Source organism: Caballeronia sp. AZ10_KS36 (assembly GCF_023631105.1).
GTDB lineage: Bacteria > Pseudomonadota > Gammaproteobacteria > Burkholderiales > Burkholderiaceae > Caballeronia.
This window is the reverse complement of the sequence record NZ_JALQDQ010000040.1, coordinates 56,996-113,197: the sequence shown is the minus strand read 5'-3', so window position 1 is coordinate 113,197 and position 56,202 is coordinate 56,996. Positions and strand designations below refer to the sequence as shown.

Below are 56,202 nucleotides of genomic sequence, written 5' to 3'. Positions count from 1 at the left end.
ACACTGCCACTTCCCAAGCCTTATTCACGGGACTGCCGGAAGTCAGCGCCTCTTCATAGGCGGACACGGCGGGGAAAAGTGCATCGAGCATCGTTCGATCGCCTGCTTTCGCTCCACCCAGATCGCTGATAGCCTCGACGGCCGCTCTGAATGCGTGCGCCCAATCCAGCGCCGTTGGGTTGTCGATCTCTGCCAAGTGCCGCGACGCGCGCATCAACGCGGTCGCATAGAACGGCCCCGAACTGCCCGCGATGGCGCGGCGCAGCACCACGCTCAATGCCGCAAGCGCGCCTGCGGGCGTGTCCAGATCGCTTTCACTCACTTCGAGCAGGGCGTGCGCGGCGCGCTTCATGCTCGCGCCGAGGTCTCCATCGCCGGCGACGGAATCGAGTTCGGTAAGCCTCGGTTCGTTTTCGATCAATGCATTCGCCACGGATTCAAGCGCCGCTTTCATGGCGCGCGTCCATTGACTCGGCTCTCCGCGCACGGCTGCTGCGCTCGGGGATGGCTGCGTGGGACTGTCGATACGAATGTCGCGATTGACCATGCCAGCACCGGGCCATGCACGCGCTTCGGTCGGTGCATCCAGGAGGTTCAGCGTTGCGTCGTCCACCCGCAGCAGCGAGACGGAGCAGCCCGGCATGTCCAGCGCCGAGAGAAAGGTCCCGGCCCACGCGCGCTCGATTCGAATGCCCCGTGCAGCAAGATTTTCGTGAGCAGCTCGGAACACGACATCGAGTTCCATCTGCGGCGTGCCCCCGAGCCCGTTGACCAGCAACGCCACTCGCTCGCCGCTCGTGAGCGCCAGTTCATCGACGATGCTCGAAACAAGCAGGTCGCAAAGCGCATCGGCGGCGAGCATCGCGGTACGCTCGACGCCCTTCTCACCGTGGATGCCGAGTCCCAACTCGATCTCGTCATCGCCGAGCGTAAAGCCCGATTTTTCCGCGCCGGGGATCGTGCAGCCATCGAGCGCGACGCCCATCGTGCCGAGATTCGCCGCCGCAAGGCGCGCAACGGACGCGACTTCTTCGAGCGTCATTCCACGCGTGGCTGCGGCGCCCGTGACCTTGTGTACGAGCACGGTCCCTGCAATGCCGCGCCGACGATCGCCCGCCGTTTCATCGCGCAGGGAAACGTCGTCGGCCACGACGACGACCTCGACCGGGATGCCCTCGGCGCGCGCCAGTTCCGCGGCCAAGCCGAAGTTCAGGCGATCGCCCGTGTAGTTCTTGACGATGAGTACCGCGCCACGTGAACCGGCGGTGGCGCGAATCGCGGCAAGCACGGCGTCTGTGGGCGGCGACGTGAACACTTCGCCACAGACCGCGGCGCTCAGCATGCCCGCGCCGACGTAGCCGCCATGCGCGGGTTCGTGGCCGCTGCCGCCGCCCGATATCACCGACACCGGGCGGTCCGTGGCTTCGTTCTGCTCCCGCCGCACGAGCACGTTTTCAGCGCCGAGAATCGCGACGTGGGGCGCTTGACGCGCGACGCCTTCGAGCATCTCACGCACGGCGTCATTTGGGCTGTTGATCAGTTTCTTCATGGCTTTCTCAGGTGGCAGTCAACGGTGGCTCACAGTTTGCCGCATCGGACGGTCCGTTGCAGGAAACGGCAGCCTCTTTCGGGACAACGCGCCCTTCTCCGCCGATCCGCGCGGACGCGGAATTGTAAGTACAGCGAACTAAGCATCGTATGTCAGAGGCCGCCGATGAGAGTTCACATCCATGCTCGATCAGCGCCTCACTCCGACCTCGGTTTGCGCCGCCGCCGCATAGGCCGGTTCATCGAAAAGCGTCGGCCGCGAATAGAAGTCCTCGGCCCAGTCGACGGCATCGCCTCCCCAGAACAGCCGATCTCGCAAGACCAGTGTCGGCACGCCGAAGACGCCCAGGTCGATCGCGCGTTGCGTGTTGTCCTTGAGTTGCCGTTTGACATCCGCCGAGCCGATGCGCTCTTGCGCGTCGTCGACACCGAGTCGCTCGGCCAACGCTTGAAATTCGAGTTCGGGATCACGTCCGTGCGCGAAAACGAAGTCGAGCGCTTGACCGACATCGGCCGTGCGCGCGCCCAATGACACGAGCAGGCGCTGTGCGGCAAGAGGATTGAACGGATGACGCGGCGGCATCGAGAAAGGCACGCCCTGGCGGCCGGCAAGCCAGACGCAGAATTGATACGTGTGAATGCGCTTGGGCGCAATCTCGGCCGGCCCGAGCGTTCCCCAGTGCTTGAGGAGCGCAGCGAAGAGAATCGGCACCGGCTGAATGTCCAGACGATCCCGCAATGCCTCGATGCGGTGAAAAGCCAAATAGGAAAACGGAGATACGACGTCGAAAAACCACTCGGCCTTTTCCATGCTCGCGCTTACCCGTCCGTCGAATGACGTCATTATCGCCGGATCGGAATGGCGCTGCTATCCGCAAATTCCCGGCGCTCTCGCAAGCCTTGCTCAGCGCGATGCCGTCGACAGGCGATGTCTTATGCTGCTCAGCATTCGGTTGGCTACAGCCGCTGAATCGACCTTATAGGCACCGACTTTCAGTAGCATCTTGATGAATCCGACTTTGGCCGTATTGACGTCCGAAGGCCTGGCGCTACTGTCGTTCGGTGCACACGGATCATTGATTCGATCCGGCTTGTCTGCGCTGTCGTTCGTACGTTTCATTATGGTTTGGTCTCTCACTGGCTTGTGCTTTCCTTAACGGTGCCTGCGTCGAAAGCTTTACCGTGCGAGGAGGCTTTGGCCTCGTAACGCGACGCCATCGCCTGATCACTTCTCAGTTTTGGGCGGGTCCGAGGTCTCGTCGTTGGCGAGGCCCAAGGCCCAGCGCAAATCACGCACGAATTCGAGGGAGACATGAGTCCACTCGTCGCTACCCGGTCGGCAGTCGCGCGGATTTCTTCGCCCGCGAGCCCGGCGAATGACTTCGATGCTGAGGCTCAACGCACGTGCCTCGTCTCTTAGCGAGTCGTCGTCGAAAGCAGAGTGGTGGTCTACGGTATCCATAACGTGTTGTCACGCGGTTGAGAGAAGTGACGGTCCCTGGGACGTGCGGATCAGCGTTTGCGCGCCGCTTCGCAAGTCGTCGAGCGCACCGCCATTCGATCGCGTAAATTCATTAATCGAGCGACAGCCGCGCCCGCGTGGTCGTATGGCTCGATATGCCGAGTGCGTTGACGGCTGAGAGCGAATTCTCGGCGATGTCTCTCGCCGATTCGTGGGTCGCGCTGGTGCCGTGAAGCCCGAAGCCTACCGAAAGGCTCAGCATCGAACCGAGGAAAGCCATGGCGAGCGCAAGCCGCGCCCGAATCGAGAGGTTTTGCATCGTGCTTTGATTTTGGCGCGTGAGCAATGCGATACGTCAGTCGCGCGCTACCGCTATTTGAGTATGAACGTCAATGCTTATCGGCAGCGCGGTCGGACAATTGAATTGATGTGCTCCCGCCACTCGTTATTGCACTGCTCGAAAGGTAGGAGTGACCGATGGGACGCTGGCTTGGCCGCACCGGGCAGCGTGAGAGTCCGCAGGTTAGGCTGCGCATTCGACTCAAGTTATTTCGCCGCTCACCGTTAACGCGTCCGACTGCGGCGTTTGCCGAGGCCACCAACGACATGCGTCGCGCGGCAACGCGTCGTCGGCAGAGCGGGCTGCGTGGCGGGGTATGAACGGCTGTTAAGGGGCGGAGAAAGCAGCGTTGCATTGCGCTGCGGCGTGCGGTTCCGCGTCGCCGTAGAACACGTCACGTGTGCATTCGGGCGAGGATACGCGCCGCTTTGCATCCGGCGCAGCACATCGCCCAAGTGCAGTAAGAACCCTTGCGGTACACGCAGCGAGTGCAACGCTGACGGCAAACCCCGGATCGTTATTGCGGGGACCTTGCGGCCTGCGCGTTGGATTGATCCTGCGCCGAGTTCTGCGCCTGCGTGCGAGCAGCCGCGTCCTCCTTGGCTTTCTTGTTCGCCATGTGTCGACCGACAAGACAACCGCCGGCCGCACCCAGTACCGCATGGCCCTTCCCTACGAAATGTCCCCCGACACCCCCCACCGCTGCGCCTTTCAGGCATCCTGCGGCTTGCGCCTGGCCTACGGTTGCCGCAGCAAGAACGGCGGCGACGAACATCGATGCTTTCAATTTCATAGTGTCTTTTCGTACCCGGTAGTGAGTGATCGCGCGTATGCGACGCGAGGTTGCGTACAGCCCCGGCGTCCACGCCCGCAGGCACGAAGCAAGACACGGACCCGCATACCGCCTCGATCCACCGAGCCGCTCTTAATTCGACAAGTAGTCGGCAAGGCGAAGCAGCATGGCATCGCAGTCGCGCAATTGCTCCACCGTGACGAACTCGTCGGGCTTATGCCCCTGATCCATGCTGCCCGGCCCGCAAACGACGGTCGGAATGCCGGCCTGCTCAAAGAGGCCGCCTTCCGTGCCGAACGCGACCGTGCCGAATTCCGCCGATCCGGCGATCAGCGCAAGAAGCTGCGCGGCTTCGCTGTCGGGCGGCGTGGCAAGACCCGGATAAGCCGACAACGGCTGCAAACTGATACCGGTATCGGGCTTGACCGCGCGCATCTTCGGCAGCAGCGTGGACTCGGCGTAGCTTTGCAGACGTTGCGCGACCTCGTTCGCATCGAAGCCGGGCAAGGCGCGCACTTCGAAGTCGAAATCGCATTCGGCCGGCACGATGTTGAGCGCGCGACCGCCCTTGATGACGCCGGTCTGCACCGTCGAGTAAGGCGGATCGAACCGTTCGTCGCGATGCTCGGGCCGCGCGAGTTCTTCGCCGATCTCGTCGAGGTGATTGATCAGGCGCGCCGCGTATTGAATGGCGTTGACGCCATACGGCGCGTACGCCGAATGGCACGGCGCGCCCTTCACGCAGCAGCGCATCGCGAGCTTGCCCTTGTGTCCGAGCACGGGCTTGAGTTCCGTCGGCTCGCCGATGAGACACAGCACCGGCTTGTGTTCCCGTTGCGCGAGTTGCGCGAGCATCGGACGCACGCCCAGGCATCCGATCTCTTCGTCATATGAAAAGGCCAGATGCACGGGCATCTTGAGGTCGCGTTCGATGAACGTCGGCACCGCTGCCAACACCGACGCGAGATAGCCCTTCATGTCCGCCGTGCCGCGTCCATAAAGCCGCCCTTCTTTCTCGACGAGTTTGAACGGATCGACGGTCCATGCCTGCCCATCGACGGGCACGACATCCGTATGTCCGGACAACGCAATGCCGCCGCGATCGCGCGGGCCGATGGTGGCAAAGAGACTCGCCTTGGTGCGCTCGTCGTTATGAAAGAGCTCGCATTCGACGCCATGTTGCGCGAGATAATCACGAACGAACTCGATCAGCGCGAGATTCGAATCTCGGCTGACCGTCGCGAAGCCGATCAGCTTTTCGAGTAGCGCACGGCTTCGCATCTCATTCATCGCCCGGCACTCCATAGCTCGGCGCGGCGGTCGGATTCAGCGCGCGCGTCACGTAGTCCTTCATCTGCGGCGCGTAGGCGGTCCACAAGTCGCGGAGCTTGCCGATGGGGTCGTCGTCGGCCCAATCCACGCGCAAATCGACGAGCGGCCAGCTCAGATCGCTCACGATCTTCAGCGCGGCCGAATGAACGGGGCCCGCCTCGCCGCCTGCGGCCATAGCCGCTTGCATGGCCGCCAGCAAGCGATCCGCAAGCAGGCCGTCAGCTTGCGCAAATGCGGGCGGCATCGCTTCGATGACATGCGTGCCGGCCAGCATGTTGCCCGCCGCGACGCACTGATCGCCCGCGACTGCGTGATGCGTGCCGAGCGCTTCCTTGCCGCTGAAAAATGCGGTGCGCCCTTGCGCGTCGATGACCGTAACCTGCCGATACTCGCGCCATTCGTTCGCATCGAGCGCCTGTTGCAGCGCCTCCGCTGGCGCGAGCCGCTTATCGGCCAGAAGATCGAGAATCTGCGGCCCGAGCGCGGGCAGTGTGACGTTTTGCGTCGCCACGGCACCGACGCCCGCGCGCAGCCACGGACAACGCGCGCCGACCGCGATGCTCGACGAACTGATGGCAATGCCGAGCTGCCCCGTTTTGTCACACCGACCGACGATAGAGAAAGTCATTAGGTGTCCTTTACGCTTCGGGGGTCCATCCATCGGGGATCACGGCGATCACGTCGATCTCCATGAGCCATTGCGGCTGACCCAACGCGACGACGGTCAGCCCGGTCGAAATGGGAAACACGCCCTTGAGCCACTTGCCGACTTCCCTGTACACCGGCTCGCGATACCGCACGTCCGTCAGGTACGTCGTCGTCTTGACGATGTGCGAGAGGTCGCTGCCCGCTTCTTCGAGCAACTGCTTCACGTTCTTCATCGCCTGTTCGGCCTGCGCGCGCGCATCGCCGAGTCCGACGAGATTGCCTTCGAAATCCGTGCCCACTTGGCCGCGAACATAGACGGTATTGCCCGCGCGCACGGCCTGGCAGAGATCGTTGTCGAGTGTCTGATTCGGATACGTATCCTTCGTGTTGAACATGCGGATACGCGTATGCGTCGGTTGGCTCATCGATTCACCTGATTCGGTTCAGTTGGCTTGTACGCTTTCTTCGCTGTGGGGCTTGGCCGCGTGGTCATGCGGCGAGTCGTAATACGCCTGATATTTGCGTTGCGTGACGATGTGATCCGCGACGTGTTTCGCGTCGTGCCACACGCCCCAGATAAAAGCGGAGCCGCGTCGCGAGAGCCACGGCAAGCCGAGAAAATAAATACCCGGTTCCTTCGATACCCCTCGCTGGTGCTTCGGCTTGCCGTTCTCGTCGAAGGCATCGACTTGCAGCCAGCTGAAGTCGGTGACATAGCCCGTCGCCCAGATGATCGAGCTTACGCCTGCTTGCGCGAGATCGAGTTCGAGCAGCGGATTTGTGACGCAATCCGGATCGGCCGGGATCATGCGTGCTTCCGGTTCAGCGGGAAGATCGAGGCCATTGCGGGTGGCGTACATGTCGGCGGCATCGAGCAGCGACAGATAGTTTTGATCGCCCCGTGCAATGTTTTCTGCGAGATCGTCATTGAAGCGAGCCACGCCGTTCTCGAACGCTTTTGTCAAACCGACGAGCGTGATGCCCTGATGCGCGAGCCGGCGAAAGTCGACCGTTTGCCCGCCGCGCGCGCCGCTCACCGCAATGGTCACATGTTCGCGGCCCGGCTTCATGACTTCGGCGTCCCACTCGCCGAGCACGCCGAGCCACCAGCAGAAGTCGCGGCCGCGATAGGCGCGCGGCGGTCGATCGTGCGCGCCCACCGACAGATAGACGCGGCGCCCCGCACGCTGCAATTCATCGGCGATCTGCACGCCCGACGATCCCGCGCCCACGACCAGCACGCCGCCTGCGGGCAATTGCTGCGGATTGCGGTAATCAGCGGAATGAATTTGCGTGAGCGATGCGTCTTGCGGTGCGATCGGCGGAATCACGGGCTTCTGAAACGGCCCGGTCGCGACGACCACGCGCTTCGCTTCGATCACGCCATCGGACGTCTCGACGGTAAAACCCGGACGCCCCCTGTTGCGCACGACCTTCTTCACTTCGACGCCGGTGCGTATAGGCGCATCGAATTTCTTCGCATAGGCGACGAAATAGTCCGCGATTTCTTCTTTCGGCGGAAAGCCGTCGGGCGCCGTCTGCGCGTACTCGAGATTGGGAAAGCGATCGTGCCACGCAGGGCCATTCGCCACGAGCGAGTCCCATCGACCCGTGCGCCAGCGCTCCGCAATGCGCGCGCGTTCCAGCACGAGATGCGGCACGCCGTGCCGGCTCAGATGTTCGCTCATTGCGACGCCGGCCTGGCCTGCGCCGACCACGAGCGTGTCGATCGAAGTAGTTTCCGCTGTCATGGCTATGTCCTTCCGAGAGGCTCGTATGGCCGTTCCTATGCCGACTGAATCTACGCGCCACGACCGGATCAATAAAATATTTTCAAAAAATGCATAGCATGGGATTTACCTATGCAGCCATTTTTGTCCACCGCACAATGCAATGCAGTTCGGCTCTGAGAAGGTCTGATGGTCGCGATGGAAAGTCATCCGTTACGCTATTCGCTGCGGCAGTTGCGCTATTTCGTGGTCGCGGCAGAGGCCCTGTCTTTCACCGCGGCGGCGAGGAAGCTGCATATCTCGCAGCCGTCGATTTCCACCGCGCTCGCGGACCTCGAAGTGTCCTTCGGGGTTCAGCTATTCATCCGGCATCACGCGAGCGGTTTGTCGCTGACGCAGGCCGGACGCGATCTCCTCGGGCAAGCCCGCAATCTGCTGAAGATTGCCGAAGAACTTCAGATGGCCGCCAAGGAACTTGATGGCGGCATGACCGGCTCCATCGCGCTCGGCTGCCTCGTTTCGCTCGCGCCGCCGCTGATGCCGGGCCTCATCAGCCGCTTCACGGCCGATCACGCGGGCATCGCGTTTCGCACGGTCGAAGGCCACCAGGACGCCCTGCTGCGGGGACTGCACGACGGCTCGATCGACCTTGCGCTGACCTATAGCCTCGATCTCACCGAGGACATCGCGTTCACGCCGCTCTTGTCGTTGCCGCCTTATGCGATCCTGCCGCGCACGCATCGCCTCGCGCGCGCCCGCAAGATCTCGCTGGCCGATCTGCTGCCCGAGCCTTACGTCATGCTGGACCTGCCGCATAGCCGCGAATATTTCGCCGCGCTCTTCGATGCGGTCGGCAATCGGCCGGTGCCGGCATTTCGCTCGTCGCAGCCGGAAGTGGTGCGAGGCATGGTGGCAAACGGCCTCGGCTATAGCCTGCTTAACTTCCCGCTCAAATCGAACCGCACCGTGGACGGCGAAGAGTTCCTCATTAAGCGTTTCAAAGACAACGTGAACGCGACGATGCTCGGCGTCGCGCAATCCCGCACCATGAAGCCGCGCCAGGTGGTGCACCGTTTCACCTCGTTCTGCGAGAACTACATACGGCGACTACGTATCGACACTTGATGGCCGTTGTATAGGAAAAAGCTTTGCCCTGTATCCGAAAACAATATTTTGACTGGCATATTGGCTTGATAGATTGAGTCCATGCCGAGTGCCTGCCAAGATAAAAGGCACTCCCGCTCACTGCACGAGGAGAGAATCGTCATGGCCCACCTGAACGAGCTGATGAACGCATTGCGCGATGGATGCGACCGCCCGTTCAGCGACGCCCATGCGATGCCGCCCGGCGTCTACACCTCGGCCGACTTTCTCGCGCTCGAAGAAGAGCGCATCTTTTCGCGCGAATGGCAGTGCGTCGGGCGCGCGAGCGCGCTGAAAGCGCCGGGCGACTACCTCACCGCGCGCATCGCCGCGCAACCGGTGGTCGTCTTGCGGGACGAGGAGATGCAACTCAAGGCAATGTCCAACGTGTGCCTGCATCGCATGTCGATCCTGCTCGAAGGACGCGGCAACGTGCGACGCATCGTGTGTCCTTATCACGCGTGGAATTATTCGCTCGATGGCGCGTTGAAAGGCGCGCCGCTGATGGATCGACAAGAAGGCTTCTGCAAGGAAAGCTATAAGCTGCCCGCCGTGCGCTGCGAAGAATGGCAAGGCTGGATCTATGTGACGCTCGATGCGAACGCGCCACCCGTCGGCAAACAACTCGCCGAGCTGGACACGTTGATCGAATCGTACGGCATGACCGACTACATCGAAACGTTCTATGAAGAGCACGTGTGGGACACGAACTGGAAGATCCTCGCCGAGAACTTCATGGAGAGCTATCACCTGCCGATGCTGCATCGCGCGACGGTAGGTCCGCACTCGCGGTTGGAAGAGATGGAATGTCCGCCGGGTCATGCGGCGTTCAACTATCACTGGATCACGAAAGAAGCTTCGTTGCCCATTGGTAATGCGCATCCGGACAACACGCGCTTGTCGGGGCACTGGCGCAAGACGACTGCGCTGCTCGCCATCTATCCGACGCATCTCGTGACATTGACGCCCGGCTACTTCTGGTATCTCGTGCTTCAACCGGAGGGCGTCGGCCGCGTGCATATCCGCTTCGGCGGCGGACTCGCGCCGGAATTCATCGCCGATCCTGAAGCCAACGCGCACATGGCAACGCTCAAGAAACTGCTGGACGAAGTGAACGCCGAAGACAAGCGCGGCGTGCAAGCCGTGTTTCGCGGCGTGCACGCACCGTTGGCGAAGCCGGGACATCTGAGCCATCTCGAACGGCCCAACTATGACTTCGCGCGCTATCTCGCGGGCAAGCTGAACTCGCAGTAAGAACGACAGGACGCCATCACGATGTCGAACTCTTCCTTCATCTCATTCTCGGGCGTGAGCAAATCGTATGACGGCGCGAATTACGTCGTCGACGGCTTGAACCTCGACGTAAGCAAGGGGGAATTCCTGTCGCTGCTCGGGCCGTCAGGCTCGGGCAAGACGACCACGCTGATGATGCTCGCCGGTTTCGAATCGCCGACGCAGGGCGAGATCCGGCTCGATGGCAAGCGGCTCGACGACAAGCCGCCGCATCGGCGCGACATCGGCATGGTGTTCCAGAACTATGCGCTGTTTCCGCATCTGACGATTGCCGAGAACGTCGCGTTCCCGCTCTCGGTGCGGCGCGTGAGCCGTGCGGATCAGAAGACACGCGTGAAGCGCGCGCTCGAGATGGTGGAATTGCCGCATCTGGCCAACAGGCGGCCGGCACAGCTTTCGGGCGGGCAACAGCAGCGCGTGGCGCTCGCGCGCGCGCTCGTGTTCGAGCCGAGCGTCGTGTTGATGGACGAACCGCTCGGCGCGCTCGACAAGCGCCTTCGCGAGACCATGCAGTATGAAATCATGCGGCTGCATCGCGAGTTAGCGCTGACCATTGTCTATGTGACGCACGATCAGGCCGAGGCACTCACCATGTCGGACCGCGTCGCCGTGTTCTCCGATGGACGCATTCAGCAAGTGGCCACGCCGAGCGAGCTCTACGAGAACGCGCAGAACGCGTTCGTCGCGAACTTCGTCGGCGAGAACAACGGCCTGACGGGACGCGTCATGACGTGCGACGACTCATGGGCAACCTTTGCGCTTTCGGACGGCAGCATCATTCGCGGCCGATGCGAGTCCGGCCTGCGCGTCGGCGACGAAGCCATGCTGGCGCTGCGCCCCGAGCGCGCGCATATCCCGAGCGCGGAAGGCATGCATCTCGACGAGCACGACAATGTCGTGCGCGCCCGCGTGAACGAACTCGTGTATTGCGGCGATCATCATCGTGTGCACCTGACGCTCGGCTCGCGCGACGCGATCGTCGTGAAGGTGCCCAATACGCAGCGTCACGCGTTGCCGTCATCCGGCGACATGATCGATGTCGCGTGGCGTCACGACGACTGCAAGATTCTCGCGATGAGCGCCCCGCCTCGCGCGAGCGCAACCCCTTCTTCCACCTCGCCAACCCCTTCTCTCATCACGACCGCACCCGCAGGAGCCAACTGACATGCGCACTCAATTCAAAGCACAATGCGCCGCACTCGCACTACTCGCCTTCGGCACGATGACATCGCAGGCGGCGGAAACGCTGCATGTGGTCACGTTCGGCGGCGCATTCGAAGCAGCAGCCAAGAAGGCGTGGATGGACCCGTTCACGCAGGCCACCGGCACGCAGTTCTCGCTCGAATCGTATGACGGCGGCCTCGCCAAGCTCTCCGCGATGGAGCAGGCCAAGAACACGACGTGGGACCTGATCGACCTCGAAACCAACGATGCGATCACCGGATGCGACGAAGGGCTGCTCAAGAAGTTCGACAAGAAGTCGCTCGGCAATACCAGCGACTTCATTCCCGGATCGCTCAGCGACTGCGCGGTCGCGAGCATGGTCTGGTCGACGGTCTATGCGTATGACACGAGCAAGCTGAAGAGCGCGCCTTCCACCGTCAACGACTTCTTCGACACGCAGAAATTCCCCGGCAAGCGCGGCCTGCGCAAGTCGCCGAAGGTGACGCTGGAGTGGGCGCTGATCGCCGATGGCGTCGATCCCAAGGATGTGTACAAGGTGCTCGGCACGCCCGCGGGCGTCGATCGCGCGTTCAAGAAGCTCGACACCATCAAGAAGGACATCGTGTGGTGGGAGTCGGGCGCGCAGGCGCCGCAGCTGCTCGCCGATGGCGCTGTCGTGATGGTGCAAGCCTATAACGGCCGCATCGACGATGCGGTGAGAAAGGACCACAAGCCGTTCAAGTCCGTGTGGGACGCGCAGGTCTACGACTTCGAATGGTGGGCCATTCCGACCGGCGCGAAGAACGCCGACCTCGCCTCGAAGTTCATCGTGTCGCAGGCGCAGCCGAAAGCATCGGCGGATCTGTCGAAGTACATCGCCTATGCGCCGCCGCGCAAGGAAGCGGTCGCGCTCGTCGACAAGCAGCGTCTCGCCGACATGCCGACCGCGCCCGCGAACTTCAAGCGCGCCGTGCAGATCAACGCGAACTTCTGGGCCGACAACGCAGACGCCATCAACAAGCGCTTTCAGGTCTGGCTGACGCAATAAGCGGCCACGGCATACGAGAGGACCAAGCGAGGACGAACATGCCCGCATCGATTCACGCGACGACCGCCGCCTCGCACGCAAGCGCCGAAGGCCGCGCGTCGTACAACAAGGCGCAACGACGCGCCTCGATGCGGGCGCTTCTGCTCGCGTTGCCGCTGATCGTATTTCTGTTGTCTACCTTTATCGCGCCCATTGCGCTGTTGCTCGCTCGCAGCGCGCAGAACCATGAAGTGCCGGACGGCATGCCCGCGCTCGCGCGCGCATTGAACGCATGGGACGGTCAGGGCGTGCCGGATGAACATACGTTCGCCCTGCTCGCATCCGGATTGAAGGAAGCGCAGGAAAGCGGTCAGCTCGGCACCATCGCGCGGCGTCTCAACTTCGCGCAGCCCGAGTTCCGCAGCTTGTTGATGCGCACGGCCCGCAAGCTGCATGACGACACGCCCAAAGCATGGAAACCCGCGTTGATCGATATGGACGAACGCTGGAATTCACCGGAAATCTGGCGGTTGCTCAAGCGTGCGGCTCAATCGCCGACGCCCGACTATCTGCTCGCCGCCGTCGATGCGCAGGTCACGCCGCAAGGCACGATCGCGTCGATGCCGGCGAATGCGTCGGTCTATCGCGAAGCCTTCGCCCGCACGGTATCCATCAGCGCGACGGTCACGCTGCTGTGCCTCGTGCTCGGCTATCCGGTTGCGTGGCTGCTCGCCAATCTGCCCGCGAAGACCAGCAACCGGCTGATGCTCTTCGTGATCGTGCCGTTCTGGACGTCGCTGCTCGTGCGCACCACCGCATGGTACGTGCTGCTGCAACCGGGCGGCGTCATCAACAGCGTGCTCTCGGGACTCGGACTCGCGACGCATCCGGTGCCGCTCATTTTCAATCGCGCGGGCGTGCTGATCGGCATGACGCATGTGCTCTTGCCCTACATGATCCTCGCGATCTACTCGGTGATGAAAAGCGTGTCGCCCGTGTATATGCGGGCCGCCAAGTCGCTCGGCGCGCATCCTTTCACTGCGTTTGTTCGCGTGTACGTGCCGCAGACGCTGCCCGGCGTCGGCGCGGGATGCTTTCTCGTCTTCGTGCTCGCGCTCGGCTACTACATCACGCCCGCGCTGCTCGGCGGCGCCGGCGACGAGATGATCAGCCAGCTCATCGCCATTCAGACGAACACACAACTGAACTGGGGGCTCGCGGGCGCGCTCTCGGCCTATCTCGTCATCTTCACGGCGGTGTTCTATTTCCTGTTCAACCGCATCGTCGGCATCGACCGGCTGCGCTTCGGTTGATTCGACCCATCCGGAGGAAGCTCATGCAAGACAAACGCAACACGGTGCTGACGGAACGCATCGCTGCGGGCTGGGTGCGCCTGCACACCGCGCTTGTCCTGTTCTTTCTGATCGCGCCGATCCTCGCCATCATCCCGCTGTCCTTTAATTCGGGGTCCTACTTTTCCTATCCGATGGAGGGCTTCTCGTTCCGTTGGTACGAAAAGGCGCTGACGAGCGGCGACTGGCAGCGTGCGTTGTTGAACAGCATCGGCATCGGCGCGGCCTCGACCTTCATCGCCACGTGTCTCGGCACGCTCGCGGCGCTCGGCTTGTCGCGCTCGCAGTTTCCGTTGCGCTCGGTCATCATGCCCATCCTGATCTCGCCGATGATCGTGCCCATCGTCGTGGTCGCGGCAGGCTTCTATCTGATCTTCGCGCCGCTGGGGCTCGTGAATTCGTATCCCGGCGTCGTGCTCGCGCATGCCGCGCTTGGCACGCCGTTCGTCGTCATCACGGTAACGGCGTCGTTGTTGTCCTTCGATCAGAGCTTGTTGCGCGCCGCATCGGGCCTCGGCGCGACGCCCTGGATCGCGTTTCGCCGCGTCACGTTGCCGCTCATCACGCCTGCCGTCGCGACAGGAAGCGTGTTCGCGTTCGCCACATCGTTCGACGAGGTCATCGTGATCCTGTTCATCGGCGGACCGGACCAGAAGACAGTGCCGCGTCAGATGTGGAGCGGGATTCGCGACGCCATCGATCCATCCATCCTTGCGGTCGCGACGATGCTGATCGTCTTCGCCGTGCTGCTGTTCGCAAGCATCAACCGCTTGAGGGCGCGGGCATTGGCGGCGAATCAGGCGCTGACGTAACCTGCGCCGAAGTGCCGAGCCAGCCCTTGGTGCGGCGATTGCTGCGCAAACGCCAAGCACTTCACTCTCAGGGCCAGGCATGAAACGCTATAAAGCACTCGTGGCGGGCGGCGTCGGCGTGATCGGACGTCAACTCGTCGATCATCTCGCGTCGCTGCCGGATTGGGACGTCATCGGGCTGTCACGGCGCACGCCCGATCAAGCGCAACCCGGCGAGCACATTGCAGTCGATCTGCTCGATGCGGAAGACGTGCGCGCGAAGCTCGGCGGGCTCGGCGACGTTACGCACATCTTTCACGCCGCGTATCAGGAAAAGCCCACGCCGCAGGCGCTCATCGACGTGAACCTCGGCATGTTGCGCAATCTGGTGAGCGTCGTCTCCGACAGTTCGCCGGCGCTTCAGCGCGTCGTGTTATACGAGGGCGCGAAGTACTACGGCGCGCACCTCGGCCGCTTCAAGACGCCCGCGCGCGAAGACGACCCGCGACACATGCCGCCCAACTTTTATTACGACATGGAAGACTGGCTCGTCCAGGAAGCGGCGGGCAAGGCCTGGGATGCGGTCGTGCTTCGTCCGGATGTGGTGTGCGGCTTCGCGCTCGGCAATCCGATGAATCTTTCGATGGTCATCGCCGTGTATGCCGCGATCAGCAAGGAGCTAGGACTGCCGCTGCGCTTTCCCGGCACCGCGACGTGCTACGGCAAGCTCGCGCAAGTCACCGATGCGGCGCAGCTCGCACGCGGGTCCGTGTGGGCCGCGACCGACGCGCCCGGCGGCGAAAGCTATAACCTCACGAACGGCGATGTATTCCGCTGGGACCAGCTATGGCCCGCCATCGCCGATCATCTCGACATGCCGCTCGCCGAACCGCAGACCATCAGCCTGCGCGACTACATGGCGGACAAGGGGCCGCTGTGGGAGCGCATGGTGAAGAAATACGGTCTCGTCGATATTCCGTACGAGCACGTCGCCGCGTGGGGCTTCGGCGACTTCATCTTTCGCTGCGACTGGGACGTGATCTCCAGCACGACGAAGATCCGGCAGGCAGGCTTTCATGATGTCGTCGATAGCACCGACATGTTCCTGCGTCTGTTCGACGAGTTTCGCGAGCGCAAGGCCATTCCTTGAACGAATCGCATGGTGAGCCACGCAAGACCGGCGGCTCCGTATGCGGTAGCCGCCATCAACCCGTTCATCGCGCGATGGCGACACCGTCGTCGGCGTTGCGTGCCTCTGTGCGCAGTTCGCACGCTTTCCTCAGCGATGCGCTGAAGCAAAGCCACAGTGCGAGCGACCCCGTCGACACGCCGCCGAGCACGAGAAAGGCCGTCGCATAACCGAAGCGCTGCGCGAGCACGCCGCCGAGCGCGGGACTCAGCGCCGCGCCGAGATTCTGCACCGTCATGACCACGCCCTGCCCGACGTTGACGCGCCCCGTGCCCTGCAGCAGCCGCACGACCAACGCCGGCACTGCTACGCTCTGCAGTCCCGCGCCGATGCCGTCGAGCGCCTGCACGGGCCACACGCCCCACGCCGTGATGCACATTGCCGCGACCACGCCGCGCACCGGCAATGCCAGGAACGTCACGAGAAGCACGCGCCAGTATCCGATGCGCTGAATGAGCCGGTTGGCGAAGAACGCCGCCGCGACCATGACGAGCTGCGCGACAACGATGGTCTCTGCAGTGAACGCGCTCGGATCGCCCTTGTGCGCGGCGACGATGGCAAGCCCATACAGCGGAAGCATGGCCGCGTTGCCAAGATGGAACATCGCGAGTGCGGCGGCGAGGAGCAACAACGGGCGCGATCTGAGCAGCACGCGAAAGCCGCTTGCGTGCTCGTGCTCTGCTGCCGACGCGCCGCTCAGTCCCCGCGCGCTGTCGTGATCGATGCAATCGCGTGGGATCAGGATCGCGGAGAGAACCGTCATCGCCCCGAAGACACCGGCGAGCGCGAACACCGCGCCGAAGCCGAAGCGCCAGCCGAGCCAGCCCGACAACGCGGCTCCGACGACATTGCCCGCGTGATTGGCAACCTGATTGCGCCCGAACTGGCGATCGAAGCCGCGTTCGCGCACCATGCCGAGCGTCACGCCTGCCACGGCGGGACCGAGTGCCGCGCCTGTCACGGCCGTGATGACTTGCGACGCGGCGACTGTCCAGTAGCTGTGCGACACCCACAGCACGAGCGAGGCGAGCGTCGTCATCACGCCCGCGACGACGATGATCGTGCGCTTGTAATGCGTCGCATCGACGAGTGCCCCGGCGGGCGAGGTCGCCAGCATGGCCGCAATCCCGCCGAGCGTCATGACCGTGCCGATTCCTTCCGGTTGCCAGCCGTGAGCCTGAAGGAAGACGCCGAGAAAAGGACCGATGCCGGCCTGCACATCGGCCATGAAGAAGTTGAGCGCCTCGAGCGCGTAATGCGGCATGTTCGGGGGAATCATGAGCCTGTCAGTGCCTCCCATTCTTCAGTGCATGAGCGTCGATCAGCGCGCCTGAGTGCGGCGCTTGAGCCTAGCGCAGATGATACAGACGCGACGTGACAGCCGCTGTATCGCAGGCCGGCTGTTGCGGGTTGATCAACAAAGGGAGGTCTGCTCGTCAGGTCATGGCCCGGCAATGGGCGCATGGTGTGTATAAGATTTGTACATGGGACCGCGCTGGCTTCGCTTGGCGTGCGTGGGCTGTTCAGCGCACTTCTGCAATCGACACGTCGATGCGAGCGACGCTACCGCGAGCCTGTCTCTTCGAGCAGCCACTCCTTGAAGGCGATGACCGGTGCGCTCTGTGCGCTTTCTTTGCGGTGCACGAGGTAGTACGCGAGTTCGCAGCCTTGGACGATGTCGAACGGTCTCGCGAGACGGCCTTCCGCAAGGTCGCGCTCCACCAGCGTCGTGCGGCCGAGCGCGACGCCATTGCCCGATATCGCGGTCTGAATGGCCATCGCGGAATCGTTCAACTGGAGTCCGCGATCCGTCTCCACCGCATCGCGAATGCCTGCGTGCAGGAGCCAAGAACGCCATGTCGGGAAGACCACGGAGCCGCGCATCGACGTGTCGTGGATCAACTGGTGGTGCTTCAGATCGAGCGGCGTCTTCAGCGCGCGTCGCCCTTTGAGTAGCTTCGGGCTGCAAACAGGGAAGAACTCGTCGCGTAGAAGGAACGTCGAGACGAGGTTCGGCCACGTGCCGCCGCCGTATCGGATGCCCACGTCGATACGCTCGGCGGCGAAGTCGACGAGGTGTCCGCTGGTATCGATGCGCAGGTCGTAATAAGGATGCTTGCGTTGAAAGCCTTCCACGCGCCACAGCAGCCATTTATCGGCGAACGCCGGAGGCACCGTGACGGTGAACCTGATGCGCGACTTGCTGGCTTTCAGTCGTTCGACGGCGCTCGACAGAAGATCGAATCCGCCTTGCAAATCGGCGAGTGCGTTATGCGCCGCGTCGGTGAGCGTCAACCGCGACGCGCCGGACGTCGAACGATGAAACAACTCCACGTCCAGATAGTCTTCGAGCCCGCGAACCAGTTGACCGACCGCAGCCGGCGTGACATTGAGTTCGGATGCGGCCGCCGCGTAGCTGAGATGACGCGCCACGGCCTCGAAAGCGCGCAGTGCATTGAGATTGGTGGGAGCTCGCATGAAGATCGTCGATCGGGTCGAAGAAGCGACTGTACCTTGCGTAGCGTTCTCTATGCACGGCCCTTGGCGCTATAGCGTACCGCGGGCGAAGGCCGCCGGCGGCCGCCTATCGTCAGATTTGCGAGAGGCCGCCGTCGGCCACGAGTTCCGCGCCGGTCATGTACGACGCGTCGTCGCTTGCGAGGAAGAGCACCGCCCGCGCGATCTCGTCCGCCCGGCCCGCTCGCTTGAGCGGAACGGCAGCGGCGAGCGCCTCGCCGGTCTTTTTCAACTCTTCTTCGTCAAGGCCGAGCTTGCTGGCGAACGGCGTGTCGATCGGCCCGGGACTGACCGCATTCACGCGGATATTGCGCGGCGCGAGTTCCGCGCCGATGGACCGTACCAGTGATCGCACGGCCGCCTTCGTCGCCGACAGCACCGAGAGCCCGGGCGTGCCGACCGTATTGAGAAACGAGGTCGTCACAACGATGCTGCCCCCGTCGCGAAGGTACGGCGCGGTCTTCTGGATCGTGAAGAACAAGCCGCTCACGTTCAACGCGAATTGGTTGTTGAACTGCTCGGGCGTCACATCGGCGAACCGCGCCGCTGTGCCTGCTCCGGCGTTAGCGAATACGATATCGAGCGCACCGTGAACTTCGATGGCTTCCGCGACTGCACGATCGATCTGCGACGGATCGCGCAAGTCCGCGCGCAGGACCGTGGCGGCGTCGCCGAGTTCGCGTTGCGTATCGGCAAGCCGCTTTTCGTGAGTGCCCAGGACGATGACCTTCGCCCCTTCTTCGATAAACAGCTTCGCAGCTGCGAGACCGATTCCCGACGTGCCGCCCGTGACGAGTGCCACCTTGTTTGCAAGTTTCATGATGTCCGTCCTTCTGTTCGGTTGCGAAAGATCGGATGCAGCGCTGCTTTCCGGTGACTCAATATTCGGCCATGCAACGCGTGCGAGCAAATGAGAAGAACTGCGCGGGCGGGATAGAAAATCTTTTTCGGGTAAGCGACGTACTGCGCCTCGCGTTTCGCCGTATCAGCGAATCGCCGATGGATGACGCGCAAGCGGCGTCACCTGCATGGTCATATGAGGGAACAACGGCAAGCCGGACAAGATGGTATGAAGTTCGTCGTGCGAGTCGACATCGAAGACGCTGTAATTCGCATACTCTCCGACCACGCGATGCAACTGCTGCCACTTCCCAGCCCGTTGCAGTTCCTGCGAATAGGCTTTCTCCCGCGCCTTGATTTCGTCGGCTTGTGCTGCGGGCATGTCGTACGGCAAGTGAACGTCCATTCTGACGAGATAAAGCATGTCTGCTCCTGTGGATGACGCTAGTTCGCTATGCAGCGACGACACCGGTCGATATGTTCTGCGGCGAACCTTACGCCTTCTTGTCGCGACGATAGAACGCGAGCTTGTCTTCATCGATCTGCAAACCAAGTCCCGTGCCTTGCGGCAGATGCAGATCGAAATCGCGATACAGCGGACGCGCCGTCACGATGTCGTCCTTCAGCAGCAGCGGACCGAACAACTCCGTGCCCCACGCGAGTTGCGGCAGCGCGCTGAAGCCGTGCGCCGAAGCGATAGACCCGATACTGCCTTCGAGCATCGTCCCGCCATAGAGCGACACGCCGGCCGCGTCGGCAACGGCCGCCGTGCGCATCATGCCGAAGATGCCGCCGGACTTCGCGATCTTCAGCGCGAACACATCGGCGCACGCACCGCGCACGAGTTCGAGCGCGTCTTCCGGCCCGGTGACGGCTTCATCCGCCATGATCGGGACCACGAACCGCGCGGTAAGACGCGCGAGCGCGCCCCGCTGCTCACGCGGCGTAGGTTGCTCGACAAGGTCGATGCCTGCGGCCTCCAGAGCCTGAATACCGAAGGCCGCATCGACCTCGTTCCACGCCTGATTTACGTCGACCGTCACCTTCGCGCGCTCGCCCAGCGCCGCCTTGATCTTCGCCACATGCGCGACGTCGTCGCGCACGCTGCGGCGACCGATCTTCAGCTTGAACACGTTATGCCGGCGTTCGGCGAGCAGCATCTCCGCTTCCTCGATATCGCGGTTCGTGTCGCCGCTCGCGAGCGTCCATAGAACCGGAAGCGTCGTGCGCACCGCGCCGCCGAGCAGTGTCGAGACCGGAACGCCGAGACGCTTGCCCTCTGCATCCAGCAACGCTGTTTCGATGCCCGACTTCGCGAACCGGTTGCCGCGCGCGACCTTGTTCAGCTTGAGCATCGCCGCGTTGATGTTCGTCGCGTCCTGCCCGATCAACGCCGGCGCGAGGTAAGTATCGATAGTGAGCTTGATGCCTTCGGGGCTTTCTTCGCCATACGACAGACCACCGATGGTCGTCGCTTCGCCGATGCCTTCTATGCCGTCGCTCGCAGTGAGGCGGATGATGACCATGGTTTGATGCTGCATCGTCGCCATGGAAAGCTGGTGCGCGCGGATGGTCGGAAGGTCGACCAGAATGGCTTCGACGGAAGTAATGTGGGCGTTCATACCTGGAGTGACGGAAATGGATGGGTTGCTGAAGTATTGCCCGCGCAAACTCCGGCTGTCCAAGACCATCGACGTCTAGTGCCATACCGCGCAGGTATGACGCGCTATGGCGCCTTGTCGGCGGGCGCGACGTGCGAGATGTGCTCTTCGTCGTAGAGGCGATAAATCAGCGCCAGCATTTCCTTGATATCGCGCGATTCGTCCATCGCTCGCATGCTCATGATGATGGGCGAAGTAAGAGTCGGGTCGTCGAGCTCTTTATAGCTGACGTCGTCGCGCTTTAAGCCATACACGCTGCTCGGGACGATGGAAATACCTTCGCCAGCGGCCACCAGCCCCAACGCAATCTGAATCTCGCGCACTTCGTAGGTCTTGCGTGGCTTGAGGCCGCGGTCCTGAAACGCCGCGAGAACCTGATCCGCATAGCTCGGGCGCGGGGTCTTCGGGTAAATGATGAGCGTCTCGTTGACGAGGTCGCGCAACGCCGAAACCGGCTTGGCAAGCGCGAGCGGATGACCGAGCGGAAACGCGACGATCATCTTCTCTTCTCTTAGCACCACGCGCCGGATGTTCGCGTCCTCCAGACGAATGCGGCCGAAGCCTACGTCGATATTGCCTTCCTTGAGCGCCCTGATCTGATCGGTCGTCGACATTTCCTGAAGGCTCAATTCGACGGTAGGGTTCTCGTCCCTGAAGCGGCGAATGATTTTCGGCAGAAGCCCGTACAGCGTCGACGCGACAAAACCCACCGACATGCTGCGCTCGATATTGCCGACGCGCCGTGTCATGGATTCCAGCTCGGCGGTCTTGGCGAGCAACTGCACCGCGTGCTCGTAGAAGAACTTGCCCGTCTCCGTCAGCTTGAGAGGCCGCGAGTTTCGCTCGAATAGCTGCACGCCGAGCGTCTCTTCCAACTGCTGTATCTGCCGGCTCAATGGCGGCTGCGCGATATGGAGCCGCTGTGCGGCGCGCGTGAAATTGCGCTCCTCGGCTACCGCTACGAAGTAGCGGAGATGTCGCAGTTCCATACGATACCTCCGGGATATAGCGCGATACTAAATCAGTGTTGGACTATGCGTTTGGGCGTCCACTATTCTGCATTCACGCCTTGTTTCATCGACCGATTATACCTTCCGAGCATATGAAAACCGGCGATAACAAGGGTTAACCCAATAGAGAGTCAGGAGCAGACATGAGCGCCAAAGTATTCGACACGAAGGAAGTGCAGGACCTGCTTAGGGCCGCTGCCAACCTCGGCACACAGCAAGGCAATGCACGCGCGAAGCAGATCACGCATCGTCTGCTCGCGGACCTCTTCAAGGCCATCGACGACCTCGACATGACGCCGGACGAAGTCTGGGCCGGCGTGCACTACTTCAACAAGCTCGGGCAAGATGGCGAGGCAGCGCTTCTCGCAGCGGGCCTCGGCATCGAGAAGTATCTGGATATCCGCATGGACGCAGCGGATCGCGAAGCGGACATTCACGGCGGCACGCCGCGCACCATCGAAGGCCCGCTGTATGTCGCGGGCGCGCCGGTGCGTGATGGCGTATCGAAGATCGACATCAATCCCGACGAAGACGCCGGACCGCTCGTCATTCGCGGCACGGTCACGGGCGCCGACGGCAAGCCCGTGGCAGGCGCGGTCGTCGAATGCTGGCACGCGAATTCGAGGGGCTTCTACTCGCATTTCGACCCGACTGGCGCGCAGGACGAATTCAACCTGCGCGGCGCGGTGCGGACCGGCGCGGACGGCAAGTACGAATTTCGCACGCTGATGCCGGTGGGTTATGGCTGCCCGCCGCAAGGCGCGACGCAGCAAGTGCTCGACGCGCTCGCCCGCCATGGCAACCGCCCCGCGCATGTGCACTTCTTCGTCACGAGCGACAAAACGCGCAAGCTGACGACGCAAATTAACATCGAAGGCGACCCCCTGATCTGGGACGACTTCGCCTACGCGACGCGCGAGGAACTCGTTCCGCATGTCGTCGATAAGACCGGTGGCAAGGACCTCGGTCTCAAGACGGATGCCTACAAGGAGATCGAATTCGACATTCGCCTGACGCCACTCGTCGACGGTAAGGACAACCAATTAGTCAACCGACCGCGCGTCGCGATCACCGCCTGACGACATCCCGGCGGCCCGCACCGGGGCCGCTTTCTTCACCCCACGATTCATTCGAACCGATGCCGATGGCTTCATCGCGAAGCCGGCATAGGAGACGACTCATGTCTGCAATTATCGACAAAGCGCGGCGCCTCGAAGACTTGCTCACCAACGCCGTTGAGGACGACAAGGAAAACGGCGTGTTCCGTTGCCGTCGCGACATCTTCACGAACCCGGATCTATACGAACTCGAGATGAAGCACATCTTCGAGAGCAACTGGGTCTATCTGGCTCACGAAAGTCAGTTGCCGAACAATAACGATTACTACACTACGTGGATCGGCAGGCAGCCCATCGTCATCACGCGCGACAAGACCGGCGAACTGCACGCGGTCATCAATGCCTGCGCGCACAAAGGTGCGATGTTGTGCCGCCGCAAGCACGGCAACAAGGGCAGCTTCACCTGTCCGTTTCACGGCTGGACGTTTTCGAACGCAGGCAAGCTGCTGAAGGTGAAGGATGAGAAGACCACCGAGTATCCCGTGCAGTTCAACAAGCAAGGCTCGCATGACCTGAAGAAAGTGGCGCGCTTTCAGAACTATCGCGGCTTCCTGTTCGGCAGCCTGAGCGACGACGTGATGCCGCTCGAAGACTATCTCGGCGAAACCAAGGTCATCATCGACCAGATCGTGTCCCAAGCGCCCGATGGTCTCGAAGTGCTGCGCGGAAATTCATCGTATATCTACGACGGCAATTGGAAGCTGCAAATGGAAAACGGCTGCGACGGCTATCACGTCAGCACCGTGCACTGGAACTATGCGGCAACCATGGGCCGCCGCAAGGTGGAAGGCACCAAGGCAGTCGATGCGAACGGCTGGAGCAAATCCGTCGCGGGCGTCTATGGCTTCGAGCATGGGCACATCCTGCTCTGGACCAATACGGTGAACCCGGAAGTCCGCCCGGTCTATGAACATCGCGACGAGATCGCGGCGCGCGTGGGCGAGGACAAGGCCAAGGTCATCGTCAATCAGACGCGCAACCTGTGCCTCTATCCGAACGTGTTTCTGATGGATCAGTTCAGCACGCAAATTCGCGTGGTTCGGCCGATCAGCGTCGACAAGACCGAGGTCAGCATCTTCTGCTTCGCACCGAAAGGCGAAAGCGCGGAGAGCCGCGCCATCCGCATTCGTCAATACGAAGACTTCTTCAACGTCTCAGGCATGGGCACGAGCGACGACCTGGAAGAGTTCCGTGCGTGCCAGGCCGGCTATGCGAGCGCGACTTCGATGTGGAACGACATGTCGCGCGGTGCGCCGCTCTGGATTCACGGACCCGATGCGAATGCGAAGAGCATGGGCCTGAACCCGCTCATCTCGGGCGAGCGCAGCGAAGACGAAGGCCTCTTCGTGGTCCAGCACGAATACTGGATGCGCGTCATGCGCGGGGCTCTGCGCAAAGAACAGACGGAGGCGACGGCATGAGCACCGACTACCAGAAGATCTGCAGCGCGTTGTATCAGGAAGCGCGTTTTCTCGATGACCGTCAATGGGACGAGTGGCTCGCCTGTTATACGGAAGACGTCGAATACTGGATGCCCGCGTGGGACGACGACGACAAACTCACCGAGGACCCGCACAGCGAAATCTCGCTGATGTATTACGCGGATCGCGGCGGCCTGGAAGATCGCGTGTTTCGCATCAAGACCGAGCGCAGCGGCGCATCGATGCCCGAGCCGCGCACGAGCCACACCATCAGCAACGTGGAAGTGCTGGCCGACCGCGACATGGAGATCGACGTCCGCTACAACTTCAACACGCTGAGCCATCGCTACAAGGTGACGGATCTCTTCTTCGGAACGATGTTCGTCACGTTGCGCAAGATCGACGACCGCCTGCTCATCGCGCGCAAGAAGATCGTGTTGAAGAACGACTATATCCGCCAGGTGCTCGACGTCTATCACGTTTGAATCCACTCGCCGGAAAGCATCACGGAAACAGGAGGCAGTATGTCCAGCTACAACATCGCATTGAATTTCGAAGACGGCGTAACGCGCTTTGTCGAATGCAAGGCCGGCGAGAAAGTCCTCGACGCCGCATTTCGCGCGAAGATCAATCTGCCGATGGATTGTTCCGACGGCGTGTGCGGCACCTGTAAATGCCGCGCCGAGAGCGGCCGCTACGATCTCGGCGACGACTACATCGAAGACGCACTCAGCGACGACGAGAAAGACAGCGGGCACGTGCTCACGTGCCAGATGGTGCCGCAAAGCGATTGCGTCATTGCAGTCCCGGCTTCATCGACGGCATGCAAGACCGCGCAGAGCAAGTTCACCGCAACCGTCACGAAGGTCGAGCAGCATAACGACGCCGCCGTGGTGCTCGAACTGGATGTGGAGAACGCTGCGCCCGTGTTTCTTCCGGGCCAGTACGTCAATATCGACGTTCCCGGCAGCGGCGAGCATCGCTCGTATTCGTTCTCGTCCGCGCCGGGTTCGTCGCGGATCAGCTTTCTCATCAAGAGGATTCCGGGCGGCGTGATGAGCACCTGGCTCGAAGCGGCGAAAACGGGCAACAAGGTGGAATTCACCGGACCGCTCGGGAGTTTTTATCTTCGCGCAGTGGAGCGCCCGCTGCTGTTCCTCGCGGGCGGCACGGGTCTCGCGCCGTTTCTCTCCATCCTCGAAGTGCTCGCGCGCGCCGGCTCGCAGCAGAAAGTCCATCTCATCTACGGCGTCACGCGCGATCTGGACCTCGTACAGGTCGAGGCCATCGAGGCATACACGGCGACGCTGCCGAACTTCACGTTCAGCACCGTCGTCGCGGAAGCGGCTTCGAGCCATCCGCGCAAGGGCTGGGTGACGCAGCACATGCCGGCCGAATGTCTGAACGATGGCGACGTGGATGTGTATCTGTGCGGTCCTCCGCCGATGGTCGACGCGGTGCGCAAGCATTTCGACGACAACGGCGTGAAGCCCGTCAGCTTCCACTACGAGAAATTTACTCCTAACGCAGCGCCGGTGACCGCATGAACGCGCAACGATTCGAGGGCAAGGTGATGGTCGTGACCGGCGCGGCGCAGGGCATCGGGCGGGGCGTCGCGTTGCGCGCGGCGGCCGAAGGGGCGAAGGTGCTGTTCGTGGACCGCGCCGACTTCGTCTGCGAAGTCGCTGCCGAAGCGACGGGCGCGGACACCGCAGGCTTCGTCGCGGATCTGGAGACCTATGACGGTGCGGCATCCACCATGGCGTTCGCCGTGAAGAAGTTCGGCGGCATCGATATTCTCGTCAACGGCGTGGGCGGCGCGATTCGCATGCGGCCGTACGCCGAGTTCGAGCCCGCGCAGATCGATGCGGAAATACGGCGCTCGCTCATGCCGACTCTGTATGCGTGTCATGCGGTCCTTCCGCACATGCTTGCGCAAGGCCGTGGGACTATCGTCAATGTGTCATCGAATGCGACGCGCGGCATTCGACGCGTGCCCTATTCGGCGGCTAAAGGCGGCGTCAATGCGCTGACGCAGTCGCTCGCGATGGAGTATGGCGAACACAATATCCGCGTAGTCGCTGCGGCGCCCGGTGGCACGCAGGCACCTCCGCGGCGCGTGCCGCGCAACGCCGACGGAGACAGCGCACAAGAGAAGGCATGGATGAGCGAAGCAGTGAAGCAGGTCACGGACTCGACGTTCTTCAAGCGTTACGGCACGCTCGATGAGCAGATCGCCCCGATCCTCTTTCTTGCGTCGGATGAAGCCGGCTACATCACGGGTGCGGTGTTGCCCGTTGCAGGCGGCGACAACGGATAGCGCGTTGACAACGACGGCGCTAGCGAAACCGGCTCGCGATATAAAACGGCGCAATCGCGGTTCTTTTATGCGTTTATGCTAACGCCCGCCGCGACGATGCGTCTATGCTACGGAAAAAACGGAGCGAGACATGAATGCCACGAATGAACCCCACGAGACGTTAGCAACGAACTGGTATCGCGAAAGCGACTGCTCACTCGACGCATTCGCGCAACAGCTGCAAAGAAAGACCGATGCCGTCCTGCGATTCGCAGCCGAGACGCAACGCGATATTCCCATCTACGATTGCCGCGCGCTTGATAAAGCGTTGATCGATCCTGTCGGGCAGCGAGCATTGCAGGCCGAATGGGCGAACGTGCTGCTCGACGGCGCGGGCGTGCTCGTGCTCAAGAGCGCGTTTCACGATACATCGCCCGTCGACGACGCGACGCATATCTTCGATTCGATCATCAGACAGGAACGCGAATCGGGCACGCGCGGCGCCGATCATTTCGCCAAAGCAGGCGCGAACGACCGCATCTGGAACGCGCACGAAAAGCTGTGTCTCGCGGCGCCCTCCGTTTTCGCGCGTTATTTCTCGAACGCGTTCATCGCGAGCATCGCGCAGGCGTGGCTCGGACCCGGCTTTCAGATGACCACGCAAGTCAACGTGGTTCGTCCTGGCGGCGCGGCGCAGCAGGCGCACCGGGACTACCATCTCGGCTTTCAGACCGTGGAGGAAGTGCAGCGCTTCCCGGCGCATGTTCATTCGATGTCGCCGTTGCTGACGCTTCAAGGCGCCGTTGCGCACAGCGACATGCCGATAGAAAGCGGTCCAACGAAGCTCCTTCCGTTTTCGCAGCGTTACGCGCCGGGTTATCTCGCGTGGCGACGTCCCGACTTTCGCGGCTTCTTCGAAACGCATTGCGTGCAGTTGCCGCTCGCCAAGGGCGACGCCCTCTTCTTCAATCCGGCGCTGTTCCATGCGGCCGGCGCGAACCGCACGCAAGACGTGCAGCGCATGGCGAATCTCTTGCAAATCTCTTCGGCGTATGGGCGCGCGATGGAAACGCTCGATCGCATGCGCATGTGCGAAGCCGTTTATCCCGTGCTGCTGGACTATCGTGCGAAAGGCCAGTTCACCGCGACGGACATCGATTGCGTGATTGCATCGACCGCTGAAGGCTATGCGTTTCCGACCAACCTCGATCGCGATCCGCCAGTGGGCGGTCTCGCGCCCGAGAGCCAGCAGGCGCTGATGCGCCGGGCGCTCGACGAAACATGGAACGCATCCACGCTTCGCGAGGCCCTTCGCCAGCAGGCGTGGAAGCGACTCAGCTAACACGTGTCGCCGCATCAGCCGTCAGTGGAACGCGTGAGCGTTTCCCACTGACTGATCTCGTCGGCGAGCGCGGTCAGCTTGTCGCGCACCAGACCGAGCGCGTCACTGCCGAGCAACAGATGCAGGGGCGGCGCGTCGCTCTCGATGACAGCCAGCATCGCGCGCGCCGCCTTCACCGGGTCGCCGAGCTGCTTGCCGCTCTTTTCCTCGCGCGCCCGGCGAATGGGATCGAAGAGCGCATCGTAATCGGCGATGGAACGAGGCGTGCGCGCCATCGAGCGGCCAGCCCAGTCGGTGCGGAACGAACCCGGCGCCACGGCCGTCACGGCAATGCCGAACGATTTCACTTCCTTCGCCAGCGTCTCGGAGATGCCTTCCAGCGCGAACTTGCTGCCGCAATAGTAGGCGATGCCCGGCATCGTGATGAAGCCGCCCATCGACGTGATGTTGAGAATGTGACCCTTGCGCCGCGCGCGCATGCCCGGCAGCACCGCCTTCATCATCGCGACCGCGCCGAACACGTTCACGTCGAACTGTCGACGCATCTCGGCGAGCGGCGATTCTTCCATCACGCCTTCGTGACCGTAGCCCGCGTTGTTGACGAGCACGTCGATCGGACCGACGCTCGATTCGATCTCGGCCACGACGCCGTCGATGGCGTCGAAGTCCGTCACGTCGAGCAGGCGACCCACGGCCCTGTCCGGCGCGAGGGCTTCGAAGTCCTGCTTCGCCTGCTCGCTTCGCACGGTGCCGATCACGCGATGGCCTGCCGCGAGCGCTTCCTCGGCGAGTGCCCGGCCGAAGCCGCTGCTCACGCCGGTAATCAGCAGAATACGGTTGGATGACATGCGCACCTCTACGATGAAATGAAAGAGAGTGCATAGTATTCTTTGCCCCGATGCGCTTTAAGGTCGGATATTCTGCTTTTATTGCCTATTCTTATCGTCGCCTTCGATGTCATCGAAAGAGACCGCCGCATCGCGGCAGCGTATCGTGGACTTGCTACGGCCATTGGCGCCCAATGAAGGCTACAACCTGACGCTGCTACCCGATGTGCGCATCCTGCGTTCGGACCGCGCGTTGTCGCGCACGCCTGTGCTCTACGATCCGGGCATCGTGATCGTCTGTCAGGGTCGCAAGCGCGGCTATTTCGGCGATCAGGTGTATCTGTATGACGAGCTGCATTATCTGGCCGTCGCAGTGCCCGTGCCCTTCACGATGGAAACCGACGCGACGCCTCAGCATCCGCTACTGGCCATTTACATGCATCTGGATTTTCAGGTGGCGGCAGAGCTGATGATTCAGATAGACCGTCATCACATGCCGGCGCGCGCGGAACCACCGCAAAGCATGATGTCGAGTCCGATGGATGCAGACATGCGCATGTCTGTCATGCGCTTTCTGCAAGCGTTGAGTCGGCCGCTCGATGCAGCGGTTCTTGGTCCCGCGCTGGTGCGTGAACTGTATTTCCGCGTGCTGACCGGCGCGCAAGGCCATGCGATGCGCTCGGCGCTCGCGATGCAGGGGCAGTTCGGCAAGATCGGCAAGGCATTGCGCCGCATTCACGCGACGTACGCGCAGCCGCTCAATCTCACGCAACTGGCGCGCGAAGCGGGCATGAGCGTGCCGACCTTCCACACTCATTTCAAGGCCATCACACACACGTCGCCCATGCAGTATCTGAAGTCGACGCGGCTACATCAGGCGCGTCTCCTGATGGTGCGTCAGGACATGACGGCGGAGGCGGCCTCTCATGCAGTGGGCTATGCGAGCGCCTCGCAATTCAATCGGGAGTTCAAGCGCCTCTTCGGAACGACACCGGCTGCGGAAACGAAGCGCATGCGCGAGAGCTTCGCGGTCCCTCCGCCTTTCGCCGGCGCGGAGTACGTTTCATCGCATTAGGCGAGCGCGCGCGACATCATAGATGACCCGGCCGCGGGTCCGGCACGAAGCCGTCGCGATTCGGCATGCGGATGGCAGCGAGCGAATGCGCGTCCAGCCGCGCGTCGTCGGGCACGATGCCGTTGCGGTTCAGAATCCATGCGCTCAACGCGTACACCTCGTCTGCGCTCAGCGATTGCGGCGCGTTATACGGCATCGCGCGGCGGATGTAGTCGAAGAGCGTCGTGGCGTACGGCCAGTAGCTGCCGACCGTGCGCACCGGTTTGTCGCTCGCGAGCGTGCCGCGTCCGCCGATGAGCCGGTCGCCGATGCGGCCTTCGCCGTTCGCGCCGTGACACGCGGCGCACTTCGCGGCGAAGATGTGCGCGCCGGTCGCCACGTCTCCGCTGCCCGCGGGCAGGCCACGGCCATCGGGCGCGACGTCGATGTTCCATGCGGCGATTTCCGTCGCGTTCAACGGCGTGCCGATGGCGTCGATGGCCGCACGCTGTGCCGGGTCGTGCGTGAGCGCGTTCTGCGCGCCGCCATCGCGTGCGGGCGTGCTGCAAGCGGCGAACGATACCGCAGCGACGCCGATCATCAACGGCCGCAACAGACGATGCTTCAGAGCGGGGGCGTTATGCATTTTTCACGCTGCCATCGGCGCCGATGCGCCATTGCTGAATGCCGTTGTAGTGATAGTTCGAGTTCAGCCCGCGCGCGGCGACCAGCGCCTCGCGCGTCGGCTGAACGTAGCCGGTCGAATCGGTGGCGCGCGAGAGAATCGCGGCAGGCTCGCCCTTCCACACCCAGCCCGCATGAAAACGCGTCAACGCGCGATCCTTCGGCGGGCCGTCGAGCTGCGCTTCCTGCCATGAGCGCCCGCCGTCGGTGGACACCTCGACCTTGCGAATGGAGCCACGCCCCGACCACGCGAGTCCGATGATCGGGTAATAGCCGCGAACCGTGAGCCGATGCCCCGGCGATGGACGCGTGATGACCGACTTCGCATCCATCTCGAACACGAACTGGCGCGCCTGCCCGTTCGCAAGCGGGCTCGTATATTTCGACGTTTCCTCGCGCGTTTCCAGCGGCGCGTCGACGAACTTAAGGCGGCGCAGCCACTTCACGTTCGTATTGCCCTCGAAGCCCGGCACCACGAGCCGCAGCGGATAGCCGTTCTCCGGCCGCAGGCGCTCGCCGTTCTGCGCATAGACGACGAGCGCGCGGTCGAGAATGCGATCGAGCGGCAGGCTGCGCGTCATCGCGGCGGCGTCGGCGCCTTCCGCAAGCATCCAGCGCGGCGTCTGACCGTCGCTGGCCGCGAGACCGCCCGCGGCCTCGATCAATGTTGAAAGCCGCACGCCGGTCCACTCGCAGCACGACAGCAAGCCGTGCGTCATCTGCACCGGCAGACCGCTCGGCCCTTTCCATTCGCTCGCGGTGTTGCCCGAACACTCCAGAAAGTACACGCGCGATTCGGATGGCAGCCGCAGCAAGTCGTCCATCGTGAACAGCTTCGGCTCGCGCACGAGGCCGTGAATCGCGAGCCGATGCTGATCCGGATCGATGTCCGGCACGCCCGCATGATGCCGCTCGTAGACGAGGCCGTTAGGCGTGATGGCGCCATGCAGATCGGCGAGCGGCGTCAGCGACGAAGCCTGGCCCGGCACGGGAAACGCGCGGGCTGCGCGGCGCACGACGTTCGCTTCGCGCGGCGACGGCACGCCATACGGATGTTCGAGAATGGGAGCGCCGGGCGTGCGCGTCCACGGCTGAACCGCGAGCGGCTGCAACAGCGAAGACGCAGCGTTGGCGCTCGGTGCCACCACTGCGGACACGGCGAGACCGCGCAGCATCCGGCGGCGCGATGGCGATGCCGTTGTGTCGATGTTCGCGGAAGGCGATGAAATGCGGGGAGTTCGCGGCATGCTGGGGCGCCGGGGGAGAGTCGGTCGGGGAAAACAGTATAGGACTCGCCTTCCGGAACGCACAGCCCTTGTTGCGCCTATCGATATGAAGCTGGATCATAAGCGCGTGCCGCAGTGCTGCGCATCGGCATTTTCATAAGGATGCCGAACGACTCAGTGCTGAGCATCGGCATCACGACATGAACATGCCGCCGTCCACGTTCACCGTCTGACCGGTGATGTCAGGCGCGGCCAAGGACCGCGCCTCCGCCCTACTTCTTCCCATCAACCACCGCGACCACTTCCTCGCGCGTGTACTCCTTGTTCGCCAGCGCGCCGGCCGGCGTCTTCGCGAGCACCGCATCGAGCTCGTCGGCCTTCACTTCGAGCACCGGCATGCGGATATCGTGCGGCACCTTCTTGCCCGCGAGAATCTGCTGCGTCACCCAGAAAGCGAACGACGAAGCGCCCGGCGGAATCGTCACCGACATCGTCTCGTAGCCGCTCTTCTTCTGATCGGCCCACCACGCGAGTTCTTCCTGCCGGTTGCCCAGAATGATGATCGGCGTCGGCCGTCCCGCCGCCTTGATCGCCTGCGCCGCGCCGTAGCCGTCGCCGCCCTGCGTCACCACGCCATCGATCTTCGGCAAGGTCGGCAGAATGCCCGCGACTTGTTTCTGCGCGACGGTCTGCGTCCAGTCGCCGTGCACCGAGCCGACGATCTTCAGCCCCGGATACTTCTTCAGTTCATCGACGATGCCCTGATGAATCTCGTCATCCACCGACACGCCCGCGAGCCCGCGAATTTCGAGCAGATTGCCCTTGCCGTTCAGGCGCTTGGCCAGATAATCCACCTGCATGCGGCCCATGCCCTGAAAATCCACCGCGATGCGATACGCGCACGGCTCGGTCGCGATGCCGTCGAACGAGACCACCGTCACGCCCGCGCCGCACGCCTGCTTGATGACGCCGTTGAGCGCCGTCGGCGAAACGGCATCCACCGCAATCGCCTTGAAGCCCTGCAAGATGAGGTTCTGTATCTGCTGGACCTGCTCGGTGGCCTGGCTCTCGGCCGTCGTGTAGCTCGGCGCGGCCGCGACGATCTTCTGCTTCACGGCGGGGTCCGCCACGTTCGACCAGCTCTTGAGCATCTGCTGGCGCCAGCTGTTGCCCGCATAGTTGTTCGAAAGCGCGATCTTCATCGAGGACGTATCGCCCGTCGCCACCTGCGCCGACGCGCCCACCGATGCCGACGCCATGCACAGCGCCAACGCGAGTTTCCTGATCTTCATGCTTGTCTCCGGTTCTTGATTTGATGTGCTGGCGTGTCAGCGTCCCGCGCCGCGCACGCCGACATGAAGCGAATAAATAGACGACGTAGCCGCGATAAACAGCCGATTGCGATTGAGCCCGCCGAAGGTCACGTTCGCGACGACCTCCGGTATCAGGATCTTGCCGAGCAGCGTGCCGTCGGGCGCGTAGCAATGCACGCCGTCTTCCGCGCTCGTCCAGACGTTGCCGTGCTCGTCGAGGCGCATGCCGTCCGGCACGCCGCTTTGCATCTCGATGAACACGCGCCCATTGCGCAATGCGCCTTCGCTGGATACATCGAACACGCGAATATGACGCGGCGCTTCGTCGTCGTGGGAGGCTGCGGAATCCGCGATATAGAGCCGCGATTCATCCGGCGAGAACGCGAGGCCGTTGGGCTTCACGAAGTCATCGCAGACGAGCTGCACGTCGGTGCTTTGCGACGACACGCGATACACGTTGCATCGCCCGATCTCGCTGTCCGCGCGATAGCCTTCGTAGTCGCTCAGAATGCCGTAGTCGGGATCGGTGAACCAGATGTTGCCCTTCGAATCGACGACCACATCATTCGGTGAATTGAGCCGTTTTCCTTCGAAGTGCGAAGCAATCACGGTCACGCTGCCGTCGTGCTCCGTGCGCGTCACGCGCCGCGCGCCATGCTCGCAGGTGACGAGCCGCCCTTCGCGGTCGCGCGTATTGCCGTTGCTGTAGTTCGACGGCGCGCGAAAGACGCCCACGCCCATGCCGGGCGCCCAGCGCAGCATGCGGTTGTTCGGAATGTCGCTCCAGACGAGCAGGTCCGTGGCCGGGAAATACACCGGTCCCTCGGCCCACAGGCACTCGTCGGTGATTTTGGAAAGAAACGCGTTCGGCTGAAGCAGCAGCCTGAATCGCGGATCATGCACTTCGTAGTCGCTCGGTTTCATGTCTCCTCGTCCCTTCTGTGGATCGATTCTGTGGATCGAAATTGTCGGATGTCAGCGCGCCGTCTTGCCGCCCGCCGCCACCGTCACCGCGATGATGAGCACACCGTAGACGATCGCGCGCACGCCCGCATCCGCGCCGACTGCGTTGAGCGCGGCGTTCGTCAGAAACAGGAACATGGACGCGCCCCACACGCCGGCAATCGTCGCCTTGCCGCCCGTCACGAGCGTCCCGCCGATCACGACGACCGCAATCGAGATCAGCATGTACTCGACGCCCATGTCGAGCGACGCGCCGCCCGAAGTCGCCGCGAGCAAGAGCGCGGTGAGCGCCGCGATCATCGAGCAGAGCACATACGCGATGCAGCGCGTCGGATGCACGTTCACACCCGCGAGCCACGCGGCCCGCGCGTTCTGTCCGATGGCGGAAAGCCTGCGGCCATAGACCGCGCGATGCAGCAGCACCGCGAGCGCCACCGACAACGCGAGCGCAAGCAGCGCGATATACGGCACATGGAAGAGCCGGCCCGTGGCGAACGCGCCGAGCGCGGGCGGCGGCGGCGGAAGCTGGCGTCCTTGCGTGATGGCGATCGACTGAATGATGAAGCTGGAGGACAGCGTCGCGATGATCGGCGGAATGCGCAGCAGGCGGATCAGCAGATAGTTCACGATGCCGATCGCCGCGCCCACGCCGAGCGCCGCCGCCACGCCCAGCAGAATCTGTCCGTTCTCACCGCCCATCACGTGCATGCCGACGACGCCCGCGAGCGCGATGGTCGACGGCACCGAGAGGTCGATGTTGCCGACGCCCGATGTGATGACGAACATCTGCCCGAGACCGACGAGCACCATGAACACGCCGTAGGTCAGCGCGGTCTGCGCGACGTTGCTCGCAATGCCGAAGCCGAAGATGCCGACGATCGCGAACCACACGAGCACCGTGCCCGCGAAGGACCACGCCCACGGCGCCTGAAGGCTTCTGAGCCGCGTCCACGCGGTTTCGTTGTTGGCGATCGCCTCGCCCGATGTCTGCGTCTTCATTGCCGCTCCCCGCGTTGCAGCAGCACGCGCAACGACAGCACGATGATCAGGATCGCGCCCTGCATGCCGACCTGCCAGTCCGCCGAGATGTTGAGAAATGCCAGAAACGATGCCGCGAGCGTCAGCGTGATCGCGCCCAGCACCGCGCCGATGACCGACACGCGCCCGCCGACGAACTCGCCGCCGCCGAGAATCACCGCCGCGATGGAAAGCAGCGTGTAGCGCAGCGCGAGGTTGGCGTCGGCTGAAGTCGTGAGGCCGAGCAGCGAGAGCCCCGACAGCACGCCGAATATGCCCGCGATGCCGTAGAGCGTCGCCTTGCTGCGCACGAGCGACCAGCCGAAGCGGCGCATTGCGCGAGGATTGCCGCCCGCGCCGCGAATGCGCACGCCGGCCGAAGTGCGCATCAGCAGGAAGTGCCCGATGACGGCGATCAGCACCGACCACACGATAGGCGCGGCGATGAACGGCGTCTGATAGCCCATTGCCGTGCCGAGCCAGCCGGGGCTCGTGCCGCCCGGAGAAGGCAGGAGCACGATGGCAAGCCCGCTCCACACGAACGAGAGCCCGAGCGTCACCACGATCGACGGAATCTGCCGCAGTTCGATCAACGCGCCGACGGCCGCATACGCGAGCACGCAGCCGACGAGCGCAAGCGTGCCGAGCCACGGCTGCTTGACCAGCAGCGTCGCGCCGATGCACGCGACCAGACTCACGAACGAACCGATGGACAAGTCGAGATCGTTGACGGTGATGATCGCGAGTTGCGCGAGCGTCGCGAGCACGATCGGCACGGCGAGATTCAAGAGCAGGCTGGAGCCGAAGTAGCTCATCACCGCCGGCTGCATGATGAGAATCGGCACCAGCACCGCGACGAGCGAGATGGCGGGAAGCAGTGCGCGCAGACGCGCTTGCGTGCCCTGGAACGTCGTGCGTGCGGGGGTCATGCGGCCTGCTCCTCGAAACTCGCGGCGAGGAGCGCTTCTTCCGTGCATTCGTCGGCGTGCAGCACGCGCGTGACGGCCGCCGAGCGGAACACATATGTGCGGTCGCAGTGCGACAGCTCCTCGTTTTCTGTCGTGTACCAGATGAACGTGCGGCCCTTCGCGGCTTCGTCGTGAACGAGGCGATAGATATCGCGCTTCGTGCCGACATCGACGCCGCGCGTGGGGTCGTCCATCAGAATGAGTTGCGCATCCGATGCGAGCGCGCGGGCGAACAGCACCTTCTGCTGATTGCCGCCCGAGAGCGACAGAATGCCCGCGTTCATCGACGCGCCGCGTATGCCGATCTTCGCGCGCCATGCTTCGACGAGCGCGCGCGCCGCCGCGAGATCCACGAGACCGCGCCTGGCTTTCGCGCCGCCGAGCAGCCACCGCAAGTCGAGGTTCTGCGCGATCGACCAGACCGGGAACACGCCGTCGCGCCCGCGATCGCCCGCGACGAACGCCGCTTTCACGCGAGACGCGCCGCGCTTGGTCGCGGCTTCATAGATGGCGAGCAGCGCCTCGGTCTGTCCTTGCCCCGCGAGTCCCGCGAAGCCGACGATCTCGCCGCGCGATGCTTCGATCGCCGTGTGCTTTTTCGCGCCGACGTGCCAGCTAAACGGCTTGTCGTCGCTGCGCGCGCTGCGCTCGCGCACGGCAGCCGGCGTCTTTTCCGCTTCGAGCTGCTGGCCCATCGCCTGAATGATCGACGCGCGGCTCGACTGCTCGCGCGGCAACACGCCGACGATGCCGCCGTCGCGCATCACCATCACGCGGTCCGCCACGCGCTCGATTTCGCCGAGCATGTGCGTGATGAGCAGACACGTGATGCCGTTTTGCGCCGCGCGCTGCACGAAGTCGAGCAGTTGATCGGCGGTGTGGGCATCGAGCGATGAAGTCGGTTCGTCGAGAATCAGAAGACGCACCGGCGTATCCGTGACCGTGAAGCCGCGCGCGATCTCCACCATCTGCTTTTGTGTGAGCGTCAGGTCGGAGACGAGCTCATTGCCCTTCAGGCCGTTGCCCGGAAAGATCTCTTCGAGCTTCTCGCGCATGAGCGCGGTCGCGCGTTTGCGCCAGCCGCGTCCGCGCAATTGCGGATGCACGACCGTCATGTTCTCCGCGATCGTCAGATTCGGGCAAAGCGAAAGTTCCTGGAATACGCAGCGCACGCCGGCCTCGCGCGCGGCGTTCGCGTCGTAATGCGGCGCCTCGCGGCCGTCCACTTCGATGCGGCCTTGCGTAGGCGTGTACACGCCCGCGAGCACGGCCATCAGCGTCGACTTGCCCGCGCCGTTGTGTCCCGCGATGCCGATGCATTCGCCGCGCATGAACGCGAAGTCGATGTCCGCGAGCGCGCGCACCCGCCCGAAGGTCTTGCCGATACCTTCGAAGCGGATCAGCGCGCCGTGCGCCTCGTTGCTGCTCATTGCTGTTGCGCCCATTCACATGCCTCCATGCGTGGCGTCTGTCCTGCGTCTGTCGTGCGTCTGTCGTGCTTATTTCTTGTCGAGCAAGGCCACGGTCTGCGGCAGCGTGTACGTCACGTCGGCCAGGCCGCCCGGCGGCGTCGCGGCGAGCTTGGCCGGCAGTTCCTGCTGCGAGATGGCGAGCAGCGGCACGTTGATGGTCACTTCCTTCGGGATCTTCTTGCCCGCGAGCACTTGCTGCGCGACCCAGAACGCGAACGACACCGCGCCCGGCGGATTCGACAGCGAACGCGACTGATAGCCCGTCTTCGTCTGCTCGCTCCACCACTGGAGTTCGGGATACGTGCTGCCGATGATCATCGGCGGCGCCGGACGATTCGCGGCCTTGAACGCCTGCGCGATGCCGAACGACATCTCGCCTTCGGTGGCGACGCCATCGACTTGCGGCAGCGTCGGCAGAATGCCGGCGACGGCCTTCTGCGCGACCGATTGCGTCCAGTCTCCGTTCACCGAACCGACGAGCTTCATCCCCGGATGCTTCTTGAGCCCTTCGAGCACGCCTTCGTGCATCAGGTTGTCGACGGAGATGCCCGCCACGCCGCGCACTTCGAGAATGTTGCCCTTGCCGTTGAGGCGCGTCGCGAGATAGTCGACGCCCTGTTCCGCCCAGCCCTTGAAGTCGAAGTTCACGCGATACGCGCAGGGTTCGTCGACCACGCCGTCGAACGACACGACGACGACGCCCGCGGCGCACGCCTTCTTGATCGTGCCGTTGAGCGCGGTGGGCGAAACGGCGTCGATGACGATCGCGTTGTAGCCCTGAAGAATCAGGTTCTGCACCTGCTGCGCCTGCTCCGTCACCTGGTTTTCGGCGGTCGTGAAAGCGGGCGCGGCGGCCACCTTCTTGTCGGCGACGGCCTGCTGCGCGACGGCATTCCAGCTCTTGAGCATCGACTGCCGCCACGCGTTGCCCGCGAAGCTGTTGGACAGCGCGATCTTCTTTTGCGACGTATCGCCCGTGGCGACCTGCGCGTGGGCAGCGCCAGCGAGCGCGCAAACGGCGAGCGCGAGCGCGGCCTTGACCGGCATTCCTTTACGGAACATCTGTTCGTCTCCTTTCATTTTTCTTGTGGACCGGCGCGACGCGACTCGATTATCGGCACGCCCCTTCAGGCGCATTCGCACGCGGTGCGGATGCGTTGCTTTCAGTTAGTTTGCTCGATTCGTCCTGCGGTCAGGCCAATCACGGTGGTCAGGCCACCGCAATCGCGGAGCCAGTATAGCGACTGGTGCTAGCGCGCGCAATTCGCTTCCGTTACCGGTAACGGCGCGGTGCGGGCGGCATCGCACGGTCCTCGGCAACGGTCGGTTTTTCCGGGTCGATGCAGGCGCAACGTAGGCTATGTGCGAGGACGCAAGCGCTGGCCGCAACCAGTCATTAGAATGGTTGAACCGCCAGCACACCCGTGAGAGCACATGAGCTTCGCGCGCAAAGCCACGTGGGCCGCCTGCATCGACAACCTCGCGTTCTCGGGGACCGAGACCGTGCCGGTGGCCGTGCTCCTGCGGCAGCGAAAGGCGCTCGCGAGCTTGCACGACGCATTCCAGGGCGAACGTTCGATAGCGCGGCTGCAGGATGCCGCCGCACAGGCCGCGTCGGCCGGCTGCGCATCGCCGATGGCAAAGGTCCTCGAACTTCAGCGCGCCGGCAACACGCTCATTTTGAAAGCGCAAGTCGGGATGGGCGCGGCGGCGATCGGGCGCGAAGCGGGCACGGCGGACGCCGGCAACCCGCCCGGCGAGGCGCTGATTTCGGCGCGGCCGGTCGTCGTCGCCAATGTGCCTGCGGAGCGCGGCGAGCGCGCGCCCGCGATCCTGCGCGAATACCGCGTCGTGACATCGGTGAGCCTGCCGCTCATCGGCGCCGAGGGACCGTACGGCATCCTCGAAGTGGACTACGACCAGCAGCACGAAGTCGACGCTTCTCACCTTTCGTTTCTCGCCTCGATTGCCGCGATCCTCGCGGAAGGCATCGAGTCGCGGCAACGGCACGAGGCACTGACCGAAGAACGCGACGCGAAGGCCGCGCTCCTGCGCGAGCAGCAGCACCGCATCCGCAACAATTTCCAGATGATTACCGCGCTCCTCGAACGGCGGGCGAGCGAGTGCGCGGACCCGGCGGTCCAAAAGGGCTATCGCGAAGTCGAGCGCCGCGTGTTCGCGATGGCATCGCTCTACGATCATCTGCTGGGACTCGGCGAGCATGACGAGAGCGTCGATCTCGGCGCGTATCTTGAAAACATGAGCGCGAGTTTCGAAGACCTCTACGATCTCCCCGGCCATGACGTCACCCTCGCGCTGGCGCTCGAGCGCGGTGCGGCGACGCTTTCCATCGACACATGCGCGGCTATCGGCACGGTCGTCAACGAACTGGTGGCCAACGCGGTCGAGCATGCATTCATTGGCTGCGCGGGCGAGATTCGCGTGGCGATGCAGCGCACAGCGGCGGGCGTCGAGATCGAAGTGAGCGACAACGGCTGCGGCTATGCCCCCGGCGCCAACGAGAACACCGGCTTGAGCACGGTGCGACGCATCGTCGGCAGCTTCGGCGGCCAACTGACGATGCAATCGGCACAAGGCAACGGCACGCGGTGGACGCTGACCCTGAGCGCGCCTGACTGAATGTAATCGTTGCGAGCCGCATGCTCGCCATCAGGCAGACGGCTTGCTGCATGACAGGCGATGACCACTACCGAGGACAACGCCATGACTCAACTCGCCCAGCCCCTGCGTCGCTCAACGGCGCCGACCGCGTTGTGGATGTCGACGCCATCCGACGAATCGGACGACGATCTCGACGACGTGCTCGACGAAACCGGCGCGGTAACGAACCGCAGCAACGGCAAGACCGGCACCAACACGGAAGCCGAGCCCGACCCGAAGTCCTGAGGCTTGCCAGAGCGGTCAAGTCGACGCAACAAGCCCTGAAGCAGACCGGCATAAGCCTTGCTGCCATCCGCAAGTCGGATAACGGAGAGCAGTAATGAGCAAGCGTGAAGTTCCGGGCGTAGGCCCGTATGGCGGACCGGCGGGTGGATGGGGCGCGTTGCAGGCCGTCGCGCGGGCGCTGAAGCAGCAGATGGGCGTCGCGCGTGAAGCGACGATGCTTCTCAAAGTCAACCAGCCCGCGGGCTTCGACTGTCCGGGCTGCGCGTGGCCGGACCCGCGCAGCACGTCGTCCTTCGAATTCTGCGAGAACGGCGCGAAGGCCGTCTCGTGGGAAGCCACCACGAAGCGCACCACGCCCGAATTCTTCGGACGCCACACCGTCAGCGAACTGTGGACGTGGAACGACTTCGCACTGGAAGACGAAGGACGGCTCACGCATCCGATGCGCTACGACGCCGCTTCCGACCGCTATCTGCCGATCTCGTGGGACGAGGCGTTCGAGCGCATCGGCCAGTCGTTGCGGGCGCTGCCGGACCCGAACATGGCGGAGTTCTATACCTCGGGCCGCGCATCGAACGAAGCGGCGTTCCTGTATCAACTGTTCGCGCGGCGCTTCGGCACCAACAACTTCCCCGATTGCTCGAACATGTGCCACGAGCCGACGAGCGTCGGTTTGCCCGAGTCCATCGGCGTGGGCAAGGGAACGGTGACGCTCGCGGACTTCGATCATTGCGACGCGATCTTCTGCATCGGACACAATCCCGGCACGAACCATCCGCGCATGCTTGCAACGCTGCGCGAGGCCTCCCGGCGCGGCGCGAAGATCGTCGTGCTGAATCCGTTGCGCGAGCGCGGACTCGAACGCTTCGCGTCGCCGCAGGACCCGGTCGAAATGGTGACGGGCCGCTCGACGGCCATCGCGACGGATTACATTCAGGTGCGGATCGGCGGCGATGTCGCGTTCCTCAAGGGCATGATGAAGACGGTGCTCGCGCTCGACCGCGAGAGCCAGGCGCAAGGCGGCGAAGGCGTGCTCGATCGCGCGTTCATCGACGAACACACGAGCGGCATCGAAGAACTCATCGCCGATATCGACGCGACTTCGTGGGAACAGATCGTCGGCGCGTCGGGCGTCGAGCGCGAGGAGATCGAGCACATCGGCAAGCTGTATGCGAATGCGAAAGCGGTGATCGCGTGCTATGGCATGGGCATCACGCAGCATCACAGCGGCACGGCCAACGTGCAGCAGATCGTCAACCTGCTGCTTCTGCGCGGCAACATGGGACGCGACGGCGCGGGCATCTGCCCCTTGCGCGGACATTCGAACGTGCAGGGCGATCGCACCGTCGGCATCACCGAAATACCGCATCAGGAGATGCTCGATTCGCTCGGGCGCGTGTTCGGCTTCACGCCGCCGCGCGAGCACGGTCACGGTGCGATCTCCGCCATCGAGGCGATGCGCGATGGCCGCGCGAAGGCGCTCATCGCGCTCGGCGGCAATCTGCCGGTGGCGATGTCGGATACGCCCGTCTGCTACGAGGCCATGCGCAAGCTCGACCTCGCCGTGCATATTGCGACGAAGCTGAACCGCTCGCACTTGCTGGTCGCGAAGGAAACGATCCTGCTGCCCTGCCTCGGCCGCACGGAACTGGATGTGCAGGAAAGCGGGCCGCAGTCCATCACCGTCGAAGATTCGATGTCGATGGTGCACGCGTCGCGCGGGTCGCTGCCGCCCGCGTCCGAACATTTGCGCTCGGAACCGGCCATCGTCGCGGGCATCGCGAAGGCGACGCTCGACGATCCGTCGCTCGACTGGGACGGCTGGGTGGCGGACTACAACCGCATCCGCGATCTCATCGAGCGAGTGTTTCCGCAGTTCGAGCGCTATAACGAGCGCATTCAGGACCCGGGCGGCTTCCGCCTCTTCAACGCCGCCGCCGCGCGCCGTTGGGACACGCCGGAGGGACGCGCGCGCTTCATCGCGCATAAGGGCGTGATGATGGACCCGCGCGTGGACCGCAGCGACGCGCTGATTCTCGCGACCATCCGCAGCCACGATCAGTACAACACGACGATCTACGGCTTCAATGACCGCTACCGCGGCATCACGGGCCGGCGCGACGTGGTGTTCGTCAACGAACGCGATCTCGAAGCGCGCGGGCTTCAGCACGGCGATCTCGTGGATCTGGAGACGATCGAAAGCACGGTCAGCGTCGGCGGCTCGCGCCGTCTGTGCGGACTCACTGCGGTCGCGTTCGATATCGCGCAGGGTTCCATCGCCGCGTACTATCCGGAAGCCAATTGCCTCGTGTCGCTCTCGGACAACGATGCGCGCAGCGGCACGCCGGCGTACAAGTCCATTCCGGTGCTGCTCTCGCTGAGCAAGGGCGACTGTCAGGTGGGCGCCGACGCGCACACATGGCAGGACGGCGACGTCCCCAACGACAAGACCGGCGCCACCGTCGCGGCGGAAGAGCCTGAACATCGGCGCGTGCGGAACACGCCGAACTAAGCGGGGCTAAACGGCGGCAGGCGCAAGCAAGCCTGCCGCATTTTCCGCACGCTCTGTCTATTTTTCGCGGGCTAAAGTCGGCGCATTCGTTTCCGTTATTACAGCCAGAGGCCGCTCGTCCCGCGCTGGCCGTAAGCGAATATCAACGAAAACGACGACTCGCATGACTTTTTCTAGAAAACTCTGGCTGCCCCTGCTCCTGAGCCTTGCGTGCCTGGCAGGAATCTCCGTGGCCGACGCATTCCGCATGCGCGCCGTACGCACCGAGCAGACCAAGCTCGATATCAAGCACGCGACGGAAGTCGCCAACAGCATCATCAAAGAGTTCGCGCAGCAGGCGGCGAGCGGCACGATCACGCAGGACCAGGCCAAGCAAGGCGCGTTGAACGCGATCCGCGACATTCGCTTCGGCGACAACGGCTATTTCAGCGTGTTCGATTCGCAGGCCAAAGTGCTGGTGCATCCGATGAAGCCCGAGTTCGTCGGCAAGATGATGATGGACTTCAAGGACCCGAACGGCGTCTATCTGTACCGCGAAATCATCGACGTGGGCAAGCGCGAGGGCGCCGGCTACACCTACTATTCGTTCGCGAAACCCGGCAGCAACGAGATCCTGCCGAAGATGTCGTATGTCTCCATGTATCAGCCGTGGGACTGGCTCATCGTGACGGGTGTGTATATCGACGACATCAACGCGGCCTTCTATGCGTCGCTCGGCTGGAGCCTCGGCGTGCTCGCGGCGATCGCGGTGGTGCTGTGCGTAGTCGTGTCGCGGCTCAATCGCGGCATTCTGCGGTCGATGGGCGGCGAGCCGTCGTACGCGGCGGAAGTCGCGAACCAGATCGCGGACAACAACCTCACCGTCGATGTCGCGACTCAGGCGGACGACCGTTCGAGTCTCATGTATTCGATGGCGCGCATGCGTGCCCAGTTGCTGACGGCGATCGAGAGCGTGAAGACGTCGGCCAACGCGATTGCGAGCGCGAGCCGCGAGATCGCGGTCGGCAATACGGATCTGTCGTCGCGCACGGAGCAGCAGGCGGCCTCGCTGCAGGAAACGGCGGCGAGCATGGAAGAACTGACCGCAGCCGTGAAGCACAACTCGGAGAATGCGCGGCAAGCGAGCGGACTGGCCGGCACGGCGCGGGACGTCGCGAAGGAAGGCACGACGATCGTCGGCGAAGTGGTCGGCACGATGGCCGAGATCGAGCACAGCTCGCACAAGATCGGCGAGATCATCGACATGATCGAAGGTATCGCGTTCCAGACCAACATCCTCGCGCTGAATGCGGCCGTCGAAGCGGCGCGCGCTGGCGAGCAAGGCCGCGGCTTCGCGGTGGTGGCGGGCGAAGTGCGCAGTCTCGCGCAACGCTCTTCGACGGCGTCGAAGGAGATTCGTGAACTGATCGAGGCGTCCAGTACGCGCGTTACCGCGGGCACGCAACTCGTCGGCCGCGCCGGCGACACGATGACGAAGATCAGCGCCGCTATCCAGAAGGTGACCGACATCATGGACGAGATCGCGTCTGCATCGAACGAGCAGAGTCGCGGCATCGAACAAGTGAATCAGGCCATTAGCCAGATGGACGAAGTCACGCAGCAGAACGCGGCGCTGGTGGAACAGGCGGCTGCGGCGGCCGGGTCGTTGCAGGATCAGGCCGAGCAATTGAAGTCGACGATGGCCGTGTTCAGGACGGCTTCGGTCTGATCCTGATTGCGGGAACTAACGCAGCGGCCGCGAGCCTGTGGAATGCAAAGTGGCGTGGCCGAGCGAATTCAGCTTTCGCGATACGCGGCGCAGCAGAAAGCGGCCGACATTCCATGCGATCCACGGGTCGCTCGCGCACGTCTTCAGCACGCTCGCGGTGCCTTCGGACTTGCGCATCGAGATGAGCTTCGTTTTTGCGTCCAGCCAACGCAGGCTCTGCGAGCGTCGCGCGACGAGTGCTCGCAGACGGGGATTGCCGCTGATTGCAGGCCGCGACAACAGTTCGTCGGTGGCCGTCTTCATCGCGCTGTAGTTCACCTTCGTACGGCTCATGCCGGACGAGGTCTTGCTGATGGAGCCCGTTCTCTCCGTGTAGAGATAATAGGCATCGTTGGCGCACACCCAGACACAACCGGATAGCAGCGCGTCGAGCATGAAGTGGAAGTCCTCGCCATGACGCAAGCTCACCGGATAGCGCAGCCCTCGACTCACCAAGGCGTCGCGGCGAAATAGCGGCTTGAGAAGCCCGAAGTCGCATCCGGTCGATTCCCCCGCCGCGTTGTACAGGAACGTATCCAGCGTGACTGCAAAGTGCGGCTCGCTTCCTCTCGGACGAAACCCGGTGCGCACGACTTTCTGTGCGATGGCGTCGTAGATCAACAGATTGTCCGTCACGATATCGGCGCCGGTATCGTTTCCGAGGCGCACGAGCCGCTCTAAGCGTTCCGGCGCGAACCGGTCGTCGGCGTCGAGAAGCGCGATCCACTGACCGCGTGCGTGCGCGATGCCCGCATTGCGCGCGCCGCCCGGCCCCACGTTCTCGGCGAGGTCGATCAGCTTAATGCGGCTGTCTTCTTCCGACGCAGCTTGCACGACCTTCGCGGTATTGTCAGTGGAGGCGTCGTTCACGACGACGATTTCGAGTGGCGCGAGCGTCTGCGTTTGCAGCGATGCCAGCGCGACTCGTACGAAGTCCTGCGCGTTGTACACGGGAATGACGACCGATACCGACATGCCGAATCCTCCCAGACTGCCACACTAGCGGTCAACGGTTCTGTTGGCCGCGGCGCTCGGTAGCCGAAGGCTTCGATGCGGCGCGGCTCTTACCGAATGCTCCTTAGCATAGTCAAAGCAAAATGCGAGTGCAATGCACAAACATCGGCAGTGCGAATCACAAGGTCGAATAGACGGAACGTTCGGACGATAACAGGTGCATAGCAATGTTCAGGCGAATCGCGCGCCCGATCTCCGATACGGTCTAGCTGCCCGACTCCTCCTTTACATAGGATGCCGAACCATTACCGAACGACCATTCGTCTCGTGCATTCGGCTGCAAGACAATCAGAACGTCCTCCGGACGCAGGCCCGGGTTCTCCGCGAGATTGCTCGCAATCGCCTTGAAGAGCGCTTTCTTCTTCGCAGTGTCGCGCCAATTGCCCGCCGTGATGTTGATGATGACCAGATCGTCGGTGCGATGAATCCCGAGATAGTCGCTGTCGTAGATGAACTCCTCGCGCTCATGCTGATGAACGAGATGGAATCGATCATCGGCCGGCGCGCCATAGGCCTCGACCAGCGCCTGATGGACGCCGTCGCTAATGGCTCGGATATGCGCGGGGGACTTGCCTTTGATCAGAGAAATGCGGATGAGCGGCATGGCTTCGTCACTCCTATATGACTGTGGACGTCTGCGGTACTTGACGTACACACGTTACGGCCCGATCATCATTCCGTAAATTTGAAACTTACGAAGGGTCGCATCTGCGAAATCGAACGATGCCTACGCGAACCAATCTCGACATGGATGTGCTGAGAACCTTCGTCACCGGGTTCGAACTCGGCAGCTTCGCGCGCGCGGCGGAGCGCTTGGGCCGCTCGCAATCCGCGATCAGTACGCAGTTGCGCAGGCTGGAGGATCAGATCGGCCGGCCTCTCGTGCAGAAGTCAGGGCGCGGGCTCGCGCTCACCACGGCGGGCGAAGGTCTGCTGAGCTACGCGAAGCGCTTGCTCGAACTCAACGACGAAGCAGTGGAAACCGTGAGGGGATCGGACCTGGAGGGCTGGGCGCGGCTCGGCTTGCCGCAAGACTTCGCGGAAAGCTGGCTGCCGGCGGTTCTCAGCCGGTTCGCGAGAGCGCATCCGAAAGTGCGCGTCGAGGTTCAGGTGGATAGAAGCGCATCGCTCATCGAAAAGACACTCACAGGCGCGCTCGATGTGGCGCTCGTCTGGGGAGACGGAAGCGCGTCGCCGCACGGCGAACGCGTGGCGGCCGTGCCGATTCAGTGGGTCGGGCGGCCTGATTGGGGTGGCGTGGAAAGTCTTGGCGGGCAGCCTCTGCCCTTCGTCGCGTTCGACCCGCCGTGCACGTTCCGCTCGGCCGCCGTCGATGCGATGGATGCAGCCGGCCTGTCGTGGCGGCTGGTGTTCACCAGTCCCAGCCTCTCGGGGCTGTGGGCCGCGGTCGAAGGCGGCCTCGGCATCACCGTTCGAACCGCCTTAAAGATGCCGCCATCGCTCGTTGCGCTCGACCCGATGTCAACCGGCTTGCCCGCTCTGCCGCTCGCGCCGCTTTCGCTTCATCGCGCAGAAGCCGAAGCCACAGCCGCAGTCACGAAGCTAACCGATATCGTGACCGAAACGATCCGTGACGAACTCGCCGCCGTGGCTGTGCGCTGAGCGACGGTTCGATTCGATGGATGAATGAGTTCCAAACTTTCAAATTGCTCGAAGCGGCGAGCGGCCATATCTTCTCGATACGCAACGCTCTCGCGTGTGCATCGAACAAGGAGAAATGGCCATGCCCTTCATCAGCGTCAAAGCGATTGGTGAACCGCTCGCGCAGCATCAAGTGAAAGCGATTCAAGAAGGCATCACTGCGTTGATGGTCGATGTCCTTCGTAAAGTCGGGCCTCTCGTGGCTGTTCTGGTCGAACAGGTGCCCGCCAAAAGTTGGACCGTGGGCGGTGAGCCGGTCGCGTGTGCCGCGCAGGTCGATGCCATCGTCAGTGCCGGGACCAACACTGCCGAAGAGAAGGCCCGCTTCGTCCGTGAAGCCAATGCACTGCTTAAATCGGTGATCGGCAGCAGGTTGTCCGAAGTGAGCTATGTCGTGATCCACGAAGCGCCGAAAGACAGCTGGGGCTACGACGGACTTACGCAAGCGTATCGCGCGGATGCGCACGCTTCGCGCGAAGCATGAACGTGATGATGCACCCCGAGCATCCGCTCAAGCCGCGAGCGCCTCGTCGATCGCTTCGACAGCCGCCGCATGCTCGCGAATCAGCCGATACACCGTCTCGCCCGGAACCGTCTCCGACACGAGCAGTTGATCCGCAATCGCGCGAAGCACCGGCTCATTCGCCTTTAGCAGCGCGAAGCACGCATCGTTCAGGTCGGAGAGAAGCTCGTTCGCATGTCCGATCGCCGTCTTCAACTGAAGGCCCGCGACCTGTTGCGGCAAGGCGGCGAGGCTGAACAGATTGCCGTCGTTATTGAAGCCGAACTTCGACACCATATCCAGCCCGATGCGCGATGCTTCCTGCAAATCCTGCGCCGCGCCGCTCGATGCCTCGTTGAACATCAACAGTTCCGCGTTGCGTCCGCCGAGCAGCACCTGAATCTCGTTACGCATCTCGGTCTCGCGATACAGATGCTTGTCCTGCGCCTTCGTGATGAGCGCGACGCCGAGCGCGCCGCCGCGCGGCAGGATGGTGACTTCTTCGAGCACGCCCGTGTTCAGCAGCGCCGCAACGAGCCCGTGCCCGGCTTCGTGAATGGCAATGCGCGTGCGTTCGTCGTCGGACAGCGCGCGCTCCGCCCCGTTGATATCGCCGATGCGCGCGATCTTGATCGCTTCGACGAAATGGTCGGCCGCCACTTCCGTCTCCCCGGCTTTGCGCGCCACGAGACCCGCCTGATTCACGATCATCGCGAGCGTGGCCGGCGACAAGCCCGTAGTCAGCCGCGCGAGCTGCGTGAAGTCGATGTCGCCCGCCTTCGTCTTGAGATTAGCCGCGTAGAAACGCAGGATCTTCTCGCGGTCGTCGATATCGGGCAAACGCACCTGAATGGTCCGATCGAAACGGCCAGGGCGGCGCAGCGCCTCGTCGAGATTGTCCGGGTGATTCGTCGCCGCAACGATGATGACGCCTTCGTTCGACGCGAAGCCATCCATCTCGGCAAGCAGCTGGTTGATGATGCGGTTGCTCTCCGCTTCGACCGGACCGCCGCCCGTATCCGTGCGCTTGCCGAGGCCGTCCGCTTCGTCGATGAAGATGACCGTCGGCGCGTTCTTGCGCGCGAGTTCGAACAGATGCTTCACCTTCTGAATGCCGACGCCATAGTATTTCGCGCTGAAATAGCTGCCCGTGATCGCGATGAAGTTCGCGCCGCATTCGCCCGCGAGCGCCTGCGCGAGACGCGTCTTGCCGACGCCCGGCCCGCCCGTCATGAGGATGCCGCACGGCGCGCGCACGCCCATGCCGGTGAATTGCGCGGGCTCGGTCAGCCACGCGCGCACGTCCGCGAGCGCGGCTTTCGCTTCGCCTGCGCCGATGACGTCGTCGAAGCGCATCGTCGGCGATTTCGCCAGCAATTGCGCGCCGCCGCGCATCTCGCGGCGCATGAACCACAACAAGCCGCCGACCATCGCGACGGGCAACAGGATGCTCAGGAGATCGCGCAGTCGATTGAAGTCGTCGTCCCAACGCGCCATGCCGGTTTGCACGTTCGCGTCCGGCAGCCAGACCAGTTGATACGGCGCGGCTTCGCCGGACTTCATATCGCCGATCAGGAGCGCATTCGAGAAAGCGCCGTTATGGTCGGCAACGTAGTACTTCTCCCCGCGCTGCGTCGATACGAGGATCGCATCGCGGCTCACGCCGATGGCGGCGACATCGCGGGCACGGATATCGGCCACGAGCTGCGAGACGTCTTTCTCGCGATGCGTCCACGGCTTCGCGTCAGCGCGCATCGCGCTCGCCACGCCGGCCAGCGCGAGCGGTTCGTGGCGAGCGGCATCGGCATGATGACGCCACACGATGGCGCTCGCCGTGGCCACCAGCGCGGCCACCGCGACGCCATACGCGAAGAAGCGGCCAAAGCGTGAGCGAAAGAGATTCCTTACCGGTTTCATCTGGCAAATCCTGAAACGCGTCGCGATGCGACCGTTCTTTGTGTAGGGCGAAAGCGCCCGGTCTGTAAAGGTGAGGCTTCGGTGGCGGGATGTCCGCCGGACACGGCATGACGATTGACCTTCGACCGCAGAAGAAATGTGCGCGTGGCACTAGCTGTTTTTACGGCGGGCCGCGGACCTTCTTGATGCCGAAACCCGAGACCGGTAATTTATTCGCGCTGTTTCAAGCGCCTAGAGCGCCGTTCGCACGGAGTGCAGGGTATCACAGCATGCGCAAACGCTGTCGTTCGGTAATTAATGCTGGAAAGGGGCTTGGTTGTTTGCGGGGGGTCTATGCGTGTTTGCTCATGGGGCTCTCGCGTAACCGCCCTTGATCAGCGGTACTTGCCCTCCTGTACAAATCAAACTTCGACTCTCAATCTCGGTCGATCTAAGTCATTCGTTATCCTTACGAACGACAGCGGACCGAAGCGCGCAGCGCCTCCTAACCGCGCCCCCTCCCCCGCCTCCTGTCCGTCTCGACCACCTCATCGAGCAATTCATCATGCAGTCCGCGCAGCACCTCGACGAAGGCCGACGCGAGCCGCTCGCGCGGACGATGGGGCGGAAACAGCAGATATGTCGGAAAGCGCGTGTGCGGCAGGAACGGCCGAATGACGATCTCCGGCCCCGCGAAGTCGCGAGCGACGATTGGATGCGCAAGCGTCACGCCCATGCCGTGACGGACCATCTCGCAGCACATCGCCGTATATTGCGCCTCGATGGCGAGCACGCGCTGGACGCCCGCGCGCTGAAACACATCGTCCATGGCGGCGCGCGTGCCGTCGCCGTGACACAGCGAGATGAACGATTCCCCTTCGAGGTCCTTCGGGCGGATGCTGCGCTTGGCGGCGAGCCGGTGATTCGCCGGCATCACGCAGACAGCCGGCACGTTCGATAACTGCTCGACCTCGCACTCCGACGCCTCGCTCACATAGACCGCGACACCCAGATCGCAGAACTGCGACGCCGTCCAGTGATTGACCGTACCCGACGTGTTCACGTGCAACGAGACCGTCACGTCCGGAAAGAGCGCGACGAAGCGCTTGATTGCGTGCGGCACGAGCGTCATGCCGGCCGATGGCATCGCCGCGATGCGCAAACGTCCGCTGCCCAGATTGCGAATCTGAGCCGCCGCGTTGGCGAGCCCCTGCAAGCCGACGAACGCGCGCTCGACCTCGCGAAAGAACGCCGTGCCCTCGCTCGTCGGAATGAGCCGCACGCCGCTGCGCTGGAAAAGCTGCAGGCCCGTGTCGCGTTCGAGCTGCGAGATCAGGCGGCTCACGTTCGGCTGCGACGTGAAGAGCGCCTTGGCCGCGGCCGTCATCGATCCCGACACCATGACCGCGCGAAACGCCTCGATATGCTTCAGGTTCATGCGTGCTTTCCCCTAAGTGCTGACCACGATGACGAGCCAATGTATATCAACTGTGCATGGGTCAGTATTTTATTTGTATTGGACGATATGAATTGTCGGCGCGACACTCGGTTCATCGACGGGACCACACCCCGCGTTTTCCGCCCCCCGCCATGGAGATCACGTCATGAAAAGAGCGTTGCATCGCCGTCTGTCTGCCCTATCCGCTCGCCCCACGATCACCGCTCTCGCGCTCGCCGCAGCCTGCGCCGCGCCGATGCTCGCGCAGGCCGAAACCACGCTGTATGTGGCGAACGTAGGCGGCTCGAACGAGCAGCTCTATCGGCAGAAGATCATCCCGGCCTTCGAGAAGTCGCATAACGTGAAGGTGGTGTACGTGGCGGGCAATTCGAGCGACACGCTCGCGAAGTTGCAGGCGCAACGAGGGCATCAGCAGATCAACGTCGCGGTGATGGACGACGGCCCGATGTATCAAGCCATGCAGATGAACCTGTGCGCGAAGCTCGACGACGCGCCCGTCATGAACGACGTCTATCCGCTCGCGAAGATCGGCCCGAGCGCGATCGGCGTCGGCATGGTGGCCACAGGCATCGGCTATAACGAGGAAGCGTTCAAGAAGGCCGGCCTGCCGCCGCCGGATTCGTGGAAAGTGCTCGAAGACTCGCGCATCAAAGGCAAGCTCGGCGTGCCGCCGATCACGAACACCTACGGCCTGCACACGCTCGTCATGCTGGCGCGCCTGTCGGGCGGCGGCGAAAAGAACATCGACCCCGGCTTCACCGCGATGACCAAGCAAGTCGCGCCCAACGTGCTCTCGGGACTCCTTCGACAGATGCTCGTTTAGCGCTCGACCGTGCGATTCCAGCGTTCCGTCCATTCGGTGCGATGCTGGTTGATGGTCGCCCAGTCCACCGCGGTCAGCTTCGCCACTTGATCGGGACCATAAGGCACGCGCGCCGCGACTTCGGGCGCGAGCTTCACCGTCTTGTTGACCGGACCCAGGCCGATGTTCTGCGCTTGAAGCATTTGCACTTCCGGCGTCAGCAGGTACTGCACGAACTCCTGCGAGAGCTTCGGCTGCGCGTTCTCCGCGACGACGCACGCCGCCACCTGCAACGCGACCGCGCCTTCCTTCGGGTAGATGAACTTGAGCGGGAAGCCCGTGTTCTGCAATGCGACGGCGCGGCCGCTGCCGTAAGGCGCGAGAATCACGTCGCCGGATTGCATCTGGCCGTCCATCTCGCCGGGCGTCGGCGCCCACGACGCGCATGGCATTTCTGACGCTTCAGGGCATCTCCAAACGCTACGGCGATTTCACGGCAATCGAACAGCTCGATCTCTCGGTCGAGCGCGGCGAGTTTCTGTCGCTGCTCGGCCCGTCCGGATGCGGCAAGACCACGACCTTGCAGATGGTCGCGGGCTTCGTCACGCCGACGACCGGCCGCATCGAGCTAGACGGCCGCGACATCACGAACGAACGCCCGGAGAAGCGCGGCATCGGCGTGGTGTTTCAGAGCTATGCGCTCTTTCCGCACATGACGGTGGCCGGCAACGTCGGCTTCGGCCTGGAGATGCGCAAGGTCAGGCGCCGGGAGCGCGAGGAACGCATCGAGGAAGCGCTCGCGCTCGTGCGGCTCAAGGGCCTCGGGCATCGGTATCCGAAGGAGTTATCGGGCGGCCAGCGGCAGCGCGTGGCGATTGCGCGCGCCATCGCGATGCAGCCCGAACTGCTGCTGCTCGACGAACCGATGTCCAATCTCGACGCCAAGCTGCGCGAGGAAATGCACATCGAACTCCGCGCCATTCAGAAGCGCCTCGGCATCACGACGATTCTCGTCACGCACGATCAGGTCGAAGCGATGACCATGAGCGACCGCATCGCGGTGATGCATCGCGGCACCATCGCGCAACTCTCGACGCCGTACGACGCTTACGAGCGTCCCGCTACGGCCTTCGCATCGACGTTCCTCGGCCGCACCAACGCGTTCGCGGGCGAAGTGCTGCTGCGCAATCCGCGCTGCGCGGTGGTCGACGTCGCCGGCACGCACCTGCATGTGCCGCATGAAGGCCGTCAGGTGGATGGCGCGGTGAACGTCTATATCCGCCCGGAGAAAGTGCATCTCGCCAACGGCGATGCGCGCATCAAAGGTCACATCGCGACGCGCGTGTTCGTCGGCAATCAGTGGCTGCTCGAAGTCGACACCGCTCTCGGCAAGCTGCGCGTCGCCCAGCCGAATCACGGCGCGCCGCCGCCCGAGGAAGGCGATGAAGTGGGCCTCGCCTGGACCGACGACGATCTGCGCGTGCTCACGCAGGAAGGCAGGGAGACGCAGCATGGCCACGCTTGACGACGCCCGCCCCGGCGCCGCGCCGTGGCTGCTCTCCGGGCCCGCGCTGCTGCTTTTCACCGGCCTGCTGCTCGTGCCGCTGATGCTCACGCTGCTGCTCTCCTTCCGCGTCTTCAGCGATACGGCGGGCGTCACGTCCGCTTACACGCTTGCGAACTACTGGGAAGTGGTGAGCGACCCGTATTACGGCACCATCTTTCTGCGCACGGCGGGCCTCGCGTTCGGCGTCACGCTGCTCTCCATCGTGCTCGGCGTGCCGGAGACGATCATCCTCGCGCGCATGAGAAAGCCGTGGCAATCGCTGTGTCTTCTGATCGTGCTCGGGCCGCTGCTCATCTCGGTGGTCGTGCGCACGCTCGGCTGGCAGATCCTGCTCGGCAACAACGGCGTGCTCAACAACGTCTTGCAGGCGCTGCACGTTACCGATGAACCCATCCGCCTCGTCTTCACGATGACCGGCATGATCATCGCGCTCACGCACGTGCTGGTGCCGTTCATGGTGATGTCCGTCTGGGCCAACATGCAGAAGCTCGACCCGCAAGTGGAATGGGCGGGCCGCTCGCTCGGCGGATCGCCGCTCAAGGTCTTCCGGCGCGTGGTGCTGCCGCAGATCATGCCGGGCGTGCTGTCGGGTTCGATCATCGTCTTCGCGCTCTCGGCGTCCGCGTTCGCCACGCCCGCGCTCATCGGCGGACGGCGCCTGAAGGTGGTCGCCACCGCCGCCTACGACGAATTTCTCGGCACGCTCAACTGGCCGCTCGGCGCGAGCATCGCCGTGTTGCTGCTGATTGCGAACGTCGCCATCGTGATGGGATGCAGCCGTCTCGCGGAACGCCGCTTCAAGCACATTTTCGACTGAACGCGAGGACACGCACATGAAACAGAACGGCCCGCTCGCGCTCGTCTTCAATGCGCTCTTTCTTGCGTTCATCCTCGCGCCGCTCGCCGTGGTGATGCTGGTTGCATTCACCGACAAGGGCTTCATTTCGATGCCCTTCGATGGCGCGTCGTTCCGCTGGTTCCACGCGATCATCGAGAACGGCGACATCGTGTCCGCGTTCTGGCTGTCGATCAAGCTCGCGTTCGCGGCCGCGACCATCGGCGTGCTGCTCGCGGTGCCTGCGGCGCTGGCCATTGCGCGCTACCGCTTTCCCGGCCGCGCCGCGCTCACCAGCTTCTTCCTCTCGCCGATGATGATTCCCGCCGTCGTGCTCGGCATCGCGTTCCTGCGGTTTCTGTCGATGCTCAATCTGTCGGGATCGTTCTGGTCGCTGGTATGCGCGCATGTGGTGATCGTGCTGCCGTATGCGCTGCGGCTCGCGCTGTCGTCGGCGGTGGGGCTCGATCGCGATGCCGAACGCGCGGCGCTTTCGTGCGGCGCGAGCCGCTTCACCGCGTTTCGCCGCGTCGTGCTGCCGATGATCCGCACGGGCGTCGCGGGCGGCTGGGTGCTCTCGTTCATCCAGAGCTTCGACGAACTGACGATGACCATCTTCGTCGCGACACCCGGCACCACGACGCTGCCCGTGGCGATGTACAACCAGATCGCGCAGACGATCGATCCGCTGGTCGCGAGCGTGTCCGCGGTGCTGATCGTCGGCACGGTGCTCCTGATGATCCTGCTCGACCGCATGGTCGGACTGGACCGTATCCTGATCGGAGAAGCCCGATGACTTCTGTTAGTCCCGACGTAATCGTGCTGGGCGGCGGCCTGGTGGGTTCCGCCGTCGCGTACGGCCTCTCCCGCGAAGGCGCGCGCGTGACCGTGCTCGATGAAGACGACGGCGGCTTTCGCGCTTCGCGCGGCAACTTCGGCCTCGTGTGGATTCAGGGCAAAGGCTACGGCCTGTCGCCCTACGCGCGATGGTCGCGCAGTTCGGCGGCGCGCTGGCCCGCGCTCGCGGAGTCGCTGCATGGCGAATCGGGCGTCGATGTCGCGCTGCGTCAGCCCGGCGGCTTCCACTTCTGCTTCAACGACGCCGAACTCGCCGACCGCGAAAAGCGTCTCTCGACACTGCAAGCCGAACTGGGCGACTACCCGTACCAGATGCTCACGGCCGCCGAAGTGCGCGAGCGCATTCCGCAGATCGGACCGAAGGTGATCGGCGCGAGCTACACGCCGATGGACGGCCATGTGAATCCGCTCAAGCTGCTGCGCGGCCTTCACGCGTCGATGCAGACGCGCGGCGTGCGCCTCGTGTCCGCCGAGCGCGCCGAGCGCATCGTGCCGGAGAGAAACGGCTTCGTCGTGCACGGCAAGCGCGGCACGTATCGCGCCGGGCGCGTGGTGCTCGCGGCCGGCCTCGGCAATCGCACGCTCGCGCCGTTCGTCGGGCTGAATGCGCCGGTCGCGCCGAATCGCGGACAAGTGCTCGTGAGCGAGCGCGTCGCGCCGTTCCTGCATTATCCGACGCTCAACGTGCGTCAGACCGACGAAGGCAGCCTGCAATTCGGCGATTCGATGGAAGAAGTCGGCTTCAACGACTTCACGACGACACACGTCCTCGCCGATATCGCCCGCCGCGCCGTGCGCGCGTTTCCGCTGCTCGAACACGTGCGGCTCGTCCGCATGTGGGCCGCATTGCGCGTCTACAGCCCGGACGGCTTCCCGGTCTATGACCAGTCGGAGGCG

52 protein-coding genes and 2 pseudogenes (2 of these 54 only partly in view) are annotated in these 56,202 nt (G+C 63.4%); 25 read left to right on the top strand and 29 right to left on the bottom strand.

Annotation, left to right across the window (positions count from 1 at the left end):
* The 9 genes from NCR35_RS26010 to NCR35_RS25975 form a co-directional block, all read right to left on the bottom strand.
* Positions 1 to 1,549 carry the 5' portion of a dihydroxyacetone kinase family protein gene (locus NCR35_RS26010; RefSeq protein WP_250536799.1) on the bottom strand. It extends 173 nt beyond the left edge of the window, so only the first 1,549 of its 1,722 coding nucleotides appear in the window; the start codon lies at positions 1,547 to 1,549; its stop codon lies off the left edge, out of view.
* A 189-nt stretch (positions 1,550 to 1,738) separates the two neighbouring features.
* Positions 1,739 to 2,392, bottom strand: coding sequence for a 2-hydroxychromene-2-carboxylate isomerase (locus tag NCR35_RS26005; RefSeq protein WP_250536798.1), 654 nt, complete (start codon positions 2,390 to 2,392; stop codon positions 1,739 to 1,741).
* Between the two features lie 60 nt (positions 2,393 to 2,452).
* Positions 2,453 to 2,668: a flagellar biosynthesis anti-sigma factor FlgM gene (locus NCR35_RS30050; RefSeq protein WP_350029231.1), complete on the bottom strand. Its 216-nt coding sequence runs from the start codon at positions 2,666 to 2,668 to the stop codon at positions 2,453 to 2,455.
* Between the two features lie 454 nt (positions 2,669 to 3,122).
* Positions 3,123 to 3,329, bottom strand: a complete 207-nt coding sequence (locus NCR35_RS26000) for a Tar ligand binding domain-containing protein (protein WP_250536797.1) — start codon at positions 3,327 to 3,329, stop codon at positions 3,123 to 3,125.
* A 538-nt stretch (positions 3,330 to 3,867) separates the two neighbouring features.
* Positions 3,868 to 4,143, bottom strand: a complete 276-nt coding sequence (locus NCR35_RS25995; RefSeq protein WP_250536796.1) for a hypothetical protein — start codon at positions 4,141 to 4,143, stop codon at positions 3,868 to 3,870.
* Between the two features lie 132 nt (positions 4,144 to 4,275).
* On the bottom strand, positions 4,276 to 5,433 hold the full coding sequence (gene argE, locus NCR35_RS25990) for an acetylornithine deacetylase (protein ID WP_250536795.1): 1,158 nt from the start codon (positions 5,431 to 5,433) through the stop codon (positions 4,276 to 4,278).
* Positions 5,426 to 6,103: a DUF1028 domain-containing protein gene (locus NCR35_RS25985; protein WP_250536794.1), complete on the bottom strand. Its 678-nt coding sequence runs from the start codon at positions 6,101 to 6,103 to the stop codon at positions 5,426 to 5,428. Before NCR35_RS25985 ends, argE begins: the two co-directional genes overlap by 8 nt.
* Positions 6,104 to 6,113: 10 nt before the next feature.
* Complete coding sequence (locus tag NCR35_RS25980; RefSeq protein WP_175943322.1) at positions 6,114 to 6,548, bottom strand: RidA family protein; 435 nt, start codon at positions 6,546 to 6,548, stop codon at positions 6,114 to 6,116.
* A gap of 18 nt (positions 6,549 to 6,566) precedes the next feature.
* Positions 6,567 to 7,874, bottom strand: a complete 1,308-nt coding sequence (locus NCR35_RS25975; RefSeq protein WP_250536793.1) for a flavin-containing monooxygenase — start codon at positions 7,872 to 7,874, stop codon at positions 6,567 to 6,569.
* A gap of 177 nt (positions 7,875 to 8,051) precedes the next feature.
* Between NCR35_RS25975 and NCR35_RS25970 the strand changes: the two genes are divergently transcribed.
* From NCR35_RS25970 to NCR35_RS25940, 7 genes are all read left to right on the top strand, one after another.
* A complete protein-coding gene (locus NCR35_RS25970) occupies positions 8,052 to 8,978 on the top strand; it encodes a LysR family transcriptional regulator (protein WP_250536980.1) in 927 nt (308 codons plus the stop codon).
* 141 nt (positions 8,979 to 9,119) lie between these two features.
* Positions 9,120 to 10,250 carry an SRPBCC family protein gene (locus NCR35_RS25965; RefSeq protein ID WP_250536792.1) on the top strand — a complete coding sequence of 377 codons (1,131 nt, stop codon included), beginning with the start codon at positions 9,120 to 9,122 and terminating at the stop codon, positions 10,248 to 10,250.
* Between the two features lie 21 nt (positions 10,251 to 10,271).
* On the top strand, positions 10,272 to 11,453 hold the full coding sequence (locus tag NCR35_RS25960) for an ABC transporter ATP-binding protein (RefSeq protein ID WP_250536791.1): 1,182 nt from the start codon (positions 10,272 to 10,274) through the stop codon (positions 11,451 to 11,453).
* A gap of 1 nt (position 11,454) precedes the next feature.
* The gene (locus NCR35_RS25955; protein ID WP_250536790.1) at positions 11,455 to 12,501 is read left to right on the top strand and encodes an ABC transporter substrate-binding protein; all 1,047 of its coding nucleotides are present in this window, start codon (positions 11,455 to 11,457) and stop codon (positions 12,499 to 12,501) included.
* A gap of 38 nt (positions 12,502 to 12,539) precedes the next feature.
* On the top strand, positions 12,540 to 13,793 hold the full coding sequence (locus tag NCR35_RS25950) for an ABC transporter permease (RefSeq protein WP_250536789.1): 1,254 nt from the start codon (positions 12,540 to 12,542) through the stop codon (positions 13,791 to 13,793).
* A gap of 23 nt (positions 13,794 to 13,816) precedes the next feature.
* Positions 13,817 to 14,644, top strand: a complete 828-nt coding sequence (locus NCR35_RS25945; protein WP_250536788.1) for an ABC transporter permease — start codon at positions 13,817 to 13,819, stop codon at positions 14,642 to 14,644.
* A gap of 79 nt (positions 14,645 to 14,723) precedes the next feature.
* On the top strand, positions 14,724 to 15,773 hold the full coding sequence (locus NCR35_RS25940; protein WP_250536787.1) for an SDR family oxidoreductase: 1,050 nt from the start codon (positions 14,724 to 14,726) through the stop codon (positions 15,771 to 15,773).
* Positions 15,774 to 15,837: 64 nt separating this feature from the next.
* On the opposite strand, the gene NCR35_RS25935 is transcribed toward NCR35_RS25940, so the two are convergent.
* The 6 genes from NCR35_RS25935 to NCR35_RS25910 form a co-directional block, all read right to left on the bottom strand.
* Entirely contained in the window at positions 15,838 to 17,091 is a 1,254-nt protein-coding gene (locus NCR35_RS25935) for an MFS transporter (protein WP_250536786.1), read from the bottom strand.
* Between the two features lie 284 nt (positions 17,092 to 17,375).
* The gene (gene gcvA / locus NCR35_RS25930) at positions 17,376 to 18,290 is read right to left on the bottom strand and encodes a transcriptional regulator GcvA (protein WP_250536785.1); all 915 of its coding nucleotides are present in this window, start codon (positions 18,288 to 18,290) and stop codon (positions 17,376 to 17,378) included.
* A 112-nt stretch (positions 18,291 to 18,402) separates the two neighbouring features.
* A complete protein-coding gene (locus NCR35_RS25925; RefSeq protein WP_250536784.1) occupies positions 18,403 to 19,149 on the bottom strand; it encodes an SDR family oxidoreductase in 747 nt (248 codons plus the stop codon).
* A 165-nt stretch (positions 19,150 to 19,314) separates the two neighbouring features.
* Positions 19,315 to 19,593, bottom strand: coding sequence for a muconolactone Delta-isomerase (gene catC, locus NCR35_RS25920; protein ID WP_250536783.1), 279 nt, complete (start codon positions 19,591 to 19,593; stop codon positions 19,315 to 19,317).
* 70 nt (positions 19,594 to 19,663) lie between these two features.
* A complete protein-coding gene (locus NCR35_RS25915) occupies positions 19,664 to 20,791 on the bottom strand; it encodes a muconate/chloromuconate family cycloisomerase (protein ID WP_250536782.1) in 1,128 nt (375 codons plus the stop codon).
* 104 nt (positions 20,792 to 20,895) lie between these two features.
* Positions 20,896 to 21,819 carry a LysR family transcriptional regulator gene (locus NCR35_RS25910; protein WP_250536781.1) on the bottom strand — a complete coding sequence of 308 codons (924 nt, stop codon included), beginning with the start codon at positions 21,817 to 21,819 and terminating at the stop codon, positions 20,896 to 20,898.
* Between the two features lie 164 nt (positions 21,820 to 21,983).
* On the opposite strand from NCR35_RS25910, the gene catA reads away from it, so the two are divergent.
* The 6 genes from catA (at position 21,984) to NCR35_RS25880 (ending at position 28,020) form a co-directional block, all read left to right on the top strand.
* Positions 21,984 to 22,919 carry a catechol 1,2-dioxygenase gene (gene catA, locus NCR35_RS25905; protein ID WP_250536780.1) on the top strand — a complete coding sequence of 312 codons (936 nt, stop codon included), beginning with the start codon at positions 21,984 to 21,986 and terminating at the stop codon, positions 22,917 to 22,919.
* A 101-nt stretch (positions 22,920 to 23,020) separates the two neighbouring features.
* Entirely contained in the window at positions 23,021 to 24,379 is a 1,359-nt protein-coding gene (locus NCR35_RS25900; protein WP_250536779.1) for a Rieske 2Fe-2S domain-containing protein, read from the top strand.
* Positions 24,376 to 24,864, top strand: coding sequence for a benzoate 1,2-dioxygenase small subunit (benB, locus tag NCR35_RS25895; protein ID WP_250536778.1), 489 nt, complete (start codon positions 24,376 to 24,378; stop codon positions 24,862 to 24,864). Before NCR35_RS25900 ends, benB begins: the two co-directional genes overlap by 4 nt.
* A gap of 39 nt (positions 24,865 to 24,903) precedes the next feature.
* Positions 24,904 to 25,926 carry a benzoate 1,2-dioxygenase electron transfer component BenC gene (gene benC / locus NCR35_RS25890; protein WP_250536777.1) on the top strand — a complete coding sequence of 341 codons (1,023 nt, stop codon included), beginning with the start codon at positions 24,904 to 24,906 and terminating at the stop codon, positions 25,924 to 25,926.
* Positions 25,923 to 26,699, top strand: coding sequence for a benzoate diol dehydrogenase BenD (gene benD / locus NCR35_RS25885; RefSeq protein ID WP_250536776.1), 777 nt, complete (start codon positions 25,923 to 25,925; stop codon positions 26,697 to 26,699). Before benC ends, benD begins: the two co-directional genes overlap by 4 nt.
* A 130-nt stretch (positions 26,700 to 26,829) precedes the next feature.
* Positions 26,830 to 28,020, top strand: a complete 1,191-nt coding sequence (locus NCR35_RS25880; RefSeq protein WP_250536775.1) for a phytanoyl-CoA dioxygenase family protein — start codon at positions 26,830 to 26,832, stop codon at positions 28,018 to 28,020.
* A 14-nt stretch (positions 28,021 to 28,034) separates the two neighbouring features.
* Here the strand turns inward: NCR35_RS25880 and NCR35_RS25875 are convergent, their stop codons facing one another.
* Positions 28,035 to 28,868 carry an oxidoreductase gene (locus NCR35_RS25875; protein ID WP_250536774.1) on the bottom strand — a complete coding sequence of 278 codons (834 nt, stop codon included), beginning with the start codon at positions 28,866 to 28,868 and terminating at the stop codon, positions 28,035 to 28,037.
* 106 nt (positions 28,869 to 28,974) lie between these two features.
* Here NCR35_RS25875 and NCR35_RS25870 point away from each other — a divergent pair, with 106 nt between their 5' ends.
* On the top strand, positions 28,975 to 29,922 hold the full coding sequence (locus NCR35_RS25870; protein ID WP_250536773.1) for an AraC family transcriptional regulator: 948 nt from the start codon (positions 28,975 to 28,977) through the stop codon (positions 29,920 to 29,922).
* 16 nt (positions 29,923 to 29,938) lie between these two features.
* On the opposite strand, the gene NCR35_RS25865 is transcribed toward NCR35_RS25870, so the two are convergent.
* The 8 genes from NCR35_RS25865 to NCR35_RS25830 all read right to left on the bottom strand — a co-directional run bounded on the left by NCR35_RS25865 (position 29,939) and on the right by NCR35_RS25830 (position 38,606).
* Complete coding sequence (locus NCR35_RS25865) at positions 29,939 to 30,502, bottom strand: c-type cytochrome (RefSeq protein ID WP_502801729.1); 564 nt, start codon at positions 30,500 to 30,502, stop codon at positions 29,939 to 29,941.
* A gap of 37 nt (positions 30,503 to 30,539) precedes the next feature.
* Positions 30,540 to 31,832, bottom strand: coding sequence for a sulfite dehydrogenase (gene soxC / locus NCR35_RS25860; protein WP_250536771.1), 1,293 nt, complete (start codon positions 31,830 to 31,832; stop codon positions 30,540 to 30,542).
* A 251-nt stretch (positions 31,833 to 32,083) separates the two neighbouring features.
* Entirely contained in the window at positions 32,084 to 33,103 is a 1,020-nt protein-coding gene (locus NCR35_RS25855) for an ABC transporter substrate-binding protein (protein ID WP_244851711.1), read from the bottom strand.
* 36 nt (positions 33,104 to 33,139) lie between these two features.
* Entirely contained in the window at positions 33,140 to 34,048 is a 909-nt protein-coding gene (locus NCR35_RS25850) for an SMP-30/gluconolactonase/LRE family protein (RefSeq protein ID WP_250536770.1), read from the bottom strand.
* Positions 34,049 to 34,099: 51 nt separating this feature from the next.
* Positions 34,100 to 35,086, bottom strand: coding sequence for an ABC transporter permease (locus tag NCR35_RS25845; protein ID WP_250536769.1), 987 nt, complete (start codon positions 35,084 to 35,086; stop codon positions 34,100 to 34,102).
* On the bottom strand, positions 35,083 to 36,033 hold the full coding sequence (locus tag NCR35_RS25840; RefSeq protein WP_244851714.1) for an ABC transporter permease: 951 nt from the start codon (positions 36,031 to 36,033) through the stop codon (positions 35,083 to 35,085). Before NCR35_RS25840 ends, NCR35_RS25845 begins: the two co-directional genes overlap by 4 nt.
* Positions 36,030 to 37,517, bottom strand: a complete 1,488-nt coding sequence (locus NCR35_RS25835; protein WP_250536768.1) for a sugar ABC transporter ATP-binding protein — start codon at positions 37,515 to 37,517, stop codon at positions 36,030 to 36,032. The genes NCR35_RS25840 and NCR35_RS25835 overlap by 4 nt, the downstream gene beginning before the upstream one ends.
* A 54-nt stretch (positions 37,518 to 37,571) precedes the next feature.
* Positions 37,572 to 38,606 carry a substrate-binding domain-containing protein gene (locus NCR35_RS25830; RefSeq protein WP_250536767.1) on the bottom strand — a complete coding sequence of 345 codons (1,035 nt, stop codon included), beginning with the start codon at positions 38,604 to 38,606 and terminating at the stop codon, positions 37,572 to 37,574.
* A 372-nt stretch (positions 38,607 to 38,978) separates the two neighbouring features.
* Between NCR35_RS25830 and NCR35_RS25825 the strand changes: the two genes are divergently transcribed.
* The 4 genes from NCR35_RS25825 to NCR35_RS25810 all read left to right on the top strand — a co-directional run bounded on the left by NCR35_RS25825 (position 38,979) and on the right by NCR35_RS25810 (position 44,671).
* Entirely contained in the window at positions 38,979 to 40,184 is a 1,206-nt protein-coding gene (locus tag NCR35_RS25825) for a sensor histidine kinase (RefSeq protein ID WP_250536766.1), read from the top strand.
* An 84-nt stretch (positions 40,185 to 40,268) separates the two neighbouring features.
* Positions 40,269 to 40,451, top strand: a complete 183-nt coding sequence (locus NCR35_RS25820; protein WP_250536765.1) for a hypothetical protein — start codon at positions 40,269 to 40,271, stop codon at positions 40,449 to 40,451.
* Between the two features lie 94 nt (positions 40,452 to 40,545).
* Positions 40,546 to 42,963: an FdhF/YdeP family oxidoreductase gene (locus tag NCR35_RS25815; protein WP_250536764.1), complete on the top strand. Its 2,418-nt coding sequence runs from the start codon at positions 40,546 to 40,548 to the stop codon at positions 42,961 to 42,963.
* A 163-nt stretch (positions 42,964 to 43,126) separates the two neighbouring features.
* Positions 43,127 to 44,671 carry a methyl-accepting chemotaxis protein gene (locus tag NCR35_RS25810; protein ID WP_250536763.1) on the top strand — a complete coding sequence of 515 codons (1,545 nt, stop codon included), beginning with the start codon at positions 43,127 to 43,129 and terminating at the stop codon, positions 44,669 to 44,671.
* A gap of 15 nt (positions 44,672 to 44,686) precedes the next feature.
* Here the strand turns inward: NCR35_RS25810 and NCR35_RS25805 are convergent, their stop codons facing one another.
* Positions 44,687 to 45,685: a glycosyltransferase family 2 protein gene (locus NCR35_RS25805; RefSeq protein ID WP_250536762.1), complete on the bottom strand. Its 999-nt coding sequence runs from the start codon at positions 45,683 to 45,685 to the stop codon at positions 44,687 to 44,689.
* Between the two features lie 244 nt (positions 45,686 to 45,929).
* Complete coding sequence (locus NCR35_RS25800; RefSeq protein ID WP_250536761.1) at positions 45,930 to 46,328, bottom strand: tautomerase family protein; 399 nt, start codon at positions 46,326 to 46,328, stop codon at positions 45,930 to 45,932.
* Positions 46,329 to 46,447: 119 nt separating this feature from the next.
* Between NCR35_RS25800 and NCR35_RS25795 the strand changes: the two genes are divergently transcribed.
* Together NCR35_RS25795 and NCR35_RS25790 are read left to right on the top strand one after the other, a co-directional pair.
* Positions 46,448 to 47,347: a LysR substrate-binding domain-containing protein gene (locus NCR35_RS25795; RefSeq protein WP_250536760.1), complete on the top strand. Its 900-nt coding sequence runs from the start codon at positions 46,448 to 46,450 to the stop codon at positions 47,345 to 47,347.
* Between the two features lie 121 nt (positions 47,348 to 47,468).
* Positions 47,469 to 47,870, top strand: a complete 402-nt coding sequence (locus NCR35_RS25790; RefSeq protein WP_250536759.1) for a tautomerase family protein — start codon at positions 47,469 to 47,471, stop codon at positions 47,868 to 47,870.
* A gap of 27 nt (positions 47,871 to 47,897) precedes the next feature.
* Here the strand turns inward: NCR35_RS25790 and NCR35_RS25785 are convergent, their stop codons facing one another.
* Together NCR35_RS25785 and NCR35_RS25780 are read right to left on the bottom strand one after the other, a co-directional pair.
* Positions 47,898 to 49,805, bottom strand: a complete 1,908-nt coding sequence (locus NCR35_RS25785) for an AAA family ATPase (RefSeq protein WP_250536758.1) — start codon at positions 49,803 to 49,805, stop codon at positions 47,898 to 47,900.
* A 484-nt stretch (positions 49,806 to 50,289) separates the two neighbouring features.
* Positions 50,290 to 51,222, bottom strand: coding sequence for a LysR substrate-binding domain-containing protein (locus NCR35_RS25780; protein WP_250536757.1), 933 nt, complete (start codon positions 51,220 to 51,222; stop codon positions 50,290 to 50,292).
* Positions 51,223 to 51,388: 166 nt separating this feature from the next.
* Between NCR35_RS25780 and NCR35_RS25775 the strand changes: the two are divergent.
* Positions 51,389 to 52,039 (top strand): annotated as a pseudogene (locus NCR35_RS25775) (extracellular solute-binding protein); the annotation flags it as partial.
* A gap of 23 nt (positions 52,040 to 52,062) precedes the next feature.
* Here NCR35_RS25775 and NCR35_RS25770 read toward each other — a convergent pair.
* Positions 52,063 to 52,485: pseudogene (locus NCR35_RS25770) on the bottom strand (extracellular solute-binding protein); the annotation flags it as partial.
* A 5-nt stretch (positions 52,486 to 52,490) separates the two neighbouring features.
* Here NCR35_RS25770 and NCR35_RS25765 point away from each other — a divergent pair.
* The 4 genes in view from NCR35_RS25765 to NCR35_RS25750 are tightly spaced (at most 16 nt apart) and all read left to right on the top strand, a layout consistent with a single transcriptional unit that may run on beyond the window.
* On the top strand, positions 52,491 to 53,570 hold the full coding sequence (locus tag NCR35_RS25765; RefSeq protein WP_244851727.1) for an ABC transporter ATP-binding protein: 1,080 nt from the start codon (positions 52,491 to 52,493) through the stop codon (positions 53,568 to 53,570).
* Entirely contained in the window at positions 53,557 to 54,429 is an 873-nt protein-coding gene (locus NCR35_RS25760) for an ABC transporter permease (RefSeq protein ID WP_250536756.1), read from the top strand. The genes NCR35_RS25765 and NCR35_RS25760 overlap by 14 nt, the downstream gene beginning before the upstream one ends.
* A 16-nt stretch (positions 54,430 to 54,445) precedes the next feature.
* On the top strand, positions 54,446 to 55,243 hold the full coding sequence (locus tag NCR35_RS25755; protein WP_250536755.1) for an ABC transporter permease: 798 nt from the start codon (positions 54,446 to 54,448) through the stop codon (positions 55,241 to 55,243).
* Positions 55,240 to 56,202, top strand: partial view of an NAD(P)/FAD-dependent oxidoreductase gene (locus NCR35_RS25750; protein WP_250536754.1) — the 5' portion only. It continues 165 nt past the right edge of the window; only the first 963 of its 1,128 coding nucleotides appear in the window; the start codon lies at positions 55,240 to 55,242; its stop codon lies off the right edge, out of view. The genes NCR35_RS25755 and NCR35_RS25750 overlap by 4 nt, the downstream gene beginning before the upstream one ends.

Bases quoted from the DNA above. Each gene is read 5' to 3' on its own strand.
- NCR35_RS25800 (WP_250536761.1), bottom strand. From the start codon at position 46,328: ATGCCGCTCATCCGCATTTCTCTGATCAAAGGCAAGTCCCCCGCGCAT.
- NCR35_RS25850 (WP_250536770.1), bottom strand. From the start codon at position 34,048: ATGAAACCGAGCGACTACGAAGTGCATGATCCGCGATTCAGGCTGCTG.
- NCR35_RS26005 (WP_250536798.1), bottom strand. From the start codon at position 2,392: ATGACGTCATTCGACGGACGGGTAAGCGCGAGCATGGAAAAGGCCGAG.
- NCR35_RS25810 (WP_250536763.1), top strand. From the start codon at position 43,127: ATGACTTTTTCTAGAAAACTCTGGCTGCCCCTGCTCCTGAGCCTTGCG.
- NCR35_RS25980 (WP_175943322.1), bottom strand. From the start codon at position 6,548: ATGAGCCAACCGACGCATACGCGTATCCGCATGTTCAACACGAAGGAT.
- NCR35_RS25785 (WP_250536758.1), bottom strand. From the start codon at position 49,805: ATGAAACCGGTAAGGAATCTCTTTCGCTCACGCTTTGGCCGCTTCTTC.
- NCR35_RS25835 (WP_250536768.1), bottom strand. From the start codon at position 37,517: ATGGGCGCAACAGCAATGAGCAGCAACGAGGCGCACGGCGCGCTGATC.
- NCR35_RS25995 (WP_250536796.1), bottom strand. From the start codon at position 4,143: ATGAAATTGAAAGCATCGATGTTCGTCGCCGCCGTTCTTGCTGCGGCA.
- NCR35_RS25950 (WP_250536789.1), top strand. From the start codon at position 12,540: ATGCCCGCATCGATTCACGCGACGACCGCCGCCTCGCACGCAAGCGCC.
- NCR35_RS26000 (WP_250536797.1), bottom strand. From the start codon at position 3,329: ATGCAAAACCTCTCGATTCGGGCGCGGCTTGCGCTCGCCATGGCTTTC.
- NCR35_RS25820 (WP_250536765.1), top strand. From the start codon at position 40,269: ATGACTCAACTCGCCCAGCCCCTGCGTCGCTCAACGGCGCCGACCGCG.
- NCR35_RS25955 (WP_250536790.1), top strand. From the start codon at position 11,455: ATGCGCACTCAATTCAAAGCACAATGCGCCGCACTCGCACTACTCGCC.
- NCR35_RS25870 (WP_250536773.1), top strand. From the start codon at position 28,975: ATGTCATCGAAAGAGACCGCCGCATCGCGGCAGCGTATCGTGGACTTG.
- benB (WP_250536778.1), top strand. From the start codon at position 24,376: ATGAGCACCGACTACCAGAAGATCTGCAGCGCGTTGTATCAGGAAGCG.
- NCR35_RS25925 (WP_250536784.1), bottom strand. From the start codon at position 19,149: ATGAAACTTGCAAACAAGGTGGCACTCGTCACGGGCGGCACGTCGGGA.
- NCR35_RS25975 (WP_250536793.1), bottom strand. From the start codon at position 7,874: ATGACAGCGGAAACTACTTCGATCGACACGCTCGTGGTCGGCGCAGGC.
- argE (WP_250536795.1), bottom strand. From the start codon at position 5,433: ATGAATGAGATGCGAAGCCGTGCGCTACTCGAAAAGCTGATCGGCTTC.
- NCR35_RS25910 (WP_250536781.1), bottom strand. From the start codon at position 21,819: ATGGAACTGCGACATCTCCGCTACTTCGTAGCGGTAGCCGAGGAGCGC.
- NCR35_RS25825 (WP_250536766.1), top strand. From the start codon at position 38,979: ATGAGCTTCGCGCGCAAAGCCACGTGGGCCGCCTGCATCGACAACCTC.
- NCR35_RS25935 (WP_250536786.1), bottom strand. From the start codon at position 17,091: ATGATTCCCCCGAACATGCCGCATTACGCGCTCGAGGCGCTCAACTTC.
- NCR35_RS25845 (WP_250536769.1), bottom strand. From the start codon at position 35,086: ATGAAGACGCAGACATCGGGCGAGGCGATCGCCAACAACGAAACCGCG.
- NCR35_RS25865 (WP_502801729.1), bottom strand. From the start codon at position 30,502: ATGATCGGCGTCGCTGCGGTATCGTTCGCCGCTTGCAGCACGCCCGCA.
- NCR35_RS25755 (WP_250536755.1), top strand. From the start codon at position 54,446: ATGAAACAGAACGGCCCGCTCGCGCTCGTCTTCAATGCGCTCTTTCTT.
- NCR35_RS25945 (WP_250536788.1), top strand. From the start codon at position 13,817: ATGCAAGACAAACGCAACACGGTGCTGACGGAACGCATCGCTGCGGGC.
- NCR35_RS25790 (WP_250536759.1), top strand. From the start codon at position 47,469: ATGCCCTTCATCAGCGTCAAAGCGATTGGTGAACCGCTCGCGCAGCAT.
- NCR35_RS25840 (WP_244851714.1), bottom strand. From the start codon at position 36,033: ATGACCCCCGCACGCACGACGTTCCAGGGCACGCAAGCGCGTCTGCGC.
- catA (WP_250536780.1), top strand. From the start codon at position 21,984: ATGAGCGCCAAAGTATTCGACACGAAGGAAGTGCAGGACCTGCTTAGG.
- NCR35_RS25940 (WP_250536787.1), top strand. From the start codon at position 14,724: ATGAAACGCTATAAAGCACTCGTGGCGGGCGGCGTCGGCGTGATCGGA.
- benC (WP_250536777.1), top strand. From the start codon at position 24,904: ATGTCCAGCTACAACATCGCATTGAATTTCGAAGACGGCGTAACGCGC.
- NCR35_RS25985 (WP_250536794.1), bottom strand. From the start codon at position 6,103: ATGACTTTCTCTATCGTCGGTCGGTGTGACAAAACGGGGCAGCTCGGC.
- NCR35_RS25960 (WP_250536791.1), top strand. From the start codon at position 10,272: ATGTCGAACTCTTCCTTCATCTCATTCTCGGGCGTGAGCAAATCGTAT.
- NCR35_RS25915 (WP_250536782.1), bottom strand. From the start codon at position 20,791: ATGAACGCCCACATTACTTCCGTCGAAGCCATTCTGGTCGACCTTCCG.
- NCR35_RS25855 (WP_244851711.1), bottom strand. From the start codon at position 33,103: ATGAAGATCAGGAAACTCGCGTTGGCGCTGTGCATGGCGTCGGCATCG.
- soxC (WP_250536771.1), bottom strand. From the start codon at position 31,832: ATGCCGCGAACTCCCCGCATTTCATCGCCTTCCGCGAACATCGACACA.
- NCR35_RS25815 (WP_250536764.1), top strand. From the start codon at position 40,546: ATGAGCAAGCGTGAAGTTCCGGGCGTAGGCCCGTATGGCGGACCGGCG.
- catC (WP_250536783.1), bottom strand. From the start codon at position 19,593: ATGCTTTATCTCGTCAGAATGGACGTTCACTTGCCGTACGACATGCCC.
- NCR35_RS25970 (WP_250536980.1), top strand. From the start codon at position 8,052: ATGGAAAGTCATCCGTTACGCTATTCGCTGCGGCAGTTGCGCTATTTC.
- NCR35_RS25795 (WP_250536760.1), top strand. From the start codon at position 46,448: ATGCCTACGCGAACCAATCTCGACATGGATGTGCTGAGAACCTTCGTC.
- benD (WP_250536776.1), top strand. From the start codon at position 25,923: ATGAACGCGCAACGATTCGAGGGCAAGGTGATGGTCGTGACCGGCGCG.
- gcvA (WP_250536785.1), bottom strand. From the start codon at position 18,290: ATGCGAGCTCCCACCAATCTCAATGCACTGCGCGCTTTCGAGGCCGTG.
- NCR35_RS25880 (WP_250536775.1), top strand. From the start codon at position 26,830: ATGAATGCCACGAATGAACCCCACGAGACGTTAGCAACGAACTGGTAT.
- NCR35_RS30050 (WP_350029231.1), bottom strand. From the start codon at position 2,668: ATGAAACGTACGAACGACAGCGCAGACAAGCCGGATCGAATCAATGAT.
- NCR35_RS25805 (WP_250536762.1), bottom strand. From the start codon at position 45,685: ATGTCGGTATCGGTCGTCATTCCCGTGTACAACGCGCAGGACTTCGTA.
- NCR35_RS25830 (WP_250536767.1), bottom strand. From the start codon at position 38,606: ATGTTCCGTAAAGGAATGCCGGTCAAGGCCGCGCTCGCGCTCGCCGTT.
- NCR35_RS25875 (WP_250536774.1), bottom strand. From the start codon at position 28,868: ATGTCATCCAACCGTATTCTGCTGATTACCGGCGTGAGCAGCGGCTTC.
- NCR35_RS25765 (WP_244851727.1), top strand. From the start codon at position 52,491: ATGGCATTTCTGACGCTTCAGGGCATCTCCAAACGCTACGGCGATTTC.
- NCR35_RS25780 (WP_250536757.1), bottom strand. From the start codon at position 51,222: ATGAACCTGAAGCATATCGAGGCGTTTCGCGCGGTCATGGTGTCGGGA.
- NCR35_RS25965 (WP_250536792.1), top strand. From the start codon at position 9,120: ATGGCCCACCTGAACGAGCTGATGAACGCATTGCGCGATGGATGCGAC.
- NCR35_RS25900 (WP_250536779.1), top strand. From the start codon at position 23,021: ATGTCTGCAATTATCGACAAAGCGCGGCGCCTCGAAGACTTGCTCACC.
- NCR35_RS25760 (WP_250536756.1), top strand. From the start codon at position 53,557: ATGGCCACGCTTGACGACGCCCGCCCCGGCGCCGCGCCGTGGCTGCTC.